The sequence below is a fragment of the Nocardia transvalensis NBRC 15921 genome (assembly GCF_000308875.1).
Taxonomy (GTDB): domain Bacteria; phylum Actinomycetota; class Actinomycetes; order Mycobacteriales; family Mycobacteriaceae; genus Nocardia; species Nocardia transvalensis.
This window is the reverse complement of record NZ_BAGL01000033.1, coordinates 1-56,546: the sequence shown is the minus strand read 5'-3', so window position 1 is coordinate 56,546 and position 56,546 is coordinate 1. Positions and strand designations below refer to the sequence as shown.

The 56,546-nt window shown below is 69.5% G+C and carries 58 protein-coding genes (1 of these 58 running past the window's edge); 27 read left to right on the top strand and 31 right to left on the bottom strand.

All coding sequences use genetic code 11. The features are described from left to right. A protein-coding gene (locus ON41_RS10855) for an MFS transporter (RefSeq protein ID WP_083905266.1) crosses the window boundary here: on the bottom strand, window positions 1–1,267 show its 5' portion. 80 nt of this gene lie to the left of the window's left edge; 1,267 of the gene's 1,347 nt are visible here — the first part of the coding sequence; it begins with the start codon at window positions 1,265–1,267; its stop codon lies beyond the left edge, outside the window. A gap of 118 nt (window positions 1,268–1,385) precedes the next feature. Beyond that, the gene (locus ON41_RS10850) at window positions 1,386–2,297 is read right to left on the bottom strand and encodes a LysR substrate-binding domain-containing protein (protein WP_040747393.1); all 912 of its coding nucleotides are present in this window, start codon (window positions 2,295–2,297) and stop codon (window positions 1,386–1,388) included. 107 nt (window positions 2,298–2,404) lie between these two features. Between ON41_RS10850 and ON41_RS10845 the strand changes: the two genes are divergently transcribed. The 5 genes from ON41_RS10845 (at window position 2,405) to ON41_RS10825 (ending at window position 7,727) form a co-directional block, all read left to right on the top strand. After that, window positions 2,405–3,340: a CoA transferase subunit A gene (locus ON41_RS10845; protein WP_040747391.1), complete on the top strand. Its 936-nt coding sequence runs from the start codon at window positions 2,405–2,407 to the stop codon at window positions 3,338–3,340. Beyond that, window positions 3,340–4,128, top strand: a complete 789-nt coding sequence (locus ON41_RS10840) for a CoA-transferase subunit beta (RefSeq protein ID WP_083905265.1) — start codon at window positions 3,340–3,342, stop codon at window positions 4,126–4,128. The genes ON41_RS10845 and ON41_RS10840 overlap by 1 nt, the downstream gene beginning before the upstream one ends. Beyond that, a complete protein-coding gene (locus ON41_RS10835) occupies window positions 4,125–4,904 on the top strand; it encodes an enoyl-CoA hydratase-related protein (protein WP_040747389.1) in 780 nt (259 codons plus the stop codon). The genes ON41_RS10840 and ON41_RS10835 overlap by 4 nt, the downstream gene beginning before the upstream one ends. After that, window positions 4,904–6,427: a 3-hydroxyacyl-CoA dehydrogenase gene (locus tag ON41_RS10830; protein ID WP_040747387.1), complete on the top strand. Its 1,524-nt coding sequence runs from the start codon at window positions 4,904–4,906 to the stop codon at window positions 6,425–6,427. The genes ON41_RS10835 and ON41_RS10830 overlap by 1 nt, the downstream gene beginning before the upstream one ends. 88 nt (window positions 6,428–6,515) lie before the next feature. Further along, window positions 6,516–7,727 (top strand): acetyl-CoA C-acetyltransferase, encoded by a 1,212-nt coding sequence (locus ON41_RS10825; protein WP_040747385.1) that lies wholly within the window; start codon window positions 6,516–6,518, stop codon window positions 7,725–7,727. Between the two features lie 7 nt (window positions 7,728–7,734). Here ON41_RS10825 and ON41_RS10820 read toward each other — a convergent pair whose 3' ends face one another. The 5 genes from ON41_RS10820 to ON41_RS10805 all read right to left on the bottom strand — a co-directional run bounded on the left by ON41_RS10820 (window position 7,735) and on the right by ON41_RS10805 (window position 10,818). Beyond that, window positions 7,735–7,947 carry a hypothetical protein gene (locus ON41_RS10820; protein WP_040747383.1) on the bottom strand — a complete coding sequence of 71 codons (213 nt, stop codon included), beginning with the start codon at window positions 7,945–7,947 and terminating at the stop codon, window positions 7,735–7,737. Between the two features lie 81 nt (window positions 7,948–8,028). Next, a complete protein-coding gene (locus ON41_RS10815; protein ID WP_051161221.1) occupies window positions 8,029–8,463 on the bottom strand; it encodes an SSI family serine proteinase inhibitor in 435 nt (144 codons plus the stop codon). Window positions 8,464–8,509: 46 nt separating this feature from the next. Next, entirely contained in the window at window positions 8,510–9,316 is an 807-nt protein-coding gene (locus ON41_RS10810; protein WP_051161220.1) for a thioesterase family protein, read from the bottom strand. A gap of 414 nt (window positions 9,317–9,730) precedes the next feature. Continuing rightward, window positions 9,731–9,931, bottom strand: a complete 201-nt coding sequence (locus ON41_RS40125; protein ID WP_083905264.1) for a DUF397 domain-containing protein — start codon at window positions 9,929–9,931, stop codon at window positions 9,731–9,733. Next, complete coding sequence (locus tag ON41_RS10805) at window positions 9,928–10,818, bottom strand: helix-turn-helix domain-containing protein (RefSeq protein ID WP_040747381.1); 891 nt, start codon at window positions 10,816–10,818, stop codon at window positions 9,928–9,930. Before ON41_RS10805 ends, ON41_RS40125 begins: the two co-directional genes overlap by 4 nt. Window positions 10,819–11,258: 440 nt before the next feature. Between ON41_RS10805 and ON41_RS10800 the strand changes: the two genes are divergently transcribed. Then, the gene (locus ON41_RS10800) at window positions 11,259–11,627 is read left to right on the top strand and encodes a hypothetical protein (RefSeq protein WP_157185426.1); all 369 of its coding nucleotides are present in this window, start codon (window positions 11,259–11,261) and stop codon (window positions 11,625–11,627) included. Here the strand turns inward: ON41_RS10800 and ON41_RS10795 are convergent. From ON41_RS10795 to ON41_RS10765, 6 genes are all read right to left on the bottom strand, one after another. Further along, complete coding sequence (locus ON41_RS10795; protein WP_157185425.1) at window positions 11,600–11,854, bottom strand: hypothetical protein; 255 nt, start codon at window positions 11,852–11,854, stop codon at window positions 11,600–11,602. The genes ON41_RS10800 and ON41_RS10795 overlap by 28 nt on opposite strands. 370 nt (window positions 11,855–12,224) lie before the next feature. Beyond that, window positions 12,225–12,440, bottom strand: a complete 216-nt coding sequence (locus ON41_RS10785) for a hypothetical protein (RefSeq protein WP_040747373.1) — start codon at window positions 12,438–12,440, stop codon at window positions 12,225–12,227. Window positions 12,441–12,637: 197 nt separating this feature from the next. Then, complete coding sequence (locus ON41_RS10780) at window positions 12,638–13,288, bottom strand: GPP34 family phosphoprotein (RefSeq protein WP_040747370.1); 651 nt, start codon at window positions 13,286–13,288, stop codon at window positions 12,638–12,640. A 149-nt stretch (window positions 13,289–13,437) separates the two neighbouring features. Further along, window positions 13,438–14,094 carry a response regulator gene (locus ON41_RS10775; RefSeq protein WP_040747504.1) on the bottom strand — a complete coding sequence of 219 codons (657 nt, stop codon included), beginning with the start codon at window positions 14,092–14,094 and terminating at the stop codon, window positions 13,438–13,440. Window positions 14,095–14,120: 26 nt separating this feature from the next. Next, on the bottom strand, window positions 14,121–15,272 hold the full coding sequence (locus ON41_RS10770) for a sensor histidine kinase (RefSeq protein ID WP_040747369.1): 1,152 nt from the start codon (window positions 15,270–15,272) through the stop codon (window positions 14,121–14,123). A gap of 72 nt (window positions 15,273–15,344) precedes the next feature. Further along, the gene (locus ON41_RS10765) at window positions 15,345–15,815 is read right to left on the bottom strand and encodes a DinB family protein (protein WP_218003421.1); all 471 of its coding nucleotides are present in this window, start codon (window positions 15,813–15,815) and stop codon (window positions 15,345–15,347) included. Between the two features lie 23 nt (window positions 15,816–15,838). Here ON41_RS10765 and ON41_RS10760 point away from each other — a divergent pair, with 23 nt between their 5' ends. After that, a complete protein-coding gene (locus ON41_RS10760) occupies window positions 15,839–16,438 on the top strand; it encodes a TetR/AcrR family transcriptional regulator (protein WP_157185424.1) in 600 nt (199 codons plus the stop codon). A 9-nt stretch (window positions 16,439–16,447) separates the two neighbouring features. On the opposite strand, the gene ON41_RS10755 is transcribed toward ON41_RS10760, so the two are convergent. Continuing rightward, window positions 16,448–17,578: an aminotransferase class I/II-fold pyridoxal phosphate-dependent enzyme gene (locus ON41_RS10755; RefSeq protein WP_051161218.1), complete on the bottom strand. Its 1,131-nt coding sequence runs from the start codon at window positions 17,576–17,578 to the stop codon at window positions 16,448–16,450. Between the two features lie 287 nt (window positions 17,579–17,865). On the opposite strand from ON41_RS10755, the gene ON41_RS10750 reads away from it, so the two are divergent. From ON41_RS10750 to ON41_RS10735, 4 genes are all read left to right on the top strand, one after another. Next, on the top strand, window positions 17,866–18,993 hold the full coding sequence (locus ON41_RS10750; RefSeq protein WP_051161243.1) for a molybdopterin-dependent oxidoreductase: 1,128 nt from the start codon (window positions 17,866–17,868) through the stop codon (window positions 18,991–18,993). Beyond that, window positions 18,990–19,451 carry a hypothetical protein gene (locus tag ON41_RS10745; RefSeq protein ID WP_051161217.1) on the top strand — a complete coding sequence of 154 codons (462 nt, stop codon included), beginning with the start codon at window positions 18,990–18,992 and terminating at the stop codon, window positions 19,449–19,451. The genes ON41_RS10750 and ON41_RS10745 overlap by 4 nt, the downstream gene beginning before the upstream one ends. A gap of 183 nt (window positions 19,452–19,634) precedes the next feature. Further along, window positions 19,635–20,516, top strand: a complete 882-nt coding sequence (locus tag ON41_RS10740) for a class I SAM-dependent methyltransferase (RefSeq protein ID WP_040747500.1) — start codon at window positions 19,635–19,637, stop codon at window positions 20,514–20,516. 68 nt (window positions 20,517–20,584) lie between these two features. Continuing rightward, window positions 20,585–22,582 carry an ArnT family glycosyltransferase gene (locus ON41_RS10735; RefSeq protein WP_040747363.1) on the top strand — a complete coding sequence of 666 codons (1,998 nt, stop codon included), beginning with the start codon at window positions 20,585–20,587 and terminating at the stop codon, window positions 22,580–22,582. 142 nt (window positions 22,583–22,724) lie between these two features. Here the strand turns inward: ON41_RS10735 and ON41_RS10730 are convergent, their stop codons facing one another. After that, window positions 22,725–23,072, bottom strand: coding sequence for a hypothetical protein (locus ON41_RS10730; protein ID WP_040747361.1), 348 nt, complete (start codon window positions 23,070–23,072; stop codon window positions 22,725–22,727). 62 nt (window positions 23,073–23,134) lie between these two features. After that, window positions 23,135–23,446, bottom strand: a complete 312-nt coding sequence (locus ON41_RS10725) for a hypothetical protein (RefSeq protein ID WP_157185423.1) — start codon at window positions 23,444–23,446, stop codon at window positions 23,135–23,137. Between the two features lie 273 nt (window positions 23,447–23,719). Between ON41_RS10725 and ON41_RS10720 the strand changes: the two genes are divergently transcribed. The 3 genes from ON41_RS10720 to ON41_RS10710 all read left to right on the top strand — a co-directional run bounded on the left by ON41_RS10720 (window position 23,720) and on the right by ON41_RS10710 (window position 26,586). Further along, a complete protein-coding gene (locus ON41_RS10720) occupies window positions 23,720–24,610 on the top strand; it encodes a TIGR03621 family F420-dependent LLM class oxidoreductase (RefSeq protein ID WP_246829497.1) in 891 nt (296 codons plus the stop codon). 212 nt (window positions 24,611–24,822) lie between these two features. Next, complete coding sequence (gene ligD / locus ON41_RS10715) at window positions 24,823–25,773, top strand: non-homologous end-joining DNA ligase (RefSeq protein ID WP_040747355.1); 951 nt, start codon at window positions 24,823–24,825, stop codon at window positions 25,771–25,773. Between the two features lie 27 nt (window positions 25,774–25,800). Next, entirely contained in the window at window positions 25,801–26,586 is a 786-nt protein-coding gene (locus ON41_RS10710) for a PIG-L deacetylase family protein (protein WP_040747353.1), read from the top strand. Between the two features lie 97 nt (window positions 26,587–26,683). Here ON41_RS10710 and ON41_RS41475 read toward each other — a convergent pair whose 3' ends face one another. Continuing rightward, window positions 26,684–27,037, bottom strand: coding sequence for a hypothetical protein (locus ON41_RS41475; RefSeq protein ID WP_157185422.1), 354 nt, complete (start codon window positions 27,035–27,037; stop codon window positions 26,684–26,686). Between ON41_RS41475 and ON41_RS10700 the strand changes: the two genes are divergently transcribed. Next, window positions 27,038–27,727 carry a haloacid dehalogenase type II gene (locus tag ON41_RS10700; RefSeq protein WP_040747499.1) on the top strand — a complete coding sequence of 230 codons (690 nt, stop codon included), beginning with the start codon at window positions 27,038–27,040 and terminating at the stop codon, window positions 27,725–27,727. Between the two features lie 6 nt (window positions 27,728–27,733). On the opposite strand, the gene ON41_RS10695 is transcribed toward ON41_RS10700, so the two are convergent. From ON41_RS10695 to ON41_RS10655, 9 genes are read right to left on the bottom strand one after another with little or no spacing between them, the layout of a single operon-like run. After that, window positions 27,734–28,336: a hypothetical protein gene (locus ON41_RS10695; RefSeq protein ID WP_040747349.1), complete on the bottom strand. Its 603-nt coding sequence runs from the start codon at window positions 28,334–28,336 to the stop codon at window positions 27,734–27,736. 24 nt (window positions 28,337–28,360) lie between these two features. Next, the gene (locus ON41_RS10690) at window positions 28,361–29,317 is read right to left on the bottom strand and encodes an MlaD family protein (protein ID WP_040747347.1); all 957 of its coding nucleotides are present in this window, start codon (window positions 29,315–29,317) and stop codon (window positions 28,361–28,363) included. Then, on the bottom strand, window positions 29,314–30,405 hold the full coding sequence (locus ON41_RS10685) for an MlaD family protein (RefSeq protein WP_063709865.1): 1,092 nt from the start codon (window positions 30,403–30,405) through the stop codon (window positions 29,314–29,316). Before ON41_RS10685 ends, ON41_RS10690 begins: the two co-directional genes overlap by 4 nt. Continuing rightward, window positions 30,402–31,505 carry an MlaD family protein gene (locus ON41_RS10680; RefSeq protein WP_040747497.1) on the bottom strand — a complete coding sequence of 368 codons (1,104 nt, stop codon included), beginning with the start codon at window positions 31,503–31,505 and terminating at the stop codon, window positions 30,402–30,404. Before ON41_RS10680 ends, ON41_RS10685 begins: the two co-directional genes overlap by 4 nt. Then, window positions 31,505–32,494, bottom strand: coding sequence for an MlaD family protein (locus tag ON41_RS10675; RefSeq protein WP_246461703.1), 990 nt, complete (start codon window positions 32,492–32,494; stop codon window positions 31,505–31,507). The genes ON41_RS10680 and ON41_RS10675 overlap by 1 nt, the downstream gene beginning before the upstream one ends. Further along, window positions 32,491–33,498 carry an MlaD family protein gene (locus ON41_RS10670; RefSeq protein WP_040747343.1) on the bottom strand — a complete coding sequence of 336 codons (1,008 nt, stop codon included), beginning with the start codon at window positions 33,496–33,498 and terminating at the stop codon, window positions 32,491–32,493. The genes ON41_RS10675 and ON41_RS10670 overlap by 4 nt, the downstream gene beginning before the upstream one ends. Then, entirely contained in the window at window positions 33,498–34,547 is a 1,050-nt protein-coding gene (locus ON41_RS10665) for an MlaD family protein (protein WP_040747341.1), read from the bottom strand. Before ON41_RS10665 ends, ON41_RS10670 begins: the two co-directional genes overlap by 1 nt. Window positions 34,548–34,551: 4 nt before the next feature. Continuing rightward, on the bottom strand, window positions 34,552–35,415 hold the full coding sequence (locus ON41_RS10660) for an ABC transporter permease (protein WP_040747339.1): 864 nt from the start codon (window positions 35,413–35,415) through the stop codon (window positions 34,552–34,554). Continuing rightward, window positions 35,415–36,422 carry an ABC transporter permease gene (locus ON41_RS10655; protein ID WP_246829496.1) on the bottom strand — a complete coding sequence of 336 codons (1,008 nt, stop codon included), beginning with the start codon at window positions 36,420–36,422 and terminating at the stop codon, window positions 35,415–35,417. Before ON41_RS10655 ends, ON41_RS10660 begins: the two co-directional genes overlap by 1 nt. A 162-nt stretch (window positions 36,423–36,584) precedes the next feature. On the opposite strand from ON41_RS10655, the gene ON41_RS10650 reads away from it, so the two are divergent. Further along, the gene (locus ON41_RS10650) at window positions 36,585–37,652 is read left to right on the top strand and encodes a phosphotransferase family protein (RefSeq protein WP_040747337.1); all 1,068 of its coding nucleotides are present in this window, start codon (window positions 36,585–36,587) and stop codon (window positions 37,650–37,652) included. On the opposite strand, the gene ON41_RS10645 is transcribed toward ON41_RS10650, so the two are convergent. Beyond that, complete coding sequence (locus ON41_RS10645) at window positions 37,642–38,715, bottom strand: NAD(P)H-dependent amine dehydrogenase family protein (protein WP_040747335.1); 1,074 nt, start codon at window positions 38,713–38,715, stop codon at window positions 37,642–37,644. The two genes, ON41_RS10650 and ON41_RS10645, sit on opposite strands and share 11 nt — an antisense overlap. 80 nt (window positions 38,716–38,795) lie before the next feature. On the opposite strand from ON41_RS10645, the gene ON41_RS10640 reads away from it, so the two are divergent. Beyond that, window positions 38,796–39,536, top strand: coding sequence for a glucose 1-dehydrogenase (locus ON41_RS10640; protein ID WP_040747333.1), 741 nt, complete (start codon window positions 38,796–38,798; stop codon window positions 39,534–39,536). Window positions 39,537–39,748: 212 nt separating this feature from the next. Here the strand turns inward: ON41_RS10640 and ON41_RS10635 are convergent, their stop codons facing one another. After that, window positions 39,749–40,993, bottom strand: coding sequence for a cytochrome P450 (locus tag ON41_RS10635; protein WP_040747331.1), 1,245 nt, complete (start codon window positions 40,991–40,993; stop codon window positions 39,749–39,751). Window positions 40,994–41,203: 210 nt separating this feature from the next. Here ON41_RS10635 and ON41_RS10630 point away from each other — a divergent pair, with 210 nt between their 5' ends. From ON41_RS10630 to ON41_RS10610, 6 genes are all read left to right on the top strand, one after another. Beyond that, a complete protein-coding gene (locus ON41_RS10630) occupies window positions 41,204–42,673 on the top strand; it encodes an aldehyde dehydrogenase (protein WP_040747329.1) in 1,470 nt (489 codons plus the stop codon). A gap of 30 nt (window positions 42,674–42,703) precedes the next feature. After that, a complete protein-coding gene (locus tag ON41_RS10625) occupies window positions 42,704–43,456 on the top strand; it encodes an SDR family oxidoreductase (protein WP_040747327.1) in 753 nt (250 codons plus the stop codon). Then, complete coding sequence (locus tag ON41_RS10620; RefSeq protein WP_040747325.1) at window positions 43,453–44,328, top strand: SDR family NAD(P)-dependent oxidoreductase; 876 nt, start codon at window positions 43,453–43,455, stop codon at window positions 44,326–44,328. The genes ON41_RS10625 and ON41_RS10620 overlap by 4 nt, the downstream gene beginning before the upstream one ends. 71 nt (window positions 44,329–44,399) lie before the next feature. Continuing rightward, window positions 44,400–44,759 carry a hypothetical protein gene (locus ON41_RS10615; protein WP_040747323.1) on the top strand — a complete coding sequence of 120 codons (360 nt, stop codon included), beginning with the start codon at window positions 44,400–44,402 and terminating at the stop codon, window positions 44,757–44,759. Window positions 44,760–44,782: 23 nt separating this feature from the next. Continuing rightward, window positions 44,783–44,929 carry a hypothetical protein gene (locus ON41_RS39690; protein WP_063709864.1) on the top strand — a complete coding sequence of 49 codons (147 nt, stop codon included), beginning with the start codon at window positions 44,783–44,785 and terminating at the stop codon, window positions 44,927–44,929. A gap of 144 nt (window positions 44,930–45,073) precedes the next feature. Continuing rightward, window positions 45,074–45,739, top strand: a complete 666-nt coding sequence (locus ON41_RS10610; protein ID WP_051161239.1) for a three-helix bundle dimerization domain-containing protein — start codon at window positions 45,074–45,076, stop codon at window positions 45,737–45,739. A 50-nt stretch (window positions 45,740–45,789) separates the two neighbouring features. On the opposite strand, the gene ON41_RS10605 is transcribed toward ON41_RS10610, so the two are convergent. Then, entirely contained in the window at window positions 45,790–51,255 is a 5,466-nt protein-coding gene (locus ON41_RS10605) for an ATP-binding protein (RefSeq protein WP_040747320.1), read from the bottom strand. 248 nt (window positions 51,256–51,503) lie between these two features. Here ON41_RS10605 and ON41_RS10600 point away from each other — a divergent pair, with 248 nt between their 5' ends. Further along, a complete protein-coding gene (locus ON41_RS10600) occupies window positions 51,504–51,872 on the top strand; it encodes a hypothetical protein (protein WP_157185421.1) in 369 nt (122 codons plus the stop codon). 68 nt (window positions 51,873–51,940) lie between these two features. Here ON41_RS10600 and ON41_RS10595 read toward each other — a convergent pair whose 3' ends face one another. Together ON41_RS10595 and ON41_RS10590 are read right to left on the bottom strand one after the other, a co-directional pair. Further along, entirely contained in the window at window positions 51,941–52,801 is an 861-nt protein-coding gene (locus ON41_RS10595) for an alpha/beta fold hydrolase (protein WP_051161238.1), read from the bottom strand. Between the two features lie 134 nt (window positions 52,802–52,935). Beyond that, window positions 52,936–53,853, bottom strand: a complete 918-nt coding sequence (locus tag ON41_RS10590; RefSeq protein ID WP_040747316.1) for an NADP-dependent oxidoreductase — start codon at window positions 53,851–53,853, stop codon at window positions 52,936–52,938. A gap of 124 nt (window positions 53,854–53,977) precedes the next feature. Here ON41_RS10590 and ON41_RS10585 point away from each other — a divergent pair, with 124 nt between their 5' ends. The 3 genes from ON41_RS10585 to ON41_RS10575 all read left to right on the top strand — a co-directional run. Next, window positions 53,978–54,436 carry a winged helix-turn-helix transcriptional regulator gene (locus tag ON41_RS10585; RefSeq protein ID WP_040747314.1) on the top strand — a complete coding sequence of 153 codons (459 nt, stop codon included), beginning with the start codon at window positions 53,978–53,980 and terminating at the stop codon, window positions 54,434–54,436. 139 nt (window positions 54,437–54,575) lie between these two features. Further along, on the top strand, window positions 54,576–55,988 hold the full coding sequence (locus ON41_RS10580) for a glycosyltransferase family 39 protein (protein WP_040747312.1): 1,413 nt from the start codon (window positions 54,576–54,578) through the stop codon (window positions 55,986–55,988). Between the two features lie 88 nt (window positions 55,989–56,076). Then, window positions 56,077–56,546: tachylectin-related carbohydrate-binding protein (locus ON41_RS10575; protein WP_040747310.1), on the top strand; the 470-nt coding region annotated here is incomplete at its 3' end.

The following is a 56,546-nucleotide window of genomic DNA, read 5'->3' as shown; positions in this document are numbered from 1 at the left end:
GCATCAACCCGCACACCATGGTGAGCAGGACGTGCGCCACGGCCAAGGCGATGACGGCGAGGATGGAACCCGTTGCGGCGAGGAGGAATTGGCCGATCATGGGGGCGGTGCCGGCGAAGAGCATGCTGGAGAGCTGGTAGCACAGGGAGATGGCGGTGTAGCGGACGTTGGCGGGGAAGGACTGCGCGAGGATGCCCGCGAGCGCGGCGTAGTACATCGAGTGCGGGATGGTGGCGACGGCCATGCCGACCGCGGACAGCGCGTAGCTCTTGGTCCCGATGAGCAGGAACATCAGCGGCATGGCCGCCAGTTCGGGGATCAGCATCCACAGCACGGCCCGCCGCAGATCGATGCGCGAGGCGAGGACCGCGCCCAGCGGCTGCACGATGAGCTGGACGACCAGGGCGATGGTGACGATGGACAGGAAGCTGGTGCGATCGAAGCCGAGGTCCTTCACCGCCCACGACAGCGCGAAGGTGCCCTTGAAGTAGGTCGCGGAGACGCCGATCGTGCAGGCGCCCATGCCCAGCAGCACCATCGTCTTGTGCGTCCGCAGCACCTCGCGGATCGGCAGTTTGACCACCGTCCGGGTCGCCACCAGTTGCTTCATCGCCGGCGATTCCTCGACGCCGAGCCGGATGAACAGGCCCACGACGACCAGCACGGCCGACAGCAGGAACGGGATGCGCCACCCCCAGGACAGGAACTGCGCGTCGGGCAGCCGCGAGACGAGCAGGAACATGCCGGTCGCCAGCAGGTTGCCCATCGGCGAACCCTGTTGCGCGAAGGCGCCGTACAGAATCGCCTTACCGCGCGGCGCGTGCTCGGAGGCGAGGACGACCGCGCCGCCCCACTCGCCGCCCATGGCCACGCCCTGGATCATCCGCAGCAGCACCAGCAGCGCGGGAGCCAGCAGCCCCACCTGGCCGTAGGTCGGCAGCAACCCGACGGCGGCAGTCCCGGCGCCCATCACCATGAGGGTGACGATCAGGGTCTTCTTGCGCCCGATGCGATCTCCCATGTGCCCGAACACCACCCCGCCCAGCGGCCGCGCGAGGAAGCCGACCCAGAAGGTCGCGAACGCTGCCAAGGTCCCGGCCGCGGGCGACGAGGACGGGAAGAACACCTTCCCGAGCACCAGCGCGGCGGCCGTGCTGTAGGCGTAGAAGTCGTACCACTCGATCGAGGTCCCGATGAACGACGCGAATCCCGCCCGCCGCGCCATGGCGGCGCCGCCGGGCGGCGGTGTGGTGTCGGTAATGCTCATGGGGACCTCCGGGCAACTATGCGCTGGATCACACGCGTCCAGCTACCCGACGAGACTGGCAGGCCCCCGGTTATTCCGTCCAATACTGAGTTTCACCGGCAGTAAGACGCGAACCATCTCAATCCACGCACGAGCCCGGCGGCGGCGTGGGCAGGACCTGCTCGGCCACTCGCAACACCGCGGCAAGCGCCCGCGACGTGTTGTCCTCGCGCCACGCCAGCGCCGACGCGATCTCCGGAACGTCTCCGCGCAGCGCCTTGTAGACCATGCCCGAACGGCGGATGTGCTGCACCGACGACACCGTCACCGTGACGCCCACGCCCGCCGCGACCAGGTCGAGAATCGTGTACGAATCCGGCGCCTCCTGCACGATGTGCGGCGTGAACCCGGCGTTCAGCGCGGTGCGCACGAGATGGTCGCGGACGCTGGAGCCCTCGGTGCCGGGGAATGTCACGAACGGCTCCTCGGCGAGGTCGGCCATATCGATCTCCGGTTCGCCCGCCAGCCGGTGGTCCGCGGGCAGCGCCGCCACCAGCCGTTCGTAGCGGATCACGCGGACGGCCACCCCTTCGCGGCGCACCGGCAGCCGCACGAAGCCGATGTCGAGTTCGCGATCGGCCACCAGATTCAGCGCCGCGCCGGCATAGGTCTGCCCGCGCAGCCGTATCTCGATTCCGGGATGGGCCGCGCGCACGGCCCGGGTGAGCATCGGGATGGCCTCGTGACTGCTGGCCCCGGCGAATCCGATACCGACGCGGCCGATCTCGCCCTGTCCCCCGGCGACCGCCGCGCGGCGAGCCAGCTGCACCTCGTCCAGCACGCGGCGGGCATGCGGCAGGAACGCGTCCCCGGCGGCGGTGAGCCGCACCGAACGCGTATTCCGTTCGAACAGTTGCACCCCGAGTTCCTTCTCCAGCGCGCGGATCTGCTGGCTGAGCGGCGGCTGCGCCATGTGCAGGCGCTCCGCGGCCCGGCCGAAATGCAGCTCCTCGGCCACCGCGACGAATCCGGCGAGATGACGGAACTCCACCGCCCACTCCTATTCGGTAGATATACGTCTTACTGAGTTGCGAATTGAGTATTGGACTCTATCGGTTGGCGCTTGGCAGGGTAAGTGCACAGCACGAAGGAGCACCGATGCCCGAATCCAAACAGCGCACGATGCGCGACGCCGTCGGCGACCTGGTCCGCGACGGCGACACCGTGGCGTTGGAAGGTTTCACCCATCTGATCCCGGTCGCGGCGGGCCACGAGATCATCCGGCAGCGCCGCCGCGATCTGACGCTGGTGCGGATGACCCCGGATATCGTCTTCGACCAGATGGTGGCCGCGGGCGTGGCCCGCAAGATGATCTTCTCGTTCACGGGCAACAGTTCGGTCGGCTCGCTGCACGCCATCCGCCGCGCGATCGAGCATCGCGACCCCGAGCCGCTCGCGATCGAGGAGTACAGCCACTACGGCCTGCTCGCCCGCTACCTCGCCGGCGCCGCGAATCTGCCGTTCTACCCGCTGCATTCGTACGCCGGGAGCGATCTGCCCGCGCACAATCCGAATATCGCCAAGGTGACCTCGCCGTTTCCGGGACCGGACGGCGGGACCGAGGAGATCTACGTGGTTCCGGCCATCCACCCGGATGTGGCGATCGTGCACGCGCAGCGGGCCGACGCGAGCGGTAATACGCAGGCGTGGGGCATTCTCGGCCCGCAGCAGGAGGTGGCGTTCGCGGCGCAGCGGACGATCGTGGTCGTCGAGGAGATCGTCGAGGACGCCGTGGTCCGCTCCGATCCGAACCGGACGATCATTCCCGGTTTCGCGGTCGACGCCGTCGTCGAGTGCCCGCGCGGCGCGCATCCGTCGTTCGTGCAGGGCTATTACGACCGTGATAACGAGTTCTACCGGTCGTGGCCGTCGATCAGCGGCGACCCCGCCGCACTGGACCGCTGGCTGCACGAGTGGGTGTACGACCTGCCCGACCACGCGGCATATCTGGCCAAGCTGGGCCCGGACTATTTCCGCGACCTGACGCCCGTGCCCGCGCCGTCCCTGCCCGTCGACTACGGAAGCACCCTGTGATGTCCACGCCCGCACCGATTTCCAGTCCCGACCACACCCCGAGCGAACTGCTGACGGTCCTGAGCGCCCGGCACCTGTACGGCAAGCGCCGGGTCTTCGCCGGTATCGGCCTGCCGACGCTGGCGGTGGCACTGGCGCAGGCGACGACCTCCCCCGATCTGGAGCAGGTCTACGAATCGGGTGTGTGCGGCGCGCATCCGCCGCGCCTGCCGCAGACCATCGCCGACTCCCCGCTGGCGACCGGCGCCGAGGCCATCCTCGGGATGCACGCTCTGTTCGGCTACGTCCTCCAGGGCGGCTACATCGATGTCGGATTCCTGGGCGCGGCGCAGATCGATCGCTGGGGCAGCCTGAACAGCACGGTCATCGGCGACTACGACGCGCCGCACACGCGGCTGCCCGGCTCGGGCGGGGCCGCGGAGGTGATGGCCAACTCCGACGAGGTGTTCGTCGTACTGCGCCGCCACGATCCCCGCTCGTTCGTCGCCGAACTCGACTTCTGCACCAGCCCGGCGCCCTCCCGTGCGCGCCGCACCGACCCGCTGGTGCGGACCCGTGGCCGCGGCGTCACCACGGTGATCACCAGCCTGGGCGTGCTGAGGGCCGGCCCGGACGGTGAATTGTGGCTCACCGCAACGCATCCCGGTGTCACCGTGGACGAGGTGCGGGCGGCGACGGGATGGCCGCTCCAGGTGGCCGACACCGTGACGGTCACCTCGCCACCCACCGCCGCCGAACTCGCGCTGCTGCGCGACACCATCGATCCGACCCGGGTGTATCTGCGATGAATTCCGTTGTGCATGAGGACCTCACCGGCGACCGAGCGGGGGTGCGGGTGATCAGCATCCGCCGTCCGCGGGCGCGCAATGCGCTCGATCTCGCCACGAAAGACCTTCTCGTCCAGTCCCTGTCGGCGGCCGACGAGGATCCCGCCGTCCGCGCGATCGTGCTGACCGGGGACGACGGGATCTTCGTGGCGGGAACGGATCTGAAGGAAATGGGCACGTTCCGGCCGACCGACCACCTGGTGCGGCGGACCGGGCAGGTGTTCTCGGTACTGGACGCGCTGGGGACGCCGGTCGTGGCGGCGGTGGAGGGGTACGCGCTCGGCGGCGGGTGCGAACTCGCGATGGCCTGCGATGTGGTGGTCGCCGGCGCCTCGGCGCGATTCGGGCAGCCGGAGATCCGGGTCGGGCTGATTCCGGGCGCCGGGGGCCTGAGCCGCCTGGTGCAACGGGCGGGGCGGTCGCGGGCATTGCGGCTGGTGCTGACCGGCGACCACATCGACGCCGAGACCGCGCGGGACCTCGGGATCGTCGCCGATATCGTGCCGGACGGGACCGCGCTGGAGGCGGCGAGCGCACTCGCCGCCCGGATCGCCCGACAGCCGCCGCTGAATGTCGAGGCCGTGCGCAAGGTGGCGCGGCACGCCGAGAACTCCCCGCTGCACACCGCGATCGAACTGGAGCGCACCACCTTTCAGCTCCTGTTCGACACCGCGGATCACGATGAGGGCATCGAGGCGTTCCTCGGCAAGCGCACACCGAACTACGAGGGGCGATGATGACGGGAATCGAACGGATCCGGGTGGTCGGCGCGGGAACCATGGGCCGGGGTATCGCTCAGGTCGCCGCCACCGCGGGCTATCTGGTCGAGGTCACCGACGCCGATCACCGGGCGGTGAGTGCCGCGCTGGAGTTCGTCGGCGATATGGTCCGGCGGGCGGTGGCGAAGGGCCGTCACACGGCCGAGGAGGCGGATGCCATCCTGAACCGGTTGCGGCCCGGGGAATCTCCGGTGGCGCCCGGGGCCGATATCGATCTGGTGATCGAGGCGGTCGTCGAGGATCCGGCGGTCAAGCAGTCGATTCTGCGGGACCTCGAAACCGCCACGCCGACAGCGATTCTCGCCACCAATACCAGCTCGCTGTCCGTGGGTGTGCTCGCGTCCGCGCTGGCTGATCCGGCGCGGCTGGTGGGGTTGCACTTCTTCAATCCCGTGCCGCTCATGCGGTTGGTGGAGGTGGTGCCAGGGCTGCGCACTCCGCCCGCGGTGGTGGACGCGGCGCAGGAGTTCGTCGAGCGGATCGGGCATACTGCCGTACTGGTCCGAGATACCCCGGGATTCCTGGTGAATCATGTCGGGCGGGCGCTGCCGACCGAGGCACTGGCCTTGCTGGGCGAGCAGATCGCCACGCCTTCCGAACTCGATCGCATCGTCCGAGATGTGCTGGGGCTGCGGATGGGTCCGTTCGAACTGCTGGACCTGACCGGGCTCGATGTCAGCCATCCGGTCATGGAGACCGTCTTCGCCGGGTTCTACGGCGATCCGCGGTTGCGGCCGTCGCCGATCGCGGCGGCGCGGACGGCCGCGGGACTGTTGGGGCGCAAGACGAACGAGGGTTTCTACCGGTACGACGGCAGTGAGCGGGAGCCTGAGCATCGGTTCGCCGCCGATCCCACCGCCACGCCCGTGTACGTTCACGACCATCCCGAATTCGCCGCACGGCTGCGGGCGGCCGGGGTCTCCGTGGTCGACTCCCCTTCTCCCGCAGCGGTTTCCCTCGTCCTCCCGATCGGTGAACCGGCCTACCGGCTCATCACCCGCGCCGGACTCGACCCGGCCCGGACGCTCGGCATCGATCCGCTCGGCATCGAGCGCGACCGCATACCAGTGATCGTTCCCGTGACCTCCGACGCCGAAATCGCCGCGCCCGCACTGAATGTGCTCGCCTCCGCCTACTCCGTCTCGCTCACCGCCGACGGTCCGGCACCGGCCGCCCAGCGCATCCTCGCCGCGATGGTGAACCTCGCGTGCGCGGTCGCCGAACAGGGCATCGCCACCCCCGCCGACATCGATCGCGGCACCCACCTCGGCCTCGGCTACCCCCTCGGCCCCCTCGAATACGGCGACACCCTCGGCCCATCCTTGATCGTCCGAATCCTGGACGGCGTGTACGACTACACCGGCGACCCCCGCTACCGCGTCACCACCTGGCTACGCACCCGCGCCGAGCAGGGCCTCTCCCTCCGCACCACCGGAACAACCCCCGCCGACCTGCTACGCAACCGCCAATCCCCCGGCTAACCTGCCCCACCGAACCACTACTTTCCCGACGTACCACCTCCTTTTTCCGGGCCTACGCCAGCCACACCCGAGACCCCGAGGACCCGCCATGCGTGACGCCGTCATCTGCGAACCCCTCCGCACCCCCGTCGGTCGCTTCGGCGGAGTCTTCAAAGACATTGCCCCCCAATATCTTGCGGCAACGGTAATCCGGGAGCTGGTGCACCGCACCGGAATCGAGGGCGCGGAGATCGACGACGTCATCCTCGGCCAAGCAGGGCCCAACGGCGAGGCCCCGGCGATCGGCCGCATCGCCGCCCTCGATGCCGGCCTGGGTATCGACGTGCCCGGTATGCAGGTGGACAGGCGCTGCGGTTCCGGCTTGCAGGCCGTCCTCCAGGCGTGCATGCAGGTGTCCACCGGGGGCAGCGACCTGGTCCTGGCCGGTGGGGTGGAGTCCATGAGCAGCGCCGAGTTCTACGCCACCGGCATCCGCTGGGGCGTCCGCGGGGACGGCGTGGCCCTCACCGACCGCCTCGCGCGGGCCCGCGTGACCGCGGGCGGCGACAACTTCCCGGTTCCGGGCGGCATGATCGAGACGGCGGAGAACCTGCGCGCCAAACACGACATCAGCCGCGCCGATCAGGACGACCTTGCCGTCCGCTCGCATCGGCTCGCGGTCGCCGCCCAGCAGGACGGCCGGTTCGCCGACGAGATCGTGCCGGTCGCGGTACCGCAGCGCAGGTCCGAGCCGCTCCTGGTCGATACCGACGAGCACCCGCGCGCCGACACCACCGCCGAATCCCTGGCGCGGCTGCGCCCGATCCGCGCGTCCGTCGACCCCGACGCCACCGTCACCGCCGGGAACGCCAGCGGCCAGAACGACGGCGCCGCGCTGTGCCTCGTCACCACCCCGGATACCGCCCAGCGCCTCGGGCTCCGCCCGCTGGCCCGGCTGGTGTCCTGGTCGGTAGCGGGCGTCGCCCCGGCAACCATGGGCATCGGCCCGGTCCCGGCCGCGGCGGCGGCCCTCGAACGGGCCGGGCTCACCCTCGCCGATATGGACGTCATCGAACTCAACGAGGCGTTCGCCGCCCAAACGCTGGCGGTCCTCCGACACTGGCGCCTGGACCCGGCCGACCCCCGCCTCAACCCCAACGGCTCCGGCATCTCCCTCGGCCACCCAGTCGGCGCAACAGGCGCGCGAATCCTCGCCACCCTGCTCCACGAAATGGACCGCCGAGAGTCCCGCTACGGCCTGGAAACCATGTGCATCGGCGGCGGTCAGGGACTAGCAGCCGTGTTCGAGAGGGTGAGTTGAGCCGCTCTCAAGCCGCCTCGTGATAGAGGTGGTCGAATACGCCCTTCTGCAGGCTGACTCCCTGTAACCGGGATTCCGCGTATTCGAGTTGCTCCGACGTCGCCGAGGGATCCTGTGCTGCGACGCGGTGCACGTGATAGAGCCACCCCGAGGCCCGCAGTAGTTCGACAACGGCCTTGTCGAAATCGGATACAGCTTGTTTCAGATCGAGATTGTCCACGACATTCCTAACAGCACCGAACAGGCCAACGACTCTACCCGAATACCTCCGCGGGGGTTCGGCCGCCCGGGTCCGGAACCGTCAGAAGTCGAAGACCGATTTCGTGGTGGCGATCAGGACGCAGTGATTGGAGAAAACACCCGAATCGGACACCGGCCGCCCCTCCCACGTCCCGTCGATGCGGGCCGCGATCGGGTCGAAATCCTGGCCGCAGAGGGGCGGGTCCGTGAAATCGGCGAGTTCGCGGATATTGCCCCCGGCCGCCTCGAGATCGGCGCACGCCTGCCGCGCCAGCGGATGGGTCCCGGTGGACACGGCGGCGCACTCCAGCGTCATCACGCGCGGGACCAGCGACTCCACCGGCCGCACCGTCAGGATCACCGACGATCGCGGCGGCGGCGCGGGCTCCGCGGACCCGGCCTGGGCAGTCCCAGGGCCCAGCGCGGCCCCGGCCACGAGTATCACCGGCGTCACGGCTACGGTCCACTGCCGCCGGCGCGCACGGTTGGTCAGCACCGCCCGAGGAGACCACGACGGGCACGATCCGTCAATCGAGGCCCGCTCACCGGGTGCCGAGCAGCAGCGTCTGGGTGCCGCGGCCGATCGGCCCGCGCTCGTCGAACAACCGGGATTCGGCCAGCCCGATTCCGTCCGGCTCGGCACGGGTCACCGCGTCCAGGCACACCCATTCACCGACCGGCTCGCGATACATGTTCACCGTCAGATCGGTATTGATGAAATAGCAATGGCCCCACGGCAGCACGGCGCTGACGCCATTCCCGAAGTCGGCCGCCGCGAGAACTCGTTCCAGTGGTGCCGGCTCGGCGCCCGCCACGACCGGATATCGCAATCGGAACCAGCACACCGCCGGCCCCGGCGTCCGGAATGCCCCTGACACGAAACGGTATTCGACGCCGGTGTGGAATCCGACCCGCTGATTGCTCGGGAAACTGTGTTCCGGCCGCATCGCAATCCCGTCGGGGCCGAGAGGATTTCCGTCCGGCAGTATTTCGGGCGGCACCTCGAGGTCCGGCGCGACCGTACCCAGCCGCCAGGCCGTGGCCTTCACCACCACCCGCTGCCCGGAACTCAGTGTCGCCTCGACCATTTCGACGCGCCGCCCACCGACCCGCGCCTCCGCCTCCACAACCCGCACCTCGGCCCGCAACGGCGCGATAGGCACCACCCCGAGATACTCCACCGCAACCCGCGCCACCCGCCCCCACGGCTCGCACCGCCCGATCACATACCCGGCCAACGCCGCCGGCGCCCCACCGTGCTGCGCATCCGCCGCCCACGGCCCCCGAGTGAGTTCGGTGGGATGAAACACCCCGGGATCCCGACCGTCGGGCAGAAAGAAAGCCTCCATAGCGCCGCGAGCCTAACCACCGGCCGGGTGGCCTCCAAGCCCCATCCCTGGCAAGCCGATCAGCACCGGAAACCGTCCCGCCCACAGTGTTCAGGAGGGTTACATGGGATTGACGCCGGGTGCGCCGACGAACTCGACGTACAACGGGCTGGCGCCCATGCTGTCGGTCCCGACGGGTAAGTTTCCCAAAACAGAAGCGCAGCAGGGTCTTTGACGCGATTCCTGGAACGACTTCCTCCCCGGAACAGCTTGTAGTTGAGGCGCAGATCGAACTGCACCACGTAATTGCCCAAGCAGCACAAGGTTCTGGAGACTTGCGACGATATGGTCTGCTGGTCACCGAACGCGCAGTGGCTGATCCAGTCCGTCGACCGCGACGGTACCGAGTACCCCCCTGTCCCGTGGCCTCGCCGGTCAGCCTGGTTTGCCTCCCGATAGATCAGCCATGAAGGCATTCCACTCGCCGGGAGTGAACACCAGGGCCGGGCCGGACACATCTTTGCTGTCCCGGACCCCGACAAGGCCACCGCCTACGAACGCGACCTCCACACAGTCTTTGGAGCCCGAACTGCGGCTGCTCTTGAACCACTGGGCTCCGGTCAGGTCAACGTTCACACGACACACTCCTTCGCAATCCTCAGGATGAGCGCGCGGCTTTTCGCCTCATCCAGCGCCAACCGTTCGACGTCGGCGCACACCTCACGATACTGCCGAACCTCATCCCTCTGCTCCAGGTACAGATCGCCGAGGAAGCCTTGGACGTAGACGACGGGCGGCATGGTCAATTCCGCCTTCGGATGCAGTGGGAAGTCGAGGATTACGAACATCCCGACAATCAATCCGCGATAGGTTCCCGCCGTCAGTGGGACAACACGGATCGACACGTTCGGAAGCACGCCGACTTCCGCCAGATGGTGAAGTTGACACGCCATGATCGACGCACTGCCCGTTATCCTGCGCAATGCGGATTCGTCGATGAACACATCCATGGCCAACGGCTTACCTTTGCTGGTGAGTCGATCCTGCCGCCTCATACCGACTTCCAGCATTCGTTCGACCTCGTCGGTGGGTTTGTTCGGGAATTCGGCCCAGATCAGCGTGCGGCGGTAATCAGCGGTGTGCAGCAGTCCCGGAAGAAGCGCGGTCTGATACGACGTAATCTGCTGCGCAGCATCCTCCAGACCGACGAACAACCCGAACTCTTTGGGAATCGCATCGTCGGCGAACGCCTGCCACCACCCCGTCGCCTTCGTCTCCTTGACCAGCTCCAAGACGACCTGCGTCTCCTTGGTGGTCGCACGGTACAGGCCGCAAAGATGTTTCATCAGAACGGGATTCAGGCGTGCGTTCTGTCCCGTCTCGATTTTCCAGAGTGTGGATCGGGCCAGCCCGATCGCATCCGCCGCCGCCTCCCGGGAGATGGCTTCCTTCTCACGCATCGCCTCCAGCGTGAGGCCGAGCATCCGCCGAGCGACGTTGGAATCGGCAACTGCGAGCGCCATCGGATCTACCTCCTGTTGTGCGAATCGGGATTCGGTGTGCGCGTTCGAGAAAACGGGTTTCTACTCGAACGGAGATGCGCGAATTACTGAAACGACGTGATTTTCCCCTCGAACATTCGTCATCAAGTGTTGCACAGACTATGTCCGCCGGTGTGTTCTATGAGTGCACGCGGCGAGGCCGAAATACCTACCGCGAGTGGGGGCATCGAATACACCGACGAACCGGAAGCGTGGAGTCATGGCACACGAGCAAGCAGTTGATTCGCGGCCGAGCGGTGCCGGAGGGCGCCTCGCGACCACCCCTACCCCCGGTATCCCCCATGCCACGGGCGCATAACGATACGGAGACGGGTGTGGCTCTGCACCGTACCGAGGTGGAGGGGTGGGTGGCAGAATGGCAAATCGATCATCAAGGGATACGAATGATGCTGGTACGCAACATGGTTGACGGGCGCTCGCTGGTGGCGGTCGCGCGGGTGGATGCCGCGCCGGATCTGGCGCAGCTGCGCGACCGCTACCCGGGTCTGTCGCGGCTGTGGGATGCGGTGCGGCACGAGTTCTGGGCGCAATTCTCTTCGCCCCGAGAGCATTTCCCACATCCGACGCGGCCCTCCGAAAGGCAATCGGTGACATCCGAACGGGTTTCGACACGAGTTGAGCTGGTGACGCGGCGGGCCGCGCGGGCGGGCTACCACCTCGTCCACGGGTCGGATGCGACCTATGCGTGGGTGCTGCTGGACGCCGAGGACGAGATACCGCTGCACTCGGCGGCCACGCTCGATCAGATCGACAAGTGGTTGTCCGAGTGAGAGATCGCGTCGTCCAGCGAGGCGCGGGTGGTGCGCACGAGCGCGTCCAGTTCGTCGACGGCGGAGCGTAGCGCCACCGCCGCGGCGGGCCCGCGCTCGGCGACGACCTGCCGCCCGGAGCGGACCAGCTCGTTGTGAATCTGTATCCCGATAGCCCACATGCGGTCGATCAGGTGGTCGCTCAGCTCGGCGACCTCGTCGGCCGCCGAGCGTCTATGTCGCGGCATGGCGCCGCGTGGTCGCTGGCCGTGTGCGAGTGGGTCACCGGCCGCCGACGGGACGGCATGATGCATCAGAATCCCCCGGAGATGATGTCAGTGCAGTGTGAGGCCGCTCTTCGGGACCTGATGTCGTTCAGAGTTTAACCGTAAATTATCGAGATATACCGCTGTTGGCCGGAATTCGATGCTTACCGACCGTCCAATTGCCGTCGATACACCAGCCTGTTGCTCACCGACCGGTTCGACTCCTCAGCGTTGCAGGCCCGACCAGAAGGCGCAGTGGTGTTCGGCGGCGAGATCGACGCGCGCCACGCCGCCGGGCCCGGGGGCCGGCGACCGGGTGTGGGGCTTGTCGACAGCCGCTGCTCGTCTGAGCTCAGCGGGACCCGCATTCCACCGATGTCGAAGAGCGACGGCATATCGGTTCGCCGTTGTCGTAGGACGCCGCGGTGAGGGTGGCCTCGTCGCGCGTACTTCCGGCGATGACCGGAACCTGGTGGTAGTCAACCTTTTCCAGCGCATCGATGGGCTTGCCCGGGAGGAGGTGCGTGCCGTAGGCCGGATAGGCGAAGGCGCGCGTCAGCGTGTCCACCGGAGGGCGCGCAGGCAGACCGCCGCCGTCTTCGGCTCCCCGCGCCGCACCGCCCTCCGTCCGCCACGTCCCCCGAATCCCCCTCTGCCGGTGGGGAAGTACCGCACGCCGTCACGAACAACGCTCCACTCAGAGCCGCTGCCGCCAGCCATCGTGTTCTTCTCATGCCGAATCTTTCTGTTGCGGGCCCGTAATGGTCAGGTGTGGCCGCCGCCTGTGGCGATGGCTACTCGGGCGGTGCGGAGGCGGCGGACCGCTGTCTGGAGGGCGTCTACCGCCGGGGCGGCCTGGAGGGCGAGGGCGTCGACTCGGGGCTGGTTGCGGCGGCGGGCGGAGCGGGAGATGACGTGGCGGAATTCGGTGGCGGCCAGGAGGGCCGTGAGGACCGCGTCCGTGGCGGGGAGGTCGGGGACGGCGAGCGGGCCGTGCAGGGCGTCGTCCACGACCGCGCGCAGGTCGGACAGGTGGGCCTCGTTGCGGACCACGCGGCGCTGGAGGGGCATGATTCCCAGGGCGCGGCCGGGTTCGAGGACGAGGACGCCCGCCTCGGCAAGCTGGGTCTCCACCAGATGCAGGGCGCGGGAATGGTCCTTGCGGACCCAGTGCACCCAGTTGCGCGAGCCGTCGGAAACCATCGTCAGTGTGTCGTCCAGGACGAGATCCCCTGTCACACCAGAAGTTCCGATCAGTGCCGCGACGCCGCCCCGGTCGGCGAGGCGGTCGCGCAGCAGCAGTTCCGCCAGCGCGGCGGCGCGCACGAGATAGCCGACGCGCTGCCGGTCCGGAACCCTGCGGCGGTCGGCTCGGTAGGCGAGCAGGTACGCCTTCGCGGGAAGTGATTCAGCCATGGCTTCATGGTGGAAACCGCACCGGCCCAATCGCTTCCACACAAGGTCGATACCGTTCGCTACTTTCGTCGGCTCCGTCCGACCGACGGATCAGACCGTTCAGATGAGCCCGGCGACGGACGGCGCAATGCGGGTACGGATGAGACCGTTCAGGTGAGCCCCGCGTCGTGGGCGGCCAGGGCGATCTGGGTGCGGTTGTCCAGGTCGAGTTTGGTGAGGATGTGCGAGACGTGCGCCTTGACCGTGGGGACGCTCATATACAGGGCGGCCGCGATATCGGCGTTCGGCTTCCCGGACGCGACCGCCATCGCGACCTCGTGCTCACGCTCGCTGAGCTTCGCGAACGCGGCCCGCGCCCGCTCGAAATTGCCCGCGTCGGAGGTCACCTTGTTCATCAGCTTGCGGGTGACCTGCGGGGAGAGGATCGGATCCCCGGACGCGACCCGCTGGACGGCCGCCACGATCTGAGCGGGCGGGGTGTCTTTCAACAGGAAGCCGTCCGCCCCGGCGTGCAGCGCGCGCAGGATGTTCTCGTCGGTGTCGAACGTGGTGAGCACGATGACCGCCGTGGGTTGCGTACCGCGGGCACGGATGCGGCCGGTGGCGGTGACGCCGTCCATCGTGGGCATCTGGATGTCCATGAGCACCACGTCGGGCGCGTGTTCGGCGACCGCGACCAGCGCCGCGTCGCCGTCGGCGGCCTCGCCCACGACGGAGATGCCGTCGGCGCCGTCGAGCATCATGGTCAGGCCCGCGCGCACGAGGGCGTCGTCGTCGACGATGAGGACCCTCACCCCGTTGGTCACGCGGCCCAGGGTATCGAGCGGCGCGTTCACGCGGGCCATGGCAGCGACGCGAGCAACCGGAACTCCCCCGCGGTCGTCAGCTCGTGATCGAGGCGGCCGCCGGTCAGCCGCACCCGCTCGGTCAGTCCGATCAGGCCGGTGCCGGCACCCGGCAGGACCGCGACGGCGCTGCCGGTCGGGTTGCTGATCTCGATGCGCAGTCCCGTACCCGGCGCGCCGTCCACGACGACACGCACCGGCGACCCGGCCGCGTGTTTGCGCGCGTTCGTCAGGCCCTCCTGGACGATCCGGTAGCCGGTGCGGCCGACGGCGGCGGGGACGGCGGTCTTGTCCACGACCCGATCGTCGAGGCGCACGTCGATATCGGCGGCCCGCGACTCCGCTACCAATGCCTCGACCTCGGGCAGACCGGGCTGCGGGCGGTCGGCGTCGTCGTCGGCGCGCAGCACGCCGATCACCCCGCGCAGTTCGTCGAGGGCCTGGTGCACGCCCTCGCGAATCACCCCGGCCGCCTTCGACACTTGTTCCGGCGCAATGTCTTCCCGGTACTCCAGGGCTCCCGCATAGGTGGCGACCAGCGACAGCCGGTGGGCGAGCACGTCGTGCATCTCCCGGGCCAGCGCCGTGCGCTCGGCCGCCCGCGCCTCCGCCACGCGGCGGCCCTGCTCGGCCTCGGCGCGACGGGCTCGTTCCTGCAACGAGTCGATGAGGGCGTGCCGCGCCTTGAGCAGCGAACCCCACCCGACCAGTGCCGCGTAGACGGCCACGTCCAGCACCAGCCACCAGCCGTACGAAAGCCCGGGCAACGGCCGCCACAGCCCGTAGATCGCGTGCCCGGCGGCTCCCGTGACCGCCGACCACGCGATGACCGAGGGCCGCTCCCACCGGGCGATCACGATGGTGGACATAGTGGCGGGCGTCGTCGCGGTCCCCGCCAGGGCGGCCAGCACCGCCAGAGCAGTCGCACACGCGACCGGCCACCGGCGGACAAATCCCAGCAGGGCACACCCCACGACGCCCACCGTGGTCTCCAGCACGAGATCGGCCGTGCCCAGATGCGCGCCGAACTTCCCGACAAGGGTCAGCGCCACCAGGACCGCGGCGAGGACGACGAGCACCGCGGACTCGCGGAGGGAACCGCGCGAAGCGTCGTCGTTGGACCAGCATCGGGACAGCACACCGGCAGCCTAGGACGTCCCCGCCCGCACCCGACACCTACCGAAGTCGATGTCCCACCGACCTTGGGCTACCTACCCACGGTGCAGGGATGGGACTCCGGCCTTCGGGTACAGGTCACGCAGCAGGGAGATTTCGGCGCCGTGGTGGAACACCTCGCGGTGGACGTGCAGGGCCACGGCGGCGAGGGGACGGCCGGCGAACGAGCCGGAATCGGGGCCGCAGGGGCGGGCCAGGTCGGCGGCGGTGGACGCGCGCAGGCCGGTGGACCAGGAGTCGTAGGCGCGGTCGAGCCGATCGAGGGCCTCGGCCGCGGTACCCGCGTAGAGGTAGGTGTCGTAGTCGACAGGTGTTCCGCCGAAATACATTTCGGCCCGTTTGGCCAGCACGTGCACGGTGATGTGGGCCATGCGCCGGGCGATGGTCCAGCAGTCCCGCACCGGTTCCCACACATACTCCGCTGCGGTCAGCCCCTCCAGCCGAGCGCGCAGCCGCTCCTGCCAGTGCTGGTCCAGCTGGTCGGCGATCTCGTGCGACCAGTCGATATCCATGGGTCCCCCCTCGAGTCGTGACTACGACCGGGCTAGGGTACTCCACCAACCAGTTGGTGGAGAAGGAGGTCGGCATGCCGGATCGCGGGGAGCGGCGGGGCGAGATCGTGCGTGTCGCGTTCGACCAGCTGGCGCGGACGGGGTTCGAGGGGCTGCGGCTGCGGCAGATCGCGGCGGACGTGGGCATCGATCATTCGACGCTGCACCACCACTTTCCCGGTAAGCAGGACATCGTGGCCGAGGTGGCGCGCTATACGATCGGCCGGTTCGTGGTGGAGTTACCCCGGGGGCGCGGCCGGGCGGATTCGCTGCTGGTCTATCTGGATCACGTGCGCGGGCTGCTGGCCAGCGCGCCGGAGTTGTTCGTCGTCGTCACCGAACTGGACCTGCGCGCCCGCCGCGATCCGGAGGTGCGGGCGGTGATGGATCATCACGTGGACAACTGGCGGCACTGGGTGCACGATCTGCTGTCGGCCGGAGCGGCGCGCGAGTGGTCACCGCGGGTGGATCCGGCCGGTGGCGCCGAATTGATCCTGGCGACGATCAAAGGCGTTGCGCTGGCGCCGGATACGGCCGCCTCCGCCTTCGCTCAGCTCCGGGCCCTGCTGGTGCGGTGACCGGGCGGGTCACATCCCCGGCGGGCGTACTCCGAAGGTGGCGCGAATCTCGGTGCACGCCTGAATGATTCGGTCGACCTGCCGGTCCTCCAGCGCCGCGTGCAGGGACAGCCGGATCAGTGCGCCGCCGGGCGGTGTGGCCGGTGGGCAGAACGGTGAGCCGAGGATGCCGTGGCGTTCCAGGATGTCGCGGACCGCGCGGCCGTGCGCCTCGGTTCCGGTGGGAATCGAGACGATCTGGCTGTCGGATCCCGCGAGGTCGAATCCCAAGGCGGTCAGCGCCTTTCGTACTGTGACGGCGATCGAGCGGAGGCGTGCGCGGCGGTGGTGTTCGGTCCGGACCACGGCGAGGGTCGCGGCTAGGCCCGCGATGTCGTGGGACCGCAGGCCGGAGGAGAACACCGCCGGGTAGGAGGCGGATTCGAAGTAGCCGGCGAAGGCGGGGTCCCGGGCGGCGACGACTCCGGCGCGGCCGACGAAGGTCTTGGCCAGGCTCGCGGTGCGGAACGGCACCCGGTCGGCCAGGCCCAGCGCGACAACCACTCCCGCGCCCTCCGGGCCCTCGATGCCGAGCGAATGGGATTCGTCGACCACCAGCAGGCCGCCGGTGTCCTCGGCGATCTCGCACAGGTGCGGCAGCGGACTCCGGCAGCCGCTGGTGCTGTAGATGGCGTCCACGGCGATGATGCCCGGACCGTGCGCACGGATCTGCGCGCGCAGGTGATCGAGGTCGTTGTGCCGGAAGGTGTGTACCGGCGCCCCCGCCGCGACCGCGCCCTGCCGCAGCGACATGTGCGCCAGCCGGTCGATGTACACCGGGGTGCCGGGTTCGGAAATCGCTTGCAGCAGGCCGATATTCGCGTCCCATCCCGATTGGCAGACGATTCCGGCGCCGGCGCGGAGGTACCGGGTCAGCTGGTCGGTGAGCGCGTGCAGGTCGTCGCCGGGTGCGGAGTCCACGGCGGCGGCGATGGCCGCGGTGATCCGGGCATCGCGCGACAGCGCGAGATAGTCGTTGCTCGACAGGACCACGTCGCCGGCGGCGGGTGGGCGCGAGCGCAGGAACGGCCTGGTCTCCGGCGGATCGGCCACGCGGGCGCGCTCGATCCGGTCCTGTACCCGTTCGGCGACGGTCGCCACCTGGAGTCCTCCTGAATGTCGAGTCACCCGATCATTGCCCATCGGCATCGGCGTCGATACCGGAATGCGGTGACGAAACTGTGACGGCTATATCGAGGAGCGAATCTATTTCAATGCAGCGGGATACGCGGCCCCGGCCGTTCGGCCGTCACACTTTGTTCATCCCGTGTCGCGTGATTTCCACGGGCTTCGGCCGTAGCGTCATGACCGTGAATGTCGACGACGGCAACACTCTCGCAACTCCCCCGGTTGTTCGGGAGGAGCCCGCGCGCGAGGAGGGGCTGCTACTGCCCGGGACGATCGTCCGGCGCATCTCGCCCGCGCGGTCGGCCGCCGTCGCCGCCCGGGTCGGCATCGTGCTGGGCGCCGCGATCGCGGTGTGTTTCGTGACGGGGCTGCTCAGCCATTGGATTCAGCATCCGCCGGACTGGTTCCGGTGGCCGGCGAACCCGCCGTGGCTGTACCGGGTCACGCAGGGCGCACACGTGATTTCCGGTGTCATGGCGATCCCGTTGCTGATCGTGAAGTTGTGGTCGGTATTTCCGCGGCTCTTCGCCCGGCCGCTGATCGGCAATCCGCTGCGGCTGCTGGAGCGCGGATCCATCGCGGTGCTGGTGGGTTCGACGATTTTCCAGCTCGCCACCGGACTGTTCAATATCGCCCAGTTCTATCCGTGGCGGTTCTTCTTCACCTCCACGCATTACGCCATGGCGTATGTAGCCCTCGGCGCTCTCGCCGTTCATCTCGCGGTGAAACTGCCGGTAATTCGCACGGCTCTTTCCCGGCCGCCCGCCGATCGCAGGGATGCGACGAACGATTCCCGGGTGTCGCGGCGAGGCGTCCTCGGTGCCGCGCTCGCCGCGGCGGGGGTGGCGGGGATCGCCGTGGCCGGGCAGTCCGTGCCGTGGCTGCGGTGGGTCTCGGTGCTGGCGCCGCGGACCGGTGAAGGGCCGCAAGGACTTCCGGTGAATCGCACCGCCACCGAGGCGGGTGTGGACGGCCGGGTGCGGGGTGACGCCTACCGCCTGACCGTCTCCGTCGGCACCACCGAACGCGGCTTCTCCCGCGCCGAGCTGGAGAGGCTGCCGCAGACCTCGGCCGTGCTGCCGCTCGCCTGTGTGGAGGGCTGGAGCGCGTCGGCGCACTGGTCCGGCGTGCGGCTGCGCGACCTGCTGGCCGCCGCCGGGGGCTATCCCGGCGGCGACGTCGCCTTCCACTCCCTCGAACAGGGCGGGCTGTACAGCCACACCCTGCTGCCGACTACGCATGTGGTCGACGATCGGACGCTGGTCGCGCTGCGCCTCAACGGCGAGGAACTCTCGCTGGACCACGGCTATCCCTGCCGCCTGATAGCGCCCAACCGGCCGGGCGTACTCCAGACCAAATGGCTGTCCAGGATCGAGGTGCGGGCGTGATCGCGATACGGGTACTTCTCGCCCTCGGCGGAATCTGGCTGGCCTGGTACGGAATCGGCTTGCTCCTGGACCAGAACCCGGCGGATCTGATGTCCATCGCCCGCTGGTTCGCCGGCGGCATCGTCCTGCACGACGCGATCCTCGCCCCGCTGTGCGCCGCCGTGGCGCTGCTCGCCCGCCGCCTGCTCCCCGCACCCTGGTGGGCGTCGGTCGCCTGGGGCGGGCTGTGCACCGCCACCCTCCTGCTGATCTCGATTCCGGTCCTCCAGCGTTCCGGCGAGAACCCCGCGAACCCCTCCGTCCTCGACCGCAACTACCACGCGGGCCTACTGATCGCCGTCGCCGTGGTCTGGGTGTTCGTCGCACTCGACATCACCCGGCGATACGCACGCACGCGGCCGATCGCTACGCCCGCACCGGATCGTGGCGGCCCGCGCAATCCAGGAACCGCGGGATGATGTCGTCCGGGGTCTCCCGCCGGATTTGGCCGTTTTGTGCGAATTCGATACGCGTACAACGGGTTTGCCGATCCTTCGATACCTGTGCATAGATCAAGTAACGACCTACGCTGGTGTGTGGCGGCGTACCGACCGGTCGCCGCCGAACAGGCACATCCGACAACGGAATCGAGGGACACCGACGTGCGAACCGACGGAGACACCTGGGACATCGTCAGCAGCGTGGGTGCGACCGCGCTCGGCGTGGCCACGCTCCGGGCAATGGAAACGACCCTTCCCGACGCCATGATTCGCGACGACTACGCGCACCTGTTCGTCCACGCCGCGGGCGATCCGCAGTTCATCGAGACGGCCGGCGATCCGGAGGCGGCCGGTTCGCTGCCGCGGATCATCGGCTTCCGCACGAGGTTCTTCGACGAGTTCTTCGATGCGGCAACGGCTTCCGGTATCGAACAGGCGGTGATCGTCGCCTCCGGCCTGGACGCGCGGGCCTACCGCCTGGACTGGGCGGCGGGCGCCACGGTCTTCGAGATCGATCAGCCGAAGGTGCTGGAATTCAAACAGCAGGTGCTCGGCGAGCACGGCGTGACGCCGAAGGCCACGCTGCGGCAGGTCCCGGTCGATCTGCGCGACGACTGGCCCGCCGCCCTCATCGACGCGGGCTTCGATCCGGCGCGGCCCACCGCGTGGTCGGCCGAGGGCCTGCTGCCGTATCTGCCCGGCGCGGCGCAGGATTCGCTGTTCGAGCGGATCCACGCGCTGTCGGCACCGGGCAGCCGGGTGGCGGTGGAGTACTTCACCGAGCGGCCCGATACCGCCCGGTTCCAGGCCGTCGCCCGCAGCAGCCAGTTCGACAAGAGCCCGTTCGGCCATCTCGACGTCGCCGAGCTGTTCTACGTCGACGACCGCACCGACCCTGCCCGGTGGCTGGCCGACCAGGGCTGGTCGGTGGGCTCCGACAGCGTGGCGAACCTGGCCGAGCGCTACGACCGCCCGATGCCCGAGCTGCCGGAGGAGGCGCGGGACCTGTCCGAGGCGCCCGCCTATCTGACCGCGCAGAAGTAGCCGCGATTCGCAGCAACCTCCCAGGAATACGCCAGGAGTCTCACCGGCGCGGCTGAGAGACTCCCGCGGTGACCGCGACCACCCCTGCCCGGGCCGTGCCCGCTCCTGTCGTCCCCGATCCCCCGCATCCGGCGCCCGCGCGCCGCTGGGAGCGGCTGGCGCTGATCGCGCTGCTACTCGGGACGGCCGTGGCCTATCTGTGGAATATCACCGTCAACGGCATGGGCAACGGGTTCTACGCGGCGTCCGCCTGGTCGGGCTCGCGGGACTGGAAGGCGCTGCTGTTCGGCTCGCTGGACCCCGGCAACTTCATCACCGTCGACAAGCCGCCGCTGTCGCAGTGGGTGATGGGGTTGTCGGGTCAGCTGTTCGGATTCGGCAGTGCGAGTCTGATGGCGCCGCAGGCATTGATGGCGGTGGCGACCGTCGCGCTGATCTACGGCGCGCTCACCCGCGTGACCGGTAGCCGGGGCTGCGGCCTGCTGGGCGGATTCGTCTTCGCGGTGACGCCGGTGGCCGCGCTGATGTTCCGGTTCGACAATCCCGACGCGGTGATGGTGCTGCTGATGACCGCGGGGGCGTACTGCGTGATCCGGGCGCTGCCGCGCGCGAACGTGTGGTGGCTGGCGGGCGCCGGTGCGGCACTGGGATTCGCGTTTCTGGCGAAGATGCTCGAGGGGTTGATGGTGCTGCCCGCGCTGGCCCTGGCCTATCTGGTGGTCGCGCCGACCACCCTCGGCAGGCGGCTGCTGCATCTGGTGGCCGCGGCCGCCGCCCTGCTGGTCGCCTCCGGCTGGTATGTGCTGCTGACGATCCTGTGGCCCGCGTCGTCGCGACCGTATCTGGCGGGGTCCAAGGACAATACGTTCATGGATCTGGTGCTGGGTTACAACGGGTTCGCCCGGTATCTCGGACACAATCATCAGGGGCGCAAGCCTTTCCAGCTGCCGCCCGGGTACGAGATGCCGCACTTCGGCGGGCGGGGGCCCGGCGGGTTCGGGTCGGGGCCGACGCGGCTGTTCACCGGGGAGATCGGCTTCGAGATCTCGTGGCTGCTGCCCGCCGCGGTGGTCGCGTTCGCGCTGGTGCTGATCGCCCGGTTCCGTTCGCCCCGAACCGATCCGGTGCGCGGCGCGGCCCTGGTGTTCGGGCTGTGGCTGGTGATCGACGGGGCGGCGTTCACCGGGATGCAGGGCGGGATGCACGCCTACTACACCCTGGCGATCGCACCAGCGGTGGCCGGGACCTTCGCCCTCGGCGTGCATGAGGTGTGGCATCGGCGCGGCACCGCATTCGGCCGGATCGGCGGCGCCGCACTGATTCTCGCCGGAGGCGTGTGGACCTTCGTTGTGCTGCACCGCAACAGCGACTGGCAGCCGTGGCTGCGCTGGACCGTGCTGGTGGTGACGATCGTGGCCGCCGCCGGGCTGCTCGCGATGCTGCTTCCGGCCGCCGCCCGGCGCGTCCCCCGGCGGTTCGCCGCCGCGCTGCTCGCCGCGGGACTGCTGGTGGCGCTGGGCGGGTCGACCGCCTACGCCGCGGCCACGCTGCCGCAGTCACATACCGGCGGCAGCCCGACGGTGGGACCGGCCCGGCCGCAATCACCGGGGCCGACCGCCGGACTCGGCGGCAACCCGCTGTTCCGAGGCGACGGCGACTACGACCCGCGGCTGATCTCGATGCTGCGGGCGACCACCACCCGCTGGTCGGCGGCCATCGACCGGTCGTCCCCGGCGGCCGGACTCGAATTGGCCAGCCGCACACCGGTGATCGCCATCGGCGGCTTCACCTCCGAGGACCCGGTGCCGACGGTGCCCCAGTTCCAGGACATGGTGCGACGCCACGAGGTGACCTACTACCTGGCCCCCGAGGTCGACCTCCCGGACTCCTGGCGGACGGGCGACAAATCCCACCACCCCGAACCGCCTGCCGCACAACCGAATCCGCAGTCAGGCCAGTGGCATCCGGTGGGCGACACCGATCTCTACAACTGGGTCGCGGCGCACTACACCGCCCAGCACATGAACGGGCTGGAGGTCTACGACCTCACCGCACCCTCGCACTGAGCGGTCGGCCTGCACACGCGCCCCGGCCCGTCGATATTCCGGCACGCTTTTGGCCGGAATCCACTGGTGAGTTCCCGGCCAAAAGCGTGCCGGGAAACCGAGGGACGGACGCGGGAGACCCGGGGACTGCGGGCCCGGTGGCTCACCGCCAGTGAGCGGCGTCCGGGACGGAAGTCGTGAAGATGCTCATGAAGAAGTTGCCGGGGGCGAGTTCGTTCATGTCGTGCCAGGCGCCCGCGGGGTCGCGCTGGTAGAAGTCGGGCATGCCGGTTCCGTTGTCGTAGCAGACGATGTCGGCGGTGCCGAACGGGCTCCAGTACACGCTGGTTCCCGGCCGGGGCGCGTCCAGCGGGGTCCGGAACAGCTGGCTGCACGGGGTGATCTCGGGGTCGTAGTACGACGGGGCGGCGCCGGCGGTCGGCGCGAGGGCGACGGCTCCCGCGGCGGTCGCGGCGGCGACGGACAATCCGGCACGGACGATGGCTCGCACGATTCTTGCTCCTCCCTGAGCGGAAACGAACTACCCCACTGTCGGCAAACGCCGAGCGATCGTTACGAGGTGGACGGAACGGCCGTCAGGGTGCGGGCGGCCGTGTAGCGAAGCTGATCGGCCAGATGCTCCGCGCGGATCGAGCCGACGAAATAGTCCACCTGAACGTCATCCGCGAACCGGATGTCGCAGACGTACCAGCATCGCCCGGTCGGTTCGGCCAATTCGAGCGCACACCGCGTGGCCAGCTCGGACAGGGCCGCGGCGGTCTGTTCGGGGGTGCCCGCATTGCCGACCCGCCACCACGAATCGCGGTAATCGTCGGGTCGTGAGATCGTCACCTCGTAGGTGAGCAACTCCCTAGCATCCACCACCTCACGGAACATACCCCACGTCCGGCCATTAGTCACTATCCAGCAATCACACAGTGGTGGCGCGGCAGTGCGGGCTTTCGTTCTGTTATGCGGCGACAGGCTTCCGACTTGCCCCTACAACTCGGTGATTCGGCTTGAAGACCGCCCGGTATTCGGACCGGTCAGCAAACTCCGCTTCGGCGGCGACTATAGGCCGGAATCACCTATGACCTACCTACGGCGGGCCCGAAATCGCCGCGACCCGAACCGTTCCGGCGTTGTAGCCTGCGTGATGTGGAAGAGCGAAACGGTGTGACACCTCGTCCTTTTCGGTTCGCCGTCGGCGTCGCCGCGGCCGGTTCGCGCGCCGAGTGGCGCGAGAAGGCCCGGCGGGCCGAGGATCTGGGCTACGACGTGATCACCGTCCCCGACCATCTGGGGATGATCTCGCCGTTCCCCGTACTCGTCACCCTGGCCGAGGCGACGGAGCGGCTGCGGGTCGGCACCATGGTGCTGAACGCCGGTTTCTACCGGCCCGCCCTGCTGGCTCGTGACGTCGCCACCACGGATCTGCTCACCGACGGGCGGTTGGAACTGGGCCTCGGCGCCGGGCCGGATTTCGCCAAGCCGGAGTTCGAGGTCGCCGGGCTGCCGTTCCCGAGCGGCCGCAAGCGTATCGAATACCTGAACGACACCATCACCGAGATCCGCAAGTTGTTCGCCGGCGAGCACGAGCCGCCGGTCCGCCGCCACATCCCGCTGCTGGTGGCCGGTTTGGGCGACCGTCTCCTGCGGGTGGCGGCCGAGCACGCCGATATCGTGTCGCTGGCCGGGATTCCCGTCGGCACCGATATCGACTCCGACGAGACGGGTGACGCCGCGTTCGCCCGCCGCGTCGACTTCGTCCGCGACGCCGCCGGGGCGCGGTTCGCCGAGGTGGAGCTGAGCCTGCTGCTGCAAGGCGTGGAGATCGAGGGGCACGGCGGTGATCTGTCCCTGGCAGAGCGGTTCAATCCCGAGTTGTCCGAGGCGCAGCTGCGGTATCTGCCGGGCGTGCTGCACGGTTCCGCGCAGGGCGTCGCCGATACTCTGCGGCACTACCGCGAGGACCATGCGGTGAACTACTACCTCGTCAACGAGGCGCATATGACCGCGATGGCGCCGGTGATCGACCTGCTGCGCTGACGGACTCGCGACACACCGTGCGCGCGGCGTGTCCGGGCGTGTGCTCGCCCGGTCGCCGCCGGGTTCGCGATGTCCCGCCGCTGAGTTTCCGGGCCCTGTGATTACGGTGTATACCCAGGTCACCGGGTATCGCGGTCGAAGAATGTCCGCATGCGGACAGCCACCGGCGCACTGGTCGTCTCCGTCCTCGCGGCGGTGCCGGGCCGGCGGTCGTGACCGGGCTCCCGCACTACGCGGCGATGCTCGCCACGCCCGGCACCCTCCCCCGCGAGGACACCGGGTGGGACTACGAGGTGAAGTTCGACGGGATCCGCGCCATCGGGTACATCGACGACCGGCTGCGGCTGCGGTCGCGCAACGACAAGGACATCACCGCGGCCTGGCCCGAACTCGCGGATATCGCACCCGCGCGACCGCCGTTCGTCGTGGACGGTGAGATCGTCGCCTTCACCGCCGACGGCCGCACGTCGTTCGCGGCGCTGCAACCGCGGATGCACCAGCGCCACGCGGGCACCATCCGATCGCTGGCGGCGGCGGTCCCGGTGACCTACATGATCTTCGACCTGCTGCACATCGGCGACCGCTCGCTGATCGATCTTCCCTACGAACGCCGCAGGGATCTGCTCGAACAGCTGAACCTCCGGGGTCCGCACTGGCAGGTCCCGCCGCGGCTGGACGGGGCGGGCGCGCAGGTGCTCGCCGAGTCCCGCCGCCTGGGCCTCGAGGGCATCGTGTGCAAACGCCGCGACAGCCCCTACCTTCCCGGCCGCCGCAGCCCACTGTGGACCAAGGTCAAGAACATTCGCGACCAGGAGGTCGTCGTGGTCGGCTGGCGGCCGGGTGCGGGACGGCGGGCGGGACGGATCGGGTCGCTGCTGATGGCGGCCCACGACGAGAGCGGGCAGTTGGTCTACATCGGCAATGTCGGCACCGGATTTACCCGCGCGACCCTCGACGATCTCCAGGCCCGCCTGGATCCGCTGCGGCGCCCGGCTCCCGCCGTCGACGCCGACGTCAAGGACGCCGTCTGGGTCGCCCCCGAACTCGTCGGCGAGGTCTCGTTCACCGAACGGACCGGCGACGGCCGCCTGCGGCATCCGTCCTGGCGCGGCCTGCGCCCGGACAAATCTCCGCAAGACGTCGAACTGCCGCCCTCGCAATGAAATACGGTGTGCGGGCATACTGGCGGGATGGCGACCGTCGTGGCCTTTCACGCCCACCCCGACGACGAGATCCTGCTGACCGGTGGGACCTTGGCGAAATTGGCCGATGCGGGGCATCGGACGGTCATCGTCGTCGCGTCCGATGGTCATGTGGAGCCGTTCGAGGGTGATGTCGCGCCGCGGTTGCGCGAACTTCGTGCCAGCGCGGGGGTTCTCGGCGTCGCCCGGGTGGAGCATCTCGGGTATGCCGACAGCGGGCACGGTGAGGTGCTTTACCCGGATCCGCCGGGGCGCACGCGATTCGTCCGGGCCGGTGCCGAGGAGGCGGCCGAGCGGCTCGCGGCGATTCTGGGCGAGGAGCGGCCGCAGGTGCTGCTGAGCTACGACCGCAACGGCGGGTACGGGCATCGCGATCATGTCCGCGTGCACGAGGTCGGCGCGCGGGCCGCGAAACTGGCTGGTACACAGCGGGTTCTGGATGCGACGATGCCGCGCGAGTTCCTGCTGCGGCTCACGGCGCCGGCACGGTGGCTGGGCCGCGATACCGACGACATCCGCACCGGATATACCGCCCGCGCCGACATCACCCATCAGGTGGACGTCGGATCGTTCGCGGCACAGCGGCTCGCGGCACTGGCCGAGCATCGATCCGTGGTCACCGGAAGCAGCCGGTTCGCGACGATCGCGCGCACCCTCCGCCGCATGCCCGCACCGCTCCGGGCGCGACTGCTGCGCTGGGAGTGGTATGCGGAAGAAGGGTGTCGGCCACCATCGTCCGGCCCGCTCGGCGATATCTTCGCGGTCCCCGACTGAGGCGTACCGGCGACTGTCCGGCCGCCCTACGACACCCGGTGGGCGATGGGCACTGTCAGGCACGGCCTTTCGAGGCTCGGCCCTCGGCGAGGGGGCGCTACGGTGACCAGAGTTCGGCGTGGGGCAGGTCGGCGAGAGCGTCGGTGACGTCGTCGTCGACGCGGACGTCGATGCCGTGGGGTTCGAGTTCGGTGGCCAGCCGGAAGGCGATGACGGGTGTGGCGCGGTAGTCCAGGACGGCGCCGCCCTGCCGGAAACGCAACTGCACGTGCACGGTATCGAATTCCCCGGCCATGGCTCGACAATCGTCGGGGGCCTGGAAGTCGCCGCGGAACTGATGCGGGCCAAGGGTATTCACTACGCCGAGGATACCGATAACGCGGATCGGCGCCAGCGCGTCGGCCGCCGCCGCGCCGGGGACGACGGCGTGATCCCGGCTACTATCGCGCACATGCCGGAACTGGAGATCGACGCCCTCGTATTCGACGTCCTCGGCACGCTGGTGGACGAGCCCAGCGGCCTGCGCGCCGGTATCCGCGCGTTCGACCCGTCCCTGGACGAGGCGCGGGTCGAGCAGTTGCTCTCGTTGTGGCAGCGGCACATCGAGCACGAGCAGCGGCGCATCGTCCTCGGCGAGCGGCCCTATCACGCCAGCGACGTCCTCGATCTGGAGGCGGCGCGGCTGATCGCCGATGCCACCGGGACCGACGACCAGGACGCCGTGGCGAGCCTGGCCCGTTCGGCCCGCCGCCTTCCGGCCTGGCCCGACACCGTCGACGGACTCGCGCGGCTCGCCGGGCATTTCCCGCTGATCGCCCTGTCCAACGCGAGCCGCACAGCGCTGTTGCAGCTCAACGCCGATGCCGGACTGCGCTGGCACCAGGCCCTGTCCGCGGCGGACGCCGGCAGCTACAAACCGTCCGAAGCGGTCTACCGGCTGGCCGTCACCGTCGCCGGCGTACCCCCGCAACGCCTGCTGATGGTCGCCGCACACGCCTGGGACCTCCGCGCGGCCGCCTCGCTCGGCCTGCGCACCGCCTACGTGTCGCGTCCGGTCGGCGATCCGCCCGGCCCGGCGGACCGTTTCGACCTGCACGCCACCGACCTGCTCGACCTGGCCGATCAGCTGGACGGGCGCTGAACCCGGCTACTTCGTGGGCAGCGCGTTCTGGAGACCGCCCACATCGGTGATCTTCCATCCCGAATTGCGGTCGATGGTCAGGGAATAGGTGACGGTCGTGCGGGCCCCGTCGGGAGTCTGCGCGCTGGTGGAATTCACGTCCAGATAGGCGTTCACCTTGTAGATGCCGCCGGATTCGGAGGTGACGGCCGCCGACAGCGGCGTCGCCTTCGAAGTCCATTGCAGGGGCAGCAGGATCTGTTCGAGTTGCGGTGCGGTGGCGTCGAATTTGGCGGCCAGCTGCGGGCTGGTCCCCTCCTTCAGGCGGCCGATCCAGCCCTTGACGTCGTGGAAGTCGATGGTGGACGCCCCGACACCGTAGTTCGACGCGATCGTCTCGGCATGGGTGTCGTCGGCCTGCGCGGCGTCGCGGTCGGCGAGGGTCGACCGCGCCGACCAGTACAGGCAGCCGAAGACCACCGCGACGACGAGCAGGGCCGCGAGCGCGAGCGCGGTCAGGACCGTCGACAGCCGGAACGACATGGTGATCGATGTGCCGCCGCGGGCGGGTGCGGCCGGTTCGTCCGCCGTCTCCGCCGCGGTGTCCTTCTCGTCCGTCGCCGTGACCATGATGTCCTCCTCTGCCGGGCTGGGCTATTTGGTGGTGATGCGGAAGTGCACCGTGCCGTCGGGATCGACACCGTGCAGTGCCTGGTCGATCAGCGCGCCGACATCGAGCCGGGGCGCGCGCCGGGCCGCGTCGTCGACGACGGGGGCCAGCACGGGCGCCAGCGGGGCCACGCCGGGACCGATCTTGGTCAAGAACGCCCTCAGCTCCTTCATGAACGGCGCGACACCGTCGCCGGTGTAGTAGGAGTCGACCGGACGGGCCTCCACCAGGCCGGACGCCTGCTGGACGATATCGCTGAGCGCCTGGCCGAACGCGCCGAACTCCGGGCCGCCGCCGGCCAGTCCCGGACCCAGCCAGTCGATGTTCCCGCCCAGTGCCTGCATATCGTCGAAGAGCCGGCGAATGGTCGGGGTGCGGCTGAGCAATGTGGCCGCCAGCAGGTTGGTCGACCGTTCCAATGTCTGTACGGCGGTGTCCGTTCCGGCCAGCGCGTGGTCGAAGGTGCCGACCAGTTTCTCGATGGTCTCGGGATGCATCTGGCCCAGCAGCTGGACGAATCGGGCGGCGACCTCGGTGATGGTCGTCGGCATCCGGATACGGTCGGTCGGGACGGTGCTGCCGTCGGCGAGATATGGTCCCGCGGCGCTGTCCGGGGAGAACTGGATGTAGGGCTCGCCGAGCGCCGACATCTGCTCGATGCGCACGCCGCTGGTCAGCGGGATGCGGTAGCGGTCGTCGATCCGCAGCCGCACCAGCACGCCGGTGGCCTGCTTGCGCACCTCCTCGGCGCGGCCGACCTGCACACCGTCGAGCAGGACGGGCGCGTTCGGCCCGAGCCCGCCCGAGTTGTCGAGGTGCATGTCGGCGGTGATGTACGCGCGGCGCGGGTCGAGGTGCAGGACGCCGACTGCCATGTAGCCGACGCCGAGGATCAGCACCGCCGCGATGGCGGACAGCGACACTGCCGCACGGGTTTTCATCGGACTGCTCCGATCATCCGCAGGACATCGATGATGCGGCCGGTCTGCTCCTCCGGCGACATCGCGGGGGCAGGCTCCGGCGAGCCGACGCCGACGAGGTTCACCTTCGGGCCGCGGTCGGCGAAGGGAATGATCTTGTTCTGGATGAGGTCCACGAGCTTCTTCAGGGCGGACGGCGAGGTGGTGTCGAGCGGGCGGGCGCCGAACAGCATCGGTATCGCGGCGCGGGCGGTGCCGTCGAGCGACTGCAACAGCGGTCCCAGCCAGGCGACGGCGGGCGCGAGCGGGCCCAGCGCGGTCAGCACGAAGATGACACTGATCGTCGTCTCGATGGAATCGGTCGTGTGCTGCACGCCCTCGGCCGTGAGCAACTGGTCGAAATCCGGTGTGTGTCCGAGTAATCCGTCGTCGACGGTGGCCTGCAATCCGGCGACGAGGTTGTGAATGGAGTTCTGGTTGTCGGCCAGGTCGGTGAAGTCGCCGCCGAGTATTCCGGCGATGCGGGCGGTATCGCGGGGGTCCTGGGGCATGACGCCGTTGAGCTTGTGGACGATGGCCTGCAGATCACTGATCGCACCGCTGCCGACGAAGACGGCCAGTCGCGCCATGATGTCCTCGATGGGCGGGGACTGGCTGGTGTCCGACAACGGGATGGTCGCGTCCGGGCCGAGCATGGCGGTGGCTGCGGGCGGCGCCGTGAGGGCGATGTGGACGTCGCCCAGCGGTGTCTCCTGCCGCAGTTGGGCGGTGGTGCCGACGGGCAGGTGGGCCGATTTCGCGATCTCGACGTCCGCGACGACGTGGCCTGGCACGGCCGGGCGATCGGGTTGTGCCGCAACGGCGTCGACGAGGGTGACATCGGTCAGCTCGCCCACGCGGACGCCGTCGGCGATGACCTTGGCGCCGCGCGGGAGGTTGAGTACGTCGGCGAATTCAATCCGCAGGTGGTAGGTCTGTCCGCCGACTCCGCTTCCGGGGACAGGGATCTCGGCCGGCTGCACATCGCAGCCGGCGGACGCCAGTGCGAGGACGGCGACGAGCAGGGCGGGAATTCCGCTGCGCCGGAACACGAACAGCACCCTCCTCATCGCGCGCTCACCGCCGCCAGCAGCAGGGGCACGGTGGGCACCGTGACCGCGCCGTTCTCGGATCGCCCGCACTGCTGCCCCGTGATCGCCTGCACGGCGGCACAGATCTGGGTCGTATCCTGTTGCGGTAAGGCGATTTTCGGTGGCGCGTAGCCGATGGTCGGCTGCCCGGTCGCCGGGTCGGCGGCCGTGGCGAATCCGTTCGCGATCGCGGGCGCCATCTCGATGACATCGGAGAGCGAGCCCACGCCGGCCGTGATCAGCCGGGGCAGATCGGGAATCGAGTTCAGCGCCCGCACGGTGGGCGTGCCGATCAGGGTGATGACGTCGTTGAGCTGCGGGAGCACCTCGGCGAGGGCGCCGACGATCTGCACGATCTGCGGGATCGCCATGACGTTGATATCGGCGAAGGTCTGGGTGAGCCCGCTGACCGACTCCTGCACGTCGGACCAGGATCCGCGGGCCTTGTGCGCCAGTTCGCTCAATGCGTCGATCAGCTGCCCGATATGGCCGACGGCCGCGTCCGGGGCGGCGAGCGCCCGGCTGAGCTGGAGGACCATGGCGTTGATCTGGTCGCCGGATCCGGAGGTCGCCCGCTCCAGCGCCTCGAGTCCGGAGCCGACCGCGGTGCGTTGCGCGGGATCGCCCGCGCCGTTGAGCTGATAGGCGAGACCCGCGAGGGCGGTGAACGTCTGCGTCAGGCTCTTGGGGGTCAGGGTTCTCGTGATACACCGGCCCGAATCCCAGCCCGGGCCGGCGGGTTCGGGGCCGACGAGAGCCAGCTTCCGGTCGGCGATCAGGGTGTCGCTCACCGTCACCGCGCCGACGTCCGGCGGCAGCTTGCGGTCTTCGGGGACGGTGAACCGCACGCGGGCGGTCGGGCCGTCGGGCCGGATCTCGCTCACCCGGCCGACCGGCACGCCCATGATGGTGACCGCGCTCCCCTCGTACAGCCCGACGCTGTCCGGCATCTCGGCGCAGTAGCTGCGCATCGCCGGTTCCGATTTGGTCACCTTCAGGACAGCGACGCCGGCGAGTACGAGAACGACGATCACCGTGGCGGACATCAGGCCGCGCGATCCGAGGATTCGTGCCCACATCAGCATCCACCCCCCGGCACCGGCACACACACCGCGGAAGGCTGGATCGTCGTCCCCGACTGGTCGACGGTGACGCCGCCGTCCGGGGGGAGGTAGGGCAGTAGGCGTTGCTCCGCGCTGCGGAGGGAATCGAGTAGTGCGCCGAGCTGAGTGCCGAGTTCCTCCAGCTTGGGCACCGCGTCCGCGAGGGGCTGGACGCGCTGCTTCAGGGTCTCGTCCCAGACGCGGCCGAACGGCGCGAAGCCGTGCAGGACCGCGGCGAGGTCCTCCAGGGACTGGCGGACCTGCGTCTTGTTGTTCTGCACCAGCGACTCGAGGCTGCGCAGCGAGTTCAGGAACCGCAGCACCACCGCGGAATTCGCGTTCAGGGCCGCCAGGTACTCGTCGGCGATGGACAGGGTGCCGGAGATGTCGGCGTTCTGCTTGTCCATGATCGCGACCAGGTCCCCCGCCGCGCGCAGGGCCGTGCGCACGGCATCCGGGCTGGCATCGATCGAGGTGGCCAGCGCGGCGAGATCCTTCCGGAACGCTCCGCCGTCGAGCTGCTGAACCGGCTGCACGGCATCCTGGAACGCCTGGGTCAGGTTGTAGGGAATGGTGACGCGATCCTGCGGAATCACCGCCGACCCCAGGGGTTTCGCCCCGGCGGGCTGAACGGCCAGGTAGTAGCCACCGACCACGGTGAGCATCCGGATGTCGAGCGTGGTCGCGTCCCCGACGGACACCTCGTCGGACACCGTGAACGTCATCCGGACCCGATCGGGTTGCAGCGTCAGCGATTTCACCTTGCCCACGGGCACGCCCGCGACGCGGACGTCGTCGCCCGGCCGGATGGATCCGGCCTGCGCGAGATCCGCGGAATAGGTCCGCTCGGGCGTGGTGCCCGTCAGGTACACCACGCCGATGGCCGCGACGAGCACCAGGGCTCCCCCGATGGCGGCCAGCCCCCAGCGCAACTCGGCGCGACGGCGTTCGGCGTCGGTTCTCATGACGGGTGGCATAGCGTAATCCTTTGTCCGGCAAGGAGTACCTGGAGCGCGGGCGGGGCGACGGCCGCGCCGTGCGAGCAGGTCATCTGCGCGTCGCGTCCCGTCGGCGGGAGCGTCGACGCGATGGTCTGGATCAGGCCGGGCAGCCGACCGAAGACGTTCGCCGCTTCCTGCGGTGCGGGAAAGACGTTGTGCAGCAGGGCGTCCAGGTCCTGATTGCGGTCGCCGGTCACCCCCAGCAAGTTCATGATGTCCCGAATCGGTTGCAGCACCGGCGGGATCGCGTAGGAGAAGTCGACGAGGCCGGGCAGCTTCTCGGCGATCGCGGTGAACAGGCCGGTCAGATTGCTCAGCAGTTTCATGGCGTTACCCGATCGGCCGCCGAGGTGATCGGCGATCTGCCCGAGATTGCCGACCAGGGTCGACAGCACCGCCTGGCGGTCGGAGGCGAGGCGGCTCAGCTTCTCGATCGCGTCCAGCGCCGGGCCCAGACCCGTTCCGTCGCCCTGGATCACGGCGAGCATGCTGGTCGCGAACCGGTTGAGATCGTCGGGCGACAGTTCCGCCAGCACCGGTTGCAGACCCTTGAACAGGGTCGTGATGTCGAATGCCGGGACGGTCTCCGACGTGCCGAAGACCGCCGACGGATTCCGCCGGGTCCCGGGCTGATCGGGCTGTTCGATGTCCAGATAGCGGAAACCGGAAAGATTCTGATAGCGGATGGCGGGCCTGCTCTCGGTGAACAGCGGATGCGCGCGCTCCACCGTGAACCGCACCCGCGCGAGCGTGCCCGACAGTTCGACCGCGCGCACCTTGCCGACCTGGACCCCGTGCAACCGCACATCGTCACCGAGGCGCAGGCCGTTGGCATCGGTGAACATCGCGGTGTAGGTGTCGGTATCCCCCGCTACCGGTCGTTCGACCACGCGGAACACCGCCGCCAGCGCCACGGCCATCAGCGCCACGACGATCGAGACTCGGATCAGCAGCGACCGGGTCGACATCAGTGCCCTCCCGTCAGAGCCTGCGGCCCGAGCTGGGCCGCCAATGGCCCCGCCACTCCGGGCACCAGGTCGATTCGGGCATTCAGCACCGGGCCGTCGGGTGTGTCGTGGAACGCCCCGCCCAGCCGATCGAGCAATTCGCTCAGCTGCTGCCCGGAGCGCTCGGGATCGCCGACGGACGAGGACAGCCGGTCCAGGACCGTGGTGGCGATCGGGATGAAATCACCGAAATACTGCTGTCCCACACCGGATGCCGCCATGACGGCCGGGAGCAGGTTGTACTGCAATTCGGAGAACATCTGCCGGTAGCGCGCGATGTGTTCCGGCGACTTCAGGTACTCGTTGGTGTACGCGGCCCGCAGCACGGTCAGCCCGCCGTCGATCAGCGGCGGGACGCCCTGGAGCGCGGATCCGTACCGATCGAACAGGACGGACGGCGGCAGCTGCTGGGTTTCGGCGAACGCGCGCGCCGTCGCGCCGATCGCCTGCAGCAGCGGCGTGAAGGCGCTGACGTCCCGCGACACCTGGGCGAGCAGTTCGGAGAGTTTCGGGGTGAGCACGCCCGCGGTGAGCTTGCCGGTCGCGTCCAGCAGCGCCGAGAGCGTGGCGTCCTGGACGCGGTCGGCGTCGCCGGTCAGGTCGACCGTCGCCCCGTTCCCGAGCGCCGTGCCGCCGGGTCGCGAATGGAGTTGCAGCGCACTGATTCCGAAGAGGTTGCCCGGCACGTAGTCGATCGACAGCGCGTTGGTCAGCCCGAACAGCTGCGAGCCGGCCAGGGTCAGCTCGACGCGCTGCCGCCCCGGGCCCTCGGTAGCGATGGCGCCGACGGAGCCGACGCGCACACCGTCGAGCCGGACGTCGGTCCCCGACGCGATGCCCTCGCCGACGTGGCCGGTCAGCAGCGCGACATGGATCTGGTCGGCGGGCGGGTTGTCCGGCATCACCCGCCACCCGACGACGACCAGCACGGCGAGGACGAGCGCGCCGAAACCGAGAATCCGGGCGCGACGGGGTCCGACTTCCGTTCCGGGCAGGATGTATACAGGCATGACCTCACCCGGTGAAGGTGATGGGAGACCGGAAGCCCCACAGCACGATGGTCGCGAACATGTCGAGGGCGATGATCGTCACCAGGCTGGCCCGCACCGCGCGCCCCGAGGCGGTGCCGACGCCCTCGGGCCCGCCCGTGGCGAAATAGCCCTGGTAGCAATGGATCAGGACGACCGCGACGGCGAACAGCATGACCTTCACGGTCGCCGCGATCACGTCCCAGCCCAGCACGAACTGGTCGAAGTAGTGGTCGTAGGTGCCCGACGGGGTGCCGTGGATCGTGGTCACGATCACCTCGCAGGACAGATAGCTCAGGATCAGCGCCACCACGAATGCCGGTGCGACGGCGACGATTCCGGCGATGACGCGGGTCGTCACCACGAACGGCACCGACCGCACGGCCAGCGATTCCAGCGCGTCGATCTCCTCGGAGATGCGCATGGAGCCGATCTCGGCGGTCATCCGGCAGCCGGCCTGCGCGGCGAATCCGACGCCCGCCGCGATCGGCGCCAGCTCGCGGGTGACGCCGAACGCGGAGATCAGGCCGCTGAGCTGGCCGAGCGACAGCAGATTCAGCGCGCTGTAGGCCTCGATGCCGATGGACGCGCCCATCGCCGCCCCGAGCAGCAGCATCAGCGGCACCACTCCGCCGCCGACGATGACCGAGCCGCGGCCCCAGGTCATATCCGTGATCACCATGACCGTCTGGCGGCGGTAGTGGACCAGCGTGTGCGGCAGTGCGGACAGCACCTGCCAGCAGAAGCCGAGTACGAAACCGATCGAGTCGACCGGCGCGAGCGGACGGATCCGGTGCCGCAGCCGCCCCGCCCAGCGCAGCCCGGCGGGCAGGTATCCCGCCGCCGTCATCATGCCATCCTCACGGGGAAGAACATGGTCACGACCTGCGTGATCGCGGTGTTGAGGACGGCGACCGCCGCGATGGACAGCACCACGGCGGCATTGACGCCGTCGGCGACGCCGCGCGGCCCGCCCCGGGCCTCGAGCCCGCGCTGGCAGGCGATGACCACCACCAGGAATCCGAAGATCAGCGCCTTGATCAGGGAGACCCAGATGTCCAGCGTGGTGGTGAAGGATCCGAAGGACGCCCAGTAGCTGCCCGGCGTGACGTCCAGCGCGGTGACCGCGACGGCGAAGCCCGACGCGATGCCGACCACCACGATCAGGATGTTCAGCAGCGGGGCCACCAGCATCATCGCCGCGATCCGCGGAACCACCAGGCGCTGAATCGGATCCACGCCCATGACCCGCATGGCGTCGACCTCCTCGCGCACGGTCCGCGCGCCGAGGTCGGCGGCGATGGCCGCGGCGCCCGCCCCGCCGAGCATCATCGCGCTCGCCATCGGCGCGCCCTGTTTGATCACCCCGAGCCCGCCCGCGGCGCCGATCATCGAATCGGCGCCGAGTTCGGACACGATATTGCCGACCTGCGCGGAGACGATCACACCGAAGGGGATGGCCATCAGGATGCTCGGCATCGCCGTGACCTTGATGAGAAACCATGCCTGCGTGAGGGTTTCGTGCACCTGGAACCGCAGGCGCACCGCGTCGACGACGCCGACGCGGACGGCGGCGACGCCGATGTGCAGCGCCCGGCCGAGCGTGGCGAGGCTGGACAGGACCGTCCCGGAGAAGTTCCCGCGAAGGGCTCCCCACGCCGTCACGTCCGGCGCTCCGCCCGATTCCCCCGACCGCCCTCCCTGCGATCCCCCGGTCGGCGATTCGGGGGTCGCCGACCCCGGGGGCACGAGTTCGCCCGCCTCCTGAATACCCGGATCGCCGACCGTGGACCGCATTACCTCGTGGACCTCCCGCTGCCCGGCGCGCTGCGTCGCGGTAAGCGATAACCCCAGCACCGGGCACGTCCGAACACTTGTTGAAACATTCGCCTGGACATGTGTCCGGAGAACGGTATCACCTACCGAACGTGACGGCAATCACTTTCTCGGGACGGGTGCGGCATGTGCCACTATCGATCGGCAGACGGGGCGGCGAAGCCCCGGAAGGAAGAACGCGTCATGAAATCTGCGGAACTGCCCACAGACCCTTCCCAGCTCACGGCCGCGTGGCTCGGATCCGTTCTGGACGTTGATATTTCGGCCGTGCGCGTCGAGGCTGTCGGCACCGGGCAGACGGGGGCGACCTACCGCCTCACCCCGGTCTACACACGGAGTTCGGACGCCCCACGCTCGCTCATCGCGAAGCTGCCCTCGCAACAGGAGGAGGTGCGCGCCCGGGTCGCCCTCGGATACCGCGCCGAGCACGCCTTCTACACCCGGGTCGCGGGCACGGTCTCGGTCCCGCTGCCGCGGGTGCACCACTGCGAGATCACCGGCGACGGAGCGGAATTCGTCCTGCTGATGTCCGATCTGGATCCCGCCGTCCAGGGCGATCAGATCCGGGGCTGCGGCGAGGCCGAGGCGCGGCTCGCCGTCGGTGCCCTCGCCGGTCTGCACGGGCCGCGCTGGTGCGATCCCGGCTGGCTGTCGCTCGAGGGCGTCACCATGCCGCGGCCGGATGCCGACTTCGCCCGGGGCATGGGCGAACTCGCGCACGTCGCGCTGGACGCCACGCTGTCGGGGATCGGCGATCACATCGGCGCGGCGGACCGGGCGACCCTCACCGAGGCCGCCGATCTGGTCGAGGGCTGGCTGGGCCTGGACCCCGACCGGTTCTGCCTGCTGCACGGCGACTTCCGCCTGGACAACCTGCTCTTCGATCCCGGCGGGACCTCGGTCACCGTCGTCGACTGGCAGACGATCGCGATCGGGCTCCCGGCGCGCGACCTGGCGTATTTCCTCGGTACGAGCCTGGACACCGCGCTGCGCGAGCGCGCCGAGGCCGACCTGGTCGAGGTCTACCACCGGCGCCTCCTCGGCCACGGCGTCACCGGCTACTCCGCCGCCGACTGCTGGAACGACTACCGGGTCGGCATGCTACAGATCCCGATGCTGATCACGCTGGGATACGCCTTCGCCGCCACGACGGACCGCGGCGACGAGGCGTTTCTCGCCATGCTCGCCCGAGGCTGCCGCGCGATGCGTCACCTCGGGACGATCGAGTTCGTGCGCCGGCTTACGACGTGACCACTCCCGGCCGGGTCACCAGCGGCAGGTCGAGGATGGTCCGGATGCCGGGCGCGGCGGCCAGCACATCCGGAATCGCGTTCACGATCCGGCCGGCCGCCGCGACGATGGCGGCGTGGTTGTGGTCGCCGCGGCGGCTGGTGGGACAGATATCCACGCGATACGACGGCTCACCGGTGATCTCGACGCGGTAGGACCCGCCGGGCTGGGCGGGCTGCGGCCAGTCCGGGCACAGGTCCTCCCGCAGCCGGGTGGTGTGCTCGATGACGATCACGGGCCGGTCCCCCACCATGCCGCGGATCTCGAACCGCAGCGCCGCGAGCCCGCCCTCCGGGATCCGCCCGGCGGCCACGTCGAACGCCTCGGGGGCCGGGTACCGCTCGTAATCCTCTGTGATGGAATCGATCTCGACTCCGAGGCCCGCGGCCAGCTGCCGGATCGCGGCGCCCCACGCGATGCTCAGGACGCCGGGCTGCAGCAGCATCGGCACCTCGTCCAGAGGTTTGCCGAATCCCATGACGTCGAACATCACGATCGCGCCGTCGTAGGTGGCGTAGTCGGCGATCTCCGAGCAGCGGACCTGTTCGACGGTCTGGCACGTCCCGGTGAGCGCGAAGGGCAGCAGATCGTTGGCGAACCCGGGATCCACGCCCGTGACGAACAGACTCGAATTCCCCTGCGCCGCCGCCTTTTCCACCGGCTCGATGTACTTGTCGGGCAACACCTGCCAGGGATACTGGAGCAGCCCGGGGGCCGATCCGACGACGTCGACGCCCGCCGCCAGGATCCGGCAGCAGTCCTCGATCGCCTCCTTGATGCGGGTGTCGCCCATCGCGCAGTACACCACGCAGTCCGGCTTCGTCTCCAGCAGCGCGTCGATGCTGTCGACCGCGGTGATGCCGGTCGAGATGTCCAGTCCGGCAAGGTCACCGGCGTCTCTGCCCACCTTGGCGGGCGTCGAGACGCACACCCCGGTCAGCTCGTACCGGGGGCTCTCGATCAGCCCGCCGAGCGCGAGACGGCCGACGTTCCCGGTTCCGATATGGGCGACGCGGATAGGCATGAATTCTCCTCGAGGGCGTCCGATCAGATTTCTGGACAGCAGTCTGTAACACGTTCCAGTTTTATGCTAGCGTGACGCCCATGGGACGTGTAGACGGCAAGGTTGCACTCATCACCGGCGGCGCCCGCGGGATGGGCGCCGCCCACGCTCAGCTGCTGGTGGACGAGGGCGCACGGGTGATCATCGGTGACGTGCTCGCCGACGAGGGCCAGGCCCTCGCCGAAAAGCTCGGCGACGCGGCGCGTTTCGCCGAACTCGACGTCTCGGACCCGGGCCACTGGGATGCTGCCGTCGAGCTGGCGCAGCGTGAGTTCGGCAAGCTGGACGTCCTGGTGAACAATGCCGGCATCATCAACGGCGGGGCGCTGCAGAAGTTCGATCTGGACAAGTGGCGCAAGATCATCGACATCAACCTGACGGGCACCTTCCTCGGCATGCGCGCCGCGGTCGAGCCGATGAAGGCCGCCGGCGGCGGCTCGATCATCAACGTCTCCTCGATCGAGGGCCTGCGCGGCGCGCCCTGGGCGCACGGCTACGTCGCCTCCAAGTGGGGCGTGCGCGGCCTGGCCAAGTCCGCGGCGCTGGAGCTGGCGCCGCACAAGATCCGGGTCAACTCCCTGCACCCCGGCCTGATCCGCACGCCGATGACGGAGAACATCCCCGACGACCTGGTCACCATCCCGCTCGGGCGCCCCGCGCAGCCCGAGGAGGTCGCCACCTTCGTCCTGTTCCTGGCCAGCGACGAGTCCTCCTACGCCACCGGCTCGGAGTTCGTCGTGGACGGCGGATTGGTCACCGCCGTCCCCCACAAGACCTCCTGACCCTCCGCCAATTCCATTTTCCCGGCAACCCAATTCCATTTCCCGGCACCCAATTCCATTTCCCGGCAGCCAATTTCATTTCCCGGCAGCCAATTTCATTTCCCGGCATGCTCTTGGCCGGGATCCACCGTTACCAGAGAGTGGATCCCGGCCAAAAGCGTGCCGGGAAAATGTAGGGCGGGCTCTCGCCGGGAAAATGGAGGGCGGGCTCTCTAGGAGTAGCGGACCTCCCAATGCTTCACCCCGTTGATCCAGCCGGACCGCAGGCGCTGCGGCTCGGCGACCTGGGACAGGTTGGGCATGGCGTCGGCGATGGCGTTGAACATCAGGTCGATCTCCAGGCGGGCCAGGTTGGCACCGACGCAGAAGTGGGTTCCGGTGCCGCCGAAGGCGAGGTGCGGGTTGGGGTCGCGGGTGATGTCGAACGCGAAGGGGTCGTCGAACGCGTCGGCGTCGAAATTGGCGGAGCTGTAGAACAATCCGACCCGCTGCCCCTTCCGGATCAGCTGCCCGCCCAGTTCGGTGTCCTCGGTGGCGGTGCGCTGGAAGACGGTCACCGGGGTGGCCCAGCGGACGATCTCGTCGGGCGCGGTGCGGGGGCGCTGCTCCTTGTACAGCTCCCACTGCTCCGGATTGTCGACGAACGCCTTCATCCCGTGCGTGATGGCGTTGCGGGTGGTCTCGTTGCCGGCCACGGCCAGCAGGATGACGAAGAAGCCGAATTCGTCGGAGCCCAGCCCCTCACCCTCGACATCGGCCTGCACGAGCTGGCTGACGATATCGCCGAGCGGGTTGGCGCGGCGCTGCTCGGCCATATTCCAGGCGTAGCCGAGGATCTCCATGGAGGCATTGGCCGCGGAATCGGTGGAGTCGGTGTCGCCGTACTCCGGATCATCGTAGTTGAGCATCGCGTTCGACCACTCGAACAGCTTGTGGCGGTCGGCCTGCGGGACACCGAGCAGCTCCGCGATGGCCTGCAAGGGCAGCTCGCAGGCGACCTGCTCGACGAAGTCTCCGGCGCCGCCCTCCTTCGCCGCGTGCACGATCGCGGCCGCCCGCTCCGCCAGCGCGGCGCGCAGGCCCTCGACCGCCCGCGGGGTGAAGCCCTTGGAGATGATCTTGCGGATCTTGCTGTGCTTGGGCGGATCCATATTGATCAGCAGCGCGCTGGTCAGCTCGATCTGATCGGCGGTGATCATGCCGGGCAGCCGGATGATCGCGCCCTTCTCCCGGGAGGAGAAGAGTTCGGGTTTCCGGGAGATCTCCTTGATGTCTTCGTGTTTGCTCACCACCCAGTAGCCGCCGTCGTGGAAGCCGCCGGACTGCTCGTCGGTCTGGGCGTTCCACCACACCGGCGCGGTACTGCGCAGCTGAGCGAATTCCGCTATGGGAGCGCGGGTTTCCCAGAGCGCGGGGTCGGTGAAATCGAACCCCGCGGGCATCGAGGGCGCGGACACTGGTGCCTCCTGAAAGGTCGACATCGTCGTGGACCGGACGTCCGCGGAAAAGTTCGCGGCACGAGAATACCTGTCCAGACACATGATGGACATCTGTCTGGACAGTACTACCGAGAACGTTTCACGACAAGGTTCGCCGTGAGCTGGACAGATGTCTGGACAGTGCGTTACCTTCCAAACACCTGTCCAGACACATATCGGAGACGGCACATGAACAGTCTCGTTCCCGCCGGGGGCACATCCCTGCTGATCGACGGCAAGCTGGTTCCCGGCGGATCCGGCGTCTTCGCCACGATCAACCCCGCCACCGAGGAGGAGATCGGCACCGCCGCCAACGCCTCGGCCGACGATATGGACGCCGCGATCGCGGCGGCGCGGGCGGCGTTCGACGGCACCGAGTGGTCCCGCGACCACGCCTTCCGCGCCCACTGCCTCCGCCAGCTGCGCGACGCCATGCGCGCGCACAGCGAGGAACTGCGCGAGATCACCGTCGCCGAGGTGGGCGCGCCGGTCATGCTCACCAGCGGACCGCAGCTCGAGGGACCCGTCACCGACCTGACGTTCGCGGCGGACCTGGCCGAAAGCTATTCCTGGGAAACCGATCTCGGCACCGCGGAGCAGATGGGCATCACCAGCCGGCGCGTCATCCGGCGCGAGGCCGTGGGTGTCGTCGGGGCCATCACGCCCTGGAACTTCCCGCACCAGATCAATCTGGCGAAGCTCGGACCGGCGCTGGCGGCGGGAAATACCGTGGTACTCAAGCCCGCTCCCGATACCCCGTGGTGCGCGGCGGCGCTCGGCTCGCTCATCATCGAGCACACCGACATTCCCGCCGGGGTGATCAACATCGTCACCTCCGACGATCACGCGCTCGGCGCGCGGCTGACCGAGGACCCACGGGTCGACATGATCACCTTCACCGGCTCCACGCAGACCGGGCGTTCGGTGATGGCGAGCGCGGCGGCCACGCTCAAGCGGACCTTCCTGGAACTCGGCGGCAAATCGGCCGCGGTCGTGCTGGACGATGCCGATATCGGCACGGCCGTCGGTTTCACCGCGTTCTCGGTCGCCGTGCACGCCGGTCAGGGCTGCGCGCTCACCACCCGGCTGCTGGTGCCGCGCGCCGCCTACGACGACGCGGTGGCCGCCGCGGCGAAGACCCTGTCCGGGCTGCGCGCCGGCGACCCCACCGATCCCGGAACCATTTGCGGGCCTTTGATTTCCGCGCGGCAGCGGGATCGGGTGGAGCGGTATATCGAGATCGCGCGGGCCGAGGGCGGGCAGATCGTCACCGGTGGCGGGCGGCCCGCCGACCGCGAGCGCGGCTACTTCGTCGAGCCGACCCTCATCACCGGGCTGCCCAATACCTCGCCCGTCGCCCAGGAGGAGATCTTCGGGCCGGTTCTGGTCGTGATCCCGCACGACGGCGACGCCGACGCGATCCGGCTGGCCAACGAATCCCCGTACGGCCTGTCGGGTTCCGTCTGGGGCACCGACCCCGAACGGATCGAGCGGGTGGTCGCGGGGGTGCGCACCGGCACGCTGGGCGTGAACGGCGGCCTCTGGTACCACGCCGACGCGCCGTTCGGCGGGTACAAGCAGTCCGGCATCGGCCGCGAGATGGGTGTCGCGGGCTTCGAGGAATACCTCGAGACCAAACTCGTCGCCTCCCCCGCGTAGTTTTCGAATCACTAAGGAGCACAACAAGTCATGGCACGTTTCGCAGGCCGTAGCGCCATCGTCACCGGCGCCGCACAGGGCATCGGCGCCACCTATGCGGCGGCGCTGGCCGCCGAGGGCGCCAAGGTCGTCGTCGCCGACCTGAACGCGGAGAAGGGTGCGGAGGTCGCCAAGCAGATCGTCGCGGACGGCGGCACCGCCGTCTTCCACACCGTCGACGTCGCCGATCCCGAATCCGCCACGGCCCTGGCGGATTTCACCGTCGCGGAGTACGGCGGCATCGATCATCTGGTGAACAACGCCGCCATCTACGGCGATATGAAGCTCGACCTCCTGCTCACGGTGCCGTGGGACTACTACAAGAAGTTCATGAGCGTGAACCTCGACGGCGCGCTCAATGTGACGCGCGCGGTGTGGCAGCACATGGCGAAGAACGGCGGCGGTTCCATCGTGAACCAGTCCTCCACGGCCGCGTGGCTCTACTCGGGCTTCTACGGCCTGGCGAAGGTCGGGATCAACGGCCTCACCCAGCAGCTGGCGACCGAACTGGGCGGATCCAAGATTCGCATCAACGCCATCGCGCCGGGGCCGATCGATACCGAGGCCACGCGAACCGCGACGCCCGGGAACATCGTGAAGGACCTGGTGTCCCGCATCCCGATCAAGCGCATGGGCACGCCGGACGATCTGGTCGGCGCGTGCCTGTACCTGCTCTCCGACGACGCGGCGTGGGTCACGGGCCACATCCTGAACGTCGACGGCGGGCAGATCATCCGGTCATGAGCGAACCGTCACTCGGCGGCCGCGGTGCGGTGGTGGTCGGCGGCGGCAGCGGCGTCGGTCTCGCCGTCGCCGAACTGCTGGCCGCCGCCGGTGCGGGCGTCGTCGTCAACTCCCGCGACGCGGCGGCCGTGCGCCGCGCGACCGAGGCCATCACCGAGAAGGGCGGGCGCGCAACCGGAATCGCGGGGTCGGCGGCGGAGGAGGGGATCGCCGAGCGGCTCGTCGCCGCCTGCGTGGAGACCTACGGGGAGATCGACATCCTGGTCAACTGCGCCGGGATCGCCGAACCGCCGCGCTCGTCGATCCTCGACGTCACCGCCGCGGACTGGCGGGCGCTGCTGGATTCCCACCTCACCACGGTGTTCGCCACCTGCCGCGCCGCCGCGCCGCGCATGGCGGCCCGTGGCAGCGGGTCGATCGTCAACACCGGATCCTTCGCCTACCTCGGCGATTACGGCGGCACCGGGTATCCGGCGGGGAAGGGCGCGGTCACCAGCCTGAGCCTGGCCATGGCGGCCGAGCTACGGGAGTCGGGCGTGCGGGTCAATGTCGTCTGCCCGGGGGCGAAGACGCGTTTATCGACGGGGCCCGATTACGAGGCGCACATTCGCGATCTGCATCGGCGCGGGCTGCTCGACGAGCTGACCATGCGGGGCTCGCTCGACGCTCCCCCGCCCGAATACGCGGCGGCCGTGTACCTGTACCTCGCCTCCGACGCGGCGCGCCGGGTGAGCGGCGAGATCTTCGTCGCCGCAGGCGGTTTCGTCGGCCGATTCGCCAAACCGGAGATGAAGCCGCTCGGCTACCGCGACCACAACCAGGCCGGTCCGTGGTCTCCCGAGGAGCTGGACGCCATGATCCCCGATCGCTGACACTCCGCCGCGACGAGACAATGACCACTCTTCGTTGAGTTCGCGTCCGGCCTGGAATAGCATCTAGACACATGTACAGTCCGCTGTCCAACTCTGGTCCGGCCGCCGGTTCCGACACCGAGCCCGCAGCCGACCACCCGTCCGACTCCCTCGCGACGGTGACGCCCCTGCGCCCGTCCGACCGTTCGAGGCCCCGGCGGCCGCGGAGTTCCCGGCCCGAACCCGTCGACCTGCCCCGGCTGCGCGCCTGGGCCGCCGATGCGGTCGAGGGCAGGCTCCGCGACGCGCTGGGGCCCGACTCCGACGCCGCGGAACGCCTCGCGGCCGTCTACGTCGCCGCCGTGCTCGACGCCGGGCTCGGCTACGCCGACGACGCGCGCGGCGCGCCGACGACCGAACAGGTCGTGCACCGGATCCTGACCCGGCGCTGACCTCCCGACGAAAGCGAGATCCCATGAAGACACGGCTCAGCTGCCCCTGTGGCGAATACATTCGCGGCACCGACGAGGACGACCTGGTCACCAAGACCCGATCGCATCTGGCCGAGAACCATCCCGGCCACGATTACAGCCGCGACGAAATCCTTTTTCTCGCATACTGACCCGTAGCGGCCACGCCGTATCCGCGCTGTGACCCACTGGTTCGATGCGGTTCATCACTAGTTTGGTTGCCGCGCAGGGCCGTCGATGCGACCCTAACCACTGTGGCTACGCCCGAGCGGACGAACCGGGCCGGATACGCCGAGATCACTCCGGCGTACCGACTGCTCGACGTCGTCCACAGCACGGCGCTCGCCCGTGCCGAACGACGGCTGCACCGCGAGTTCACGATCCTGTTCGACGCCAACACGATTCACCGATATCTGCACGACTCCTACGCGCAGATCGGGGCGCAGGCGCCGGTGAAGCTGTACCTGCCGCTCCTGGCCGAGCGCTTCGCCCGCCAGCAGTTGCACGCCCGGGCGAAGGTGGAGGCCCGCATCGAGCACGCCGTCCCGGTGGTGCTGTTCCTGTGCACGTTCAACGCCGGGCGCTCGCAGATGGCCCTGGGATTCTTCGAGCACTACGCGCGGGGCCGCATGCTGGCCTGGTCCGGCGGCTCCGAACCGAGCGCCGCCCTGAACGCCGCCGCGGTCGCCGCCATGGCCGAACTCGGCATCGATATCTCCCACGAATTCCCCAAATCCTGGACCGACGAGATCATCCAGGCCGCGGACGTCATCGTCACCATGGGCTGCGGAGACGAATGTCCCCTGCTCCCGGGGATCCGGCAGGAGGAGTGGATCGTGGATGATCCAGCGGGGTTGGGGGTGGCGGAGATTCGACCTATTCGGGATGAGATTCACCGGCGGGTTTTGGAGTTGCTGGGCGATTTGGGGCTGGCTGTGGACCCCGTTCGTCCGGGTCGCTGAGCGACCCGGACGAACGGGGAAGAAAGTAGGCCCCAGGCGAACGGGAGGAATCAGCCGGCCAAACCGGCCTCGATGGCCTCGATGATGCGGGGGCGCATTTCGGCGGCCTTGATGACGGCGTCTACCGAGCCGACCTCGACAGCGCGGTGGATGTCGTGGACTCGGTCGAATTCGGCGGCGACCTCGCCCAGTTTCTCGGTGCGGACCGAGGAGCGGATCTCGTCGAGTTCGGCGGCCAAGGCGGCGCGGTCGGCGCCGACCGCGTTGGCGGCGAGCGACTCCAGGTCGCGGACCCGCGGGTCGGCGGCCGTGCGGGAGTCGACCTCGCCCGCGAAGACCACGGCGGCCGCGGGGGCGCCGCCGAGGACCGAGGCGAACGAACCCTCCAGGGCTAGGACCGTCATATTCGGGTTCAACGTCTTCGAGAACACGACGAACGCGCCGCCGTGGTACCGGGAGATCACGCAGAACACGATCGGGCCCTCGAAGTTCACGACCGCGCGGCCGATCTCGGCGCCGTACTCGAGTTGCAGCTTGCGCATCGACTCCGGCGAGCCGTCGAAGCCCGACAGGTTCGCCAGCACCACCAGCGGCCGGTTACCGCTGGCCGCGTTGATCGCCCGGGCGGCCTTCTTGGACGACCGCGGGAACAGGGTGCCCGCGGTGTAGGTGTCCGGGCCGTCGGTCGACGGGAACCCGCGCCGCGGCACGCCGCGGGACTCGATGCCCAGCAGGCACACCGGAATTCCGCCGAGGTGCGCGTCCTGCACCACCGAGGTCTCGGCGTCGGCCATGCCGGCCCACCGCTCCAGCACCGGGTGATCCTGGTCGGCGACGGCCTGCATCACGATCCGGATGTCGAAGGGCTTCTTGCGATCCGGGTTGGTCGCGGACGAGAAGATCTCGCCGACCGTGGTGAAGGCGCTGTCCGGCACGTCGTGCGGGAACGCGGAGATGTCGCGATCGAACGGGTCGGTGGTCTCGGCCCGCCGCGGCGCCTGCTCGCCGGGGGCGATGTAGGTGTGGTCGTAGTGCGACATCAGGATGTCGCGCGCGGCGGTCAGGCTCGGCGCCCAGTACTGCGCCTGGCCGTTCGGGCCCATCACGCGGTCGTAACCGCCGATGCCGAAGTTGTCCTCGGCCGAGACGCCGCCGGAGAAGTCCAGCGCCTGCTTCCCGGTGAGGACCATCGCCGAATCCGGCGTCATGACCAGGATGCCCTTGGTGTGCATGAGCATCGTGGCCTCGGCGTTCCAGTACGGCTGGGCGCCGACGTTGATGCCCGCGACCACGATGTTGATCTCGCCGCCGTCCTGGGTGAACTCGACGATGCGCTTGAGCGCGGCCGCCACCCAGTCCATGTTCTCGGTGCCCGACGACATCGAGATCCGGGCGCCGGAGGACAGCGCGTACCACTCGAGCGGCACCTGCATCTGCTCGGCCAGATCCAGCGCCGCGATCACGCGGCGGCACTCCGGCTCCGACAGCGCGCCCAGCGATTTGGTCGGATCGCCGAGCAGCACGACCCGGCTGACGCCCTGCGGATGCCGCACGGTCGGCGTGGTGACCACGCCCGCCACGATCGCCGCGGTGTTGCGGCCCTTGGCCCGGTCGACGGGGACCAGCGTGTGATCGGAATCGAGGTCGTACTCCGCGAAATCGCCGAGCAGGCTGGTCAATTCGTACGGGTACACGGTGTTGCGGCTGCTGGCGCGCAGCACCTTCTGCCGGTAGGCGTCGAGCGGTTCGACCACCTCGTCGGTGCGCTGGCCGACGGTGATCGCCGTGCCGCCCGTGGGATCGAGGGTGATGCGCACCGCGACCTTGACCAGCTCGCCACTCTTCGGATCGCGCTGCCGGGCGATGAGCAGGATCTCCTCCAGCCCCGCGCCCACGGTCGTGGGCACCACGCGCTCGACGATCGTCTCGAATTCGGCCGGGATGATGTCGATCGGCGGCCAGATGTACATGACGATGCGGTTGGTGTTGAACCGCTTGTTCGACGGCCGCCGCGACTGCGCCCGGCGGATCGAGTCCAGGCAGGTGGCGATGGTGCTCTCCGCGGTGGGCAGCGCCAGCAGCCGGCCGTCGTGCTCGCGCAGCGCGGTCAGGTCGCGCACCTGGGCGAAGGCGACGAGCCGCTCGTCGGCGGGGTTCTCCTTCGCCTTGCACTGGAACAGGTACACCTCCTCGTCGGAGGACGGCAGGCGGGTCAGGTCGAACTTGCGCAGCCGCTTCATCTGCATCCGCTCCGCGATGTACGGATGCAGGCCGCGGATCAGGCGCTCCTCGGCCATACCCGTCGCGGAGGGGCGGAAGGTGAAGTGGTGGTGCATGACCGCGCCGCCGCTGCCCGCGACGGTGGCGGTGATGCGGTGCACCTGGTTCGGCAGCTGCTGCCCGCCGAACACCTCCTGCAGCGCGGACGCCATCGCGTCGAAGTCCTCGGGCTGCTTCTCCCAGCTGAGGTAGATGTCGGCCTCGATGGACGGAACATCGGCCGCCAGCTCGGCGAGACCGCGCAGCACGGTCGGCAGTTCGGCGAAGCGCGCCGCGTCCGACACCAGGCTCAGACCCCGGCGCTCGGCGATGACGAAGGTGCGGCCGCCCGCCTCCTGGGTACGGACGCCGTCGAGTCCCTTGTTGCCGTAGTAGCGACGGGTCAGCACCTCGAGCATGACCGTGTTGTCGACACTGCCGCGGACCAGGCGCTGGCCGAGCAGTCGCACCAAAGGCTCTGTGCTGCGGACCATTTCGGCGATGCGGTCGCCGCGGTCGGCGGCGGCCGGGGTGGCGTCGAGGTGGGCCAGGTGCTTGCGCACGGTGGTGTAGACGCGGGCCCGGTTGCGGCGCAGCAGCGGCTGGCCGTACCAGGCGTAGACCACGCCGCGGGTGAGGTCGGCGATCACGGGGAAACGCACCTGCGTGGCCGCGACCAGACGCTCCAGCGCCAGGCCGACGGGCTCGCGCAGCGCGCGGTCCGGCACCGGCTCCCGCAGCCATTCGCGCAGCAGCGTCGTGACGACGGTGACCGTGTCGGACGGGCGCTGCTGGGCGAGGAAGATCCGGAACACCGCGCCCTCGAGGTCGGGGGTGCGGTCCAGGTCGGTGACGCCGTAGCGGCCGAGCGCCTTGGCGAGCTTGGCCCGGTAGGACTCCGGCAGGCCGGCGCGCTCGACGTCGAGGCTCTGCAGGTAGGTGTGGAAGTACTCGCGGGCGCTGTGCACGTGGCCGTGGCCGCCGTCCTCGTCGGAGGACCGGTTGTGGATCAGATCGGCGAGATCGGCGAACACCTCGAGGAGTTCGAGTTCCTCGGCGAGGGGCCGGCGGTTGTCGGCGATCGCCGCGCGGCGGACGGTCAGGTAGTCCTCGACGATGCGGCGCTCGTCGTGCGGGTCGACGTCGAAGCCCAGCAGCAGGCTGCGCAGATCCTGCTGGGCGCGGGCGATGCGCTCGTCCGGCCGGACGGCCGCGGGCGCGCTGGGCAGATCCAGTTCGACGGCCCCGGTCGACGTGTCGGCCTCGGCCTCCTCGCCCTCGTCGGCGAGCGGCTCCAGCCGCAGCAGCGGCGCACCGGTCTCGACCTGCGAACCGACGGTGACGGCGCATTCCTTGAGCCGGGCCCGGAACGGCGCGCGCAGCACCGTTTCCATCTTCATGCTCTCCAGCACCAGCACCGGGGCGCCGGCCTCGACCTCGGCGCCGACCTCCAGCGGGGTGGCGACGACCAGCGCGGGGGCGGGCGAGCGGACGACGCCGCCCTCGTCGCGGCTGACCCGGTGCGTCACGCCGTCCACGTCGACCAGGTGGATCGGGCCGTGGGTGCCGGTGGTCAGGCGGTAGCGGGCGCCGTTGACGATCATCTGAGCGGTGTGGCGGTCGAAGCGCTCGAGATCGACGTCGGCGGTGCGGATGTCGGCGCCCGCCTCGATGCCGACCCGGAACCGGTGCGCGCCGATGCGCGCGACCCGGACGCGGTAGCTCGCGCCGCGCAGCTTGAGGTCGAGCGGCCGGCCGCTCTGGTGCTGCACCTGCGGCCGGCCGCCGGAGGCGGTGGACAGCAGGCGATGCCGCTCGACCCGCTCCTCCTCCTCGTAGGCGTCGATGGCGGCGGCGGCCAGCGCGATCGCGGAGTGGCGATGCGAGACCAGGCGGCCCTCGCCGCGTACGCGGTCGATCCAGCCGGTGTCGGCGCTGGCGTCGATGACCTCGGGCTGGTCCAGCAGGTCCAGCACGAAGCTCTTGTTGGTGGCGCCGCCCTCGATGACGACGCGGGTCTCGCCCACCGCGCGGCGCAGGCGGCCCAGGGCCTGGTCGCGGTCGCTGCCGTAGGCGATGATCTTGGCGATCATCGAGTCGAAGTCGGCGGGGATGGTGTCGCCCTGGCTGACGCCGGTGTCGACGCGAATGCCCGGTCCGGCGGGCAGATCCAGCAGCGCGATGCGGCCCGGGGCGGGCGCGAAGTCGCGGTCGGGATCCTCGGCGTTGAGCCGGGCCTCGATGGCGTGCCCGCGCTCGGCCGGCGGCTCGCCCTCCAGCCGGCCGCCGGAGGCGACGTGCAGCTGGGCGCGGACCAGGTCGAATCCGGTGGTGTACTCGGTGATCGGATGCTCGACCTGCAGGCGGGTGTTGACCTCGAGGAAGGCGAACAGCTGATCGCCGGGGTGGTAGAGGAATTCGACGGTCGCCGCACCGCGGTAGCCGACCGCGACGGCCAGCCGCTCGGCCGAACCCTTGAGTTCGGCGGTCTGCTCGGGGCTCAGGACCGGCGACGCCGACTCCTCGATGACCTTCTGGTTGCGCCGCTGCACCGAGCAGTCGCGGACGCCGAGCGCCCACGCCGTGCCCTGGCCGTCCGCGATCACCTGGACCTCGACGTGCCGGGCGCCGGTGACCAGGCGCTCCAGGAATACGACGCCGCTGCCGAAGGCGCGGGCGGCCTCCTGGCTGGTGCGCTCGTAGGCATCGGTGAGTTCGGCCTCGTTCGTGATCACCCGGATGCCGCGCCCGCCGCCGCCCGCGGTCGCCTTCAACATCAACGGGTAACCGACCTCGGCCGCGGACGCCAGTGCCGCGTCCAGGGTCTCGACCGCGCCGCGGCTCCACGGCGCGACCGGTACGCCGACCTCCTCGGCGATCAGCTTCGCGCCGATCTTGTCACCGAGCTTGCGCATCGCGTCCGGGTTCGGGCCGATGAAGGTGACGCCGATCTGCTCGCACAGCTCGGCGAACGCCGGATCCTCCGCGACGAAACCCCAACCGACCCACGCGGAGTCGGCCTTGGTCGTCACCAGGGCGCGCTCGAGGGCCTTCAGGTCGAGGTACGGACGCGCCGACGCGGGACCCAGGTCGTAGGCGATATCAGCCTCTCGCACGAAGGTCGCGCTGGCGTCCACATCGGTGTACAGGGCGACTGTCTCGATCGGTAGCCCGGTCTCCGCGGCCAAGTCTCGGACGGCATGGATGAGCCGCATGGCGGCCTCTCCCCGGTTCACGATGGCGATGCGGCTGAACACTCACCAGCTCCTTCCACTCCACAGCACTGGCCCGCTCGGGCGAGGTTACGACTACCGGTCACGCGTAGTGTGCACCTCTCACGTCCGCAGGTACACCGCGTGTAGGGGTTACCCGCACGTATTGTGGGAATTACTTCCCTCGGAGGCCGCGGCGACGGCGTGAGAATGCTCGGCCTGCGGCCGGTTTCCAGTACCGTACCCGTGATCGGGCCGGTCGGGTGCGGTACCGCGACGGGAGGGTGATCTGCGTGGGCGACATTCTCGATGTGCTGCACGCGCGCTGCGCCGAGGTGGCGGGCGAGGCGATCCTCGCGGGCGCCGAGCACCCGACCCTCACCCTGAGCACGCGCGAGGTCGCGGATCTGCTCAACCACATCGCCGACCTGCGCCGCCGCTTCGGCGATACCGACCTCGCCTATCGCGACCTCCAGGACCAGCACACCGCGCTGCGCCGCGCGAGCGACGACGCCACCGTGGCCCTCGACCGCATCCGCTCGACGCTGGAGCGGCGCACCGCGCACCCGGAGGCGCGTGCGCGCCAGGCCTGCTCGATCGCCCGGTACGCCGCCGAGAACCTGACCGCGGCGAGCCTGGATGTCGAGGGAACCGCGAGGTAGCCCGCGCCGTTCGAATGCGGAATATGCGCACTTGCGCACCAGCGCCGACGGTGTCTACGAGGGCGCCGTCAGTCCCCCGGCTGAATCTGCTTGCGGAGGAAGGCTTCCAGCGGAGTACGGACCGCGTCCGGATCATCGATGAACGGCCAGTGGCCCAGGCCCTCGAGGATGTGGATCTCGGCCTCGGGGAAGATGTTTCGCTGCTGTTCCGCGAAACGGACCGGGATGTAGGGATCGCCGTCGCCCCAGATCACGCAGACCGGCAGGCCATTCGCCGGAACGCCGAGGGCCCGCTCCGGGAACGCGGCGGCGGGATCGCGCGAGGCGCGGTAGAGCCGCAGCACCGCCCGCCGGTGACCCCGGTCCGCATAGCGGTGGACCCGCTCGGCGTAGGAGCGCGGCAGCGGGCGCGGGTTGTCCCGGCTGAGGGCGGCTCGCAGGGCGCGCGGGGTGCTCATCAGCTGGAACAGCTCACCGAGTACCGGTGTCTGCCAGATCCTGGCGTATTTGTGCCAGCGGTAACCCTCCAGCGCGCCGGTATTGATCAGGGTCAGGGAGGCGAGCCGTTCCGGATTGTCCAGTGCCCAGCGCAGCCCCCACGGCCCGCCGAAATCGTGCAGGACCAGGTGCGCCCGCTCGACGCCGAGCCGATCGAGCAGCCGCCCGAGGAAGCGCGCGTGCCCGATCACGCTGTGCTCGAACGACCGCGGCCGCTCCGACCGCCCGAAACCCGGCATATCCATGGCGATCACCCGCGCGAACTCCGCGACACCGGGCGCCAGCGCGGCCCAGTCGTCCATGGGCCCGGGATTGCCGTGGACGAACACCACGGCCTCGCCGCGGCCGGCGGGACCGCTGTCGTGCACGGCGCACCGCACTCCGTCGACCTCGTAGTCGCTCACCGCGAGTACCGGCTCGGTCCCCACCATCGGCATCCCCGATCGTCATGGCTACTCCCCACCGACGGGCTGCCCGCCGGCCTTCCCGGTCAACCGTACCGGGACGAACCGACATACCGGGCCTCGGCGGCCTCCGAATCGACCTGCCGGGCACCGGTTCCCTGTCAGGGCGCGAGGACGTAGCGGCCGCGAACCCCGCCCGCGGCGACGGATCGATGGGCCTCCGCGGCACTGTCCAGCGGCAGCACCGAGTGCACCCGGGCCGCGAGTTCGCCGGACGCGGTGCGGGTGAGGAGTTCGGCGAGGCGCGTCCGGTCCGGATGGACCGACACCGACTTCACGGTGATGCCGCGTTCGGCGGGCGGTCCCGCGTTCGGGCGGACGCCGACGAAGATCCCGCCGTCCCGGACCAGGGCGAGACCGCGCTCCTGGAATACGGCCGGGTCGGCCACCGCGTCCCAGCCCGGCTCGGCGTCCGTCGTGAAATCCGCGCCGAGGCCGCGGACGAACTTCTCGTCCTCCGCCCTGGCCAGTCCCGTCACCTGCCAGCCGCGGTCGCGGGCGAGGACGGCGAGGTAGCCGCCGACCGCACCGGCCGCACCGGTCACCAGCAACCGATTCGCGCCCGCGGGCGCGTCACCGAGCAGGTCGGCGAGCTGTGCCGCGGTCAGCCCGTTGAGCGGCACCGTCGACGCCGCGACGAGATCCAGATCCTCGGGGACGACGGCGATATCGGTGGCCGGGACGACGAGTTGTTCGGCGTACGTGCTGAAGTCGCGATCGAATCCCGGCACCAGACCGGCCACCCTCGTGCCGGGGGCCAGGTCCACGCCTGGTCCGGCGGCGACGACCGTTCCCGCGAAATCCCATCCCAGACCGGTGTATTCGGGCTGAACGATCAGGCCCATGTCGTGGAAGAAGCCGCCCGCGACAGCCAGATCGACGGGGTTGACCGGGGCGGCGGCCACAGCCACCCGGACCTCTCCGGGGCCGGGTTCGACGACCGGGACCTCGATGATCTCGATCGAGCCGGGACCGGCCGGTGTGCGGACGACGGCGGTGCGGAAGGTGGATTCACCCATGGTTCTCACTCCTCGTGACTTGTGTTCCGGGTCGAACACCACTCACTATTGATGAGGTAACTCTCCGACGGGAAGTACGCACTTCGAAGTGCGTTGGTCACCACGAGGTAGGAAGGAGTGGCCGATGCCGACAGCGACGGCCGCACAGAAACGCGCTCAGGCGCGGGCCGACTACGACGCGTTCCTGGCCGGCTGCCCCAGCCGCCAGCTCCTCGATCGAATCTCCGACAAGTGGGTCGCGCTCATCCTGGCCGCGCTCGGCAGCGACGGCCCGAATCCCGGGGCGCCCTGCACCGGCGAACCGCGCGCGATGCGGTACTCCGAACTGTCCCGGCAGCTGGCCGGGGTCAGCCAGAAGATGCTCACCCAGACCCTGCGCTCCCTGGAACGCGACGGCCTGATCACCCGCACCGTCACCCCCACCGTCCCCGTCACGGTCACCTACGAACTCACCGCCCTCGGCCTCTCCCTCCACCACGTCGTCGCGGGCATCAAGGCTTGGGCCGAGGCCCACATGGACGAGGTCTTCACCCACCGCGAGGAGTACGACAGCCGCGCACCAGGTCGTACTTCCGTCGGATGACGTAGTACCTCGGTCGCATGGGGTGGGTGCGTGTCGGTGGATGTGCCGGGTTTCGTCGTCGGGGGACGATGGCTGGACAGTCCATCGACGGAGGTCGAACGTGCAGGTATCGCTACGGTCCCGCCCAGTTGTACCGGCCGTGCCGGCGTTCGCTGCCAGGGGCGTGCTCGCGGTCGCGGCGGTGACCGCGGTCGCGCATCTCGCCGTTGCCGCCGGGCGCGGGTACTGGTTCGACGAGGCGTACATGCTGGCCATCGGCCGCCACCATCTGGCCTGGGGGTCCGCCGACCAGCCGCCGCTCGCCCCTGCACTCGCGGCGGCCCTGGACTGGCTCGCTCCGGGATCTATTCTGGCACTGCGGCTTCCGGCCGTCCTCGCCACCGCGGGCGCGGTCGTCGTGGTGGCCCTCGTCGCCAGGGAACTGGGCGGAGATCGGCGCGCGCAGATCCTCGCGGCGGCCGCGCAGGCGACCGCCCTGTGGGTGACGATGTCCGGGCACTGGCTGACCCCGTACACCCTCGAACCGGTGGAGTGGCTGCTGATCCTCTGGCTGCTGGTGCGCTGGATCCGCGTGCGCGACGACCGCCTGCTGCTCGCCCTCGGCGCGGTCGCGGGAATCGCGGCGGAGACCAAATTCCAGGTGCTGCTGCTGTGCGCGGTTCTCCTGGCCGCGGTGGCCGTGTTCGGGCCGCGCGAGCTGCTGCGCCGGCCGATGCTGTGGGCGGGCGCGGGTCTCGGGCTGCTGATCGCGCTGCCCACCCTGGTGTGGCAGGCCCGCAACGGCTGGCCGCAGCTGCGCATGGGTTCGGTGGTGGCGGCGGAGGCCGATGCCCTCTACGGCGGGCGGCCGGGTGTGGCGATAGCGCTGATCGTGATGGCCGGCGTGGCGGGAACGGCGTTGTCGCTCTACGGATTATGGCGGCTGCTGCGCGCGGACGAGCTGCGCGCCTACCGCTTCCTGGGCGTGTCGGCGGTCGTGCTGTACGTCTTCTTCGTCGCCACGGTCGGGCGGCCGTACTACCTCAACGGCCTGTACGGGCTGCTGTTCGCGGCGGGCGCGGCCGGTCTCCAGGGACGACGGCTCGCCGGTGGCCGCCGCGGCTGGTTCGCCTGGCCCCTGTACGCGCTGAGCGTCGCGGCGGCCGCGGGCATGCTGGCGATCGCCTACCAGTCCACGGCGGTCGACTCGGCGCAGCGGATCCAGCAGCGGGCCGCGGCCGCCTACCGCGAATTGCCCACGGCGGAAAGGGATTCCACGGCTGTCATGGGTGAGTCCTATATCGTCGCCGCGTACCTCGACGTCTACTCCCGCCCCGGCGAGCTGCCACCGGCGTACAGCACCAACCGCAGCTACGGCTACTTCCCGCCGCCACCCGAATCGGCCCGCGACGTGCTGTACATCGGCGAGGATCCCGACGAACTCCGCGACCATTTCACCGAATGCCACGCGGTCGCCCGGACCGACGAGGAACAGCAGCCGTGGCTGTGCACCGGCCGCCGCGAGTCCTGGCAGGACCTCTGGCCCCGCCTGCGCCACCTCGACGTGGGCTGACGCGGTCGAGTAGCCCGCTACTCGTGCCAGGCCCGCGACGGAGCGGAAGACTTCTCGGTCCAGGGGGTCTTCGCACCGAGGAGCCGATATGACCTTCATCCATCTCGCCTGTGGCGGGGCAGAAATCCCACCCGTGGACAGCGGCCTCGGCCGCGTCGGCGAACTGTTCGGCGTCGAGCCGAACGGCGACCTCCGCTGGTACCGCTACGACGGCGTCGGGCAGGCCACGCCCAACGGCTCGATCGGCTGGGCGCCCAACTCGCGCAACATCATCGGCAACGGCTGGCAGAGCTTCATCTTTCTGTGCGGCGGCGGCGCGGGGACGCTGTTCGGCGTCGAACCGAACGGCGACCTGCGCTGGTACGAGTACGACGCGGGCGACGGCGTCTCCGATCCGGCGGGTTCGCGCGGCTGGCACAAGAATTCCGGCAACACGATCGGGAACGGCTGGCAGAGCTTCGAGCGGCTGGTCTCCACGCCCCGCGGCCGCGGGCCCGGCAGCGGGCCGACCCTCTACGGCGTGGAGCCGGGCGGCGACCTGCGCTGGTACCGCTATCT

Excerpts from the sequence above, each read along its gene's own strand:
- ON41_RS10845 (WP_040747391.1), top strand. The coding sequence starts at position 2,405 with ATGCCCGAATCCAAACAGCGCACGATGCGCGACGCCGTCGGCGACCTG.
- ON41_RS10840 (WP_083905265.1), top strand. The coding sequence starts at position 3,340 with ATGTCCACGCCCGCACCGATTTCCAGTCCCGACCACACCCCGAGCGAA.
- ON41_RS10835 (WP_040747389.1), top strand. The coding sequence starts at position 4,125 with ATGAATTCCGTTGTGCATGAGGACCTCACCGGCGACCGAGCGGGGGTG.
- ON41_RS10830 (WP_040747387.1), top strand. The coding sequence starts at position 4,904 with ATGACGGGAATCGAACGGATCCGGGTGGTCGGCGCGGGAACCATGGGC.
- ON41_RS10825 (WP_040747385.1), top strand. The coding sequence starts at position 6,516 with ATGCGTGACGCCGTCATCTGCGAACCCCTCCGCACCCCCGTCGGTCGC.
- ON41_RS10810 (WP_051161220.1), bottom strand. The coding sequence starts at position 9,316 with ATGGAGGCTTTCTTTCTGCCCGACGGTCGGGATCCCGGGGTGTTTCAT.
- ON41_RS10805 (WP_040747381.1), bottom strand. The coding sequence starts at position 10,818 with ATGGCGCTCGCAGTTGCCGATTCCAACGTCGCTCGGCGGATGCTCGGC.
- ON41_RS10800 (WP_157185426.1), top strand. The coding sequence starts at position 11,259 with ATGGTTGACGGGCGCTCGCTGGTGGCGGTCGCGCGGGTGGATGCCGCG.
- ON41_RS10795 (WP_157185425.1), bottom strand. The coding sequence starts at position 11,854 with ATGCCGCGACATAGACGCTCGGCGGCCGACGAGGTCGCCGAGCTGAGC.
- ON41_RS10780 (WP_040747370.1), bottom strand. The coding sequence starts at position 13,288 with ATGGCTGAATCACTTCCCGCGAAGGCGTACCTGCTCGCCTACCGAGCC.
- ON41_RS10710 (WP_040747353.1), top strand. The coding sequence starts at position 25,801 with ATGGCGACCGTCGTGGCCTTTCACGCCCACCCCGACGACGAGATCCTG.
- ON41_RS10700 (WP_040747499.1), top strand. The coding sequence starts at position 27,038 with ATGCCGGAACTGGAGATCGACGCCCTCGTATTCGACGTCCTCGGCACG.
- ON41_RS10695 (WP_040747349.1), bottom strand. The coding sequence starts at position 28,336 with ATGGTCACGGCGACGGACGAGAAGGACACCGCGGCGGAGACGGCGGAC.
- ON41_RS10690 (WP_040747347.1), bottom strand. The coding sequence starts at position 29,317 with ATGAAAACCCGTGCGGCAGTGTCGCTGTCCGCCATCGCGGCGGTGCTG.
- ON41_RS10685 (WP_063709865.1), bottom strand. The coding sequence starts at position 30,405 with ATGAGGAGGGTGCTGTTCGTGTTCCGGCGCAGCGGAATTCCCGCCCTG.
- ON41_RS10680 (WP_040747497.1), bottom strand. The coding sequence starts at position 31,505 with ATGTGGGCACGAATCCTCGGATCGCGCGGCCTGATGTCCGCCACGGTG.
- ON41_RS10675 (WP_246461703.1), bottom strand. The coding sequence starts at position 32,494 with ATGAGAACCGACGCCGAACGCCGTCGCGCCGAGTTGCGCTGGGGGCTG.
- ON41_RS10670 (WP_040747343.1), bottom strand. The coding sequence starts at position 33,498 with ATGTCGACCCGGTCGCTGCTGATCCGAGTCTCGATCGTCGTGGCGCTG.
- ON41_RS10665 (WP_040747341.1), bottom strand. The coding sequence starts at position 34,547 with ATGCCTGTATACATCCTGCCCGGAACGGAAGTCGGACCCCGTCGCGCC.
- ON41_RS10660 (WP_040747339.1), bottom strand. The coding sequence starts at position 35,415 with ATGACGGCGGCGGGATACCTGCCCGCCGGGCTGCGCTGGGCGGGGCGG.
- ON41_RS10650 (WP_040747337.1), top strand. The coding sequence starts at position 36,585 with ATGAAATCTGCGGAACTGCCCACAGACCCTTCCCAGCTCACGGCCGCG.
- ON41_RS10645 (WP_040747335.1), bottom strand. The coding sequence starts at position 38,715 with ATGCCTATCCGCGTCGCCCATATCGGAACCGGGAACGTCGGCCGTCTC.
- ON41_RS10640 (WP_040747333.1), top strand. The coding sequence starts at position 38,796 with ATGGGACGTGTAGACGGCAAGGTTGCACTCATCACCGGCGGCGCCCGC.
- ON41_RS10630 (WP_040747329.1), top strand. The coding sequence starts at position 41,204 with ATGAACAGTCTCGTTCCCGCCGGGGGCACATCCCTGCTGATCGACGGC.
- ON41_RS10625 (WP_040747327.1), top strand. The coding sequence starts at position 42,704 with ATGGCACGTTTCGCAGGCCGTAGCGCCATCGTCACCGGCGCCGCACAG.
- ON41_RS10620 (WP_040747325.1), top strand. The coding sequence starts at position 43,453 with ATGAGCGAACCGTCACTCGGCGGCCGCGGTGCGGTGGTGGTCGGCGGC.
- ON41_RS10615 (WP_040747323.1), top strand. The coding sequence starts at position 44,400 with ATGTACAGTCCGCTGTCCAACTCTGGTCCGGCCGCCGGTTCCGACACC.
- ON41_RS39690 (WP_063709864.1), top strand. The coding sequence starts at position 44,783 with ATGAAGACACGGCTCAGCTGCCCCTGTGGCGAATACATTCGCGGCACC.
- ON41_RS10595 (WP_051161238.1), bottom strand. The coding sequence starts at position 52,801 with ATGGTGGGGACCGAGCCGGTACTCGCGGTGAGCGACTACGAGGTCGAC.
- ON41_RS10590 (WP_040747316.1), bottom strand. The coding sequence starts at position 53,853 with ATGGGTGAATCCACCTTCCGCACCGCCGTCGTCCGCACACCGGCCGGT.
- ON41_RS10585 (WP_040747314.1), top strand. The coding sequence starts at position 53,978 with ATGCCGACAGCGACGGCCGCACAGAAACGCGCTCAGGCGCGGGCCGAC.